At 65.2% G+C, this 53,409-nt stretch carries 61 protein-coding genes and 2 riboswitches (2 of these 63 running past the window's edge); of the genes, 27 read left to right on the top strand and 34 right to left on the bottom strand.

Features of this window, described 5'->3' with window-relative positions; genetic code table 11:
• The 7 genes in view from cobJ to IQ24_RS10245 are tightly spaced (at most 56 nt apart) and all read right to left on the bottom strand, a layout consistent with a single transcriptional unit that may run on beyond the window.
• Window positions 1-425: the 5' portion of a precorrin-3B C(17)-methyltransferase gene (gene cobJ / locus IQ24_RS10275; RefSeq protein ID WP_145397860.1), read on the bottom strand. It extends 310 nt beyond the left edge of the window; only the first 425 of its 735 coding nucleotides appear in the window; it begins with the start codon at window positions 423-425; its stop codon lies off the left edge, out of view.
• Window positions 422-1,165 (bottom strand): precorrin-2 C(20)-methyltransferase, encoded by a 744-nt coding sequence (locus IQ24_RS10270; RefSeq protein WP_145397859.1) that lies wholly within the window; start codon window positions 1,163-1,165, stop codon window positions 422-424. Before IQ24_RS10270 ends, cobJ begins: the two co-directional genes overlap by 4 nt.
• A 2-nt stretch (window positions 1,166-1,167) precedes the next feature.
• Window positions 1,168-1,797 carry a precorrin-8X methylmutase gene (locus IQ24_RS10265; protein ID WP_145397858.1) on the bottom strand — a complete coding sequence of 210 codons (630 nt, stop codon included), beginning with the start codon at window positions 1,795-1,797 and terminating at the stop codon, window positions 1,168-1,170.
• Window positions 1,798-1,853: 56 nt separating this feature from the next.
• Window positions 1,854-2,966 carry a precorrin-3B synthase gene (locus tag IQ24_RS10260; RefSeq protein ID WP_242008065.1) on the bottom strand — a complete coding sequence of 371 codons (1,113 nt, stop codon included), beginning with the start codon at window positions 2,964-2,966 and terminating at the stop codon, window positions 1,854-1,856.
• Window positions 2,963-6,166, bottom strand: a complete 3,204-nt coding sequence (cobN, locus tag IQ24_RS10255; protein ID WP_145397857.1) for a cobaltochelatase subunit CobN — start codon at window positions 6,164-6,166, stop codon at window positions 2,963-2,965. Before cobN ends, IQ24_RS10260 begins: the two co-directional genes overlap by 4 nt.
• 12 nt (window positions 6,167-6,178) lie before the next feature.
• Complete coding sequence (gene cobW / locus IQ24_RS10250) at window positions 6,179-7,213, bottom strand: cobalamin biosynthesis protein CobW (protein ID WP_145397856.1); 1,035 nt, start codon at window positions 7,211-7,213, stop codon at window positions 6,179-6,181.
• Window positions 7,214-7,216: 3 nt separating this feature from the next.
• Window positions 7,217-7,570 carry a DUF1636 family protein gene (locus IQ24_RS10245; protein ID WP_145397855.1) on the bottom strand — a complete coding sequence of 118 codons (354 nt, stop codon included), beginning with the start codon at window positions 7,568-7,570 and terminating at the stop codon, window positions 7,217-7,219.
• Window positions 7,571-7,658: 88 nt separating this feature from the next.
• A riboswitch (cobalamin riboswitch) is annotated at window positions 7,659-7,859 on the bottom strand.
• 39 nt (window positions 7,860-7,898) lie between these two features.
• Here IQ24_RS10245 and cobO point away from each other — a divergent pair.
• On the top strand, window positions 7,899-8,510 hold the full coding sequence (gene cobO / locus IQ24_RS10240; protein ID WP_145397854.1) for a cob(I)yrinic acid a,c-diamide adenosyltransferase: 612 nt from the start codon (window positions 7,899-7,901) through the stop codon (window positions 8,508-8,510).
• A gap of 3 nt (window positions 8,511-8,513) precedes the next feature.
• Here cobO and bluB read toward each other — a convergent pair whose 3' ends face one another.
• From bluB to leuD, 6 genes are all read right to left on the bottom strand, one after another.
• Entirely contained in the window at window positions 8,514-9,140 is a 627-nt protein-coding gene (gene bluB, locus IQ24_RS10235) for a 5,6-dimethylbenzimidazole synthase (RefSeq protein WP_145397853.1), read from the bottom strand.
• Complete coding sequence (locus tag IQ24_RS10230; RefSeq protein WP_145397852.1) at window positions 9,137-9,682, bottom strand: hypothetical protein; 546 nt, start codon at window positions 9,680-9,682, stop codon at window positions 9,137-9,139. The genes bluB and IQ24_RS10230 overlap by 4 nt, the downstream gene beginning before the upstream one ends.
• Before the next feature lie 87 nt (window positions 9,683-9,769).
• A complete protein-coding gene (locus IQ24_RS10225) occupies window positions 9,770-10,468 on the bottom strand; it encodes a CbtA family protein (RefSeq protein ID WP_145397851.1) in 699 nt (232 codons plus the stop codon).
• Window positions 10,468-10,641, bottom strand: coding sequence for a CbtB domain-containing protein (locus tag IQ24_RS10220; RefSeq protein ID WP_145397850.1), 174 nt, complete (start codon window positions 10,639-10,641; stop codon window positions 10,468-10,470). The genes IQ24_RS10225 and IQ24_RS10220 overlap by 1 nt, the downstream gene beginning before the upstream one ends.
• A gap of 38 nt (window positions 10,642-10,679) precedes the next feature.
• Window positions 10,680-10,870: riboswitch (cobalamin riboswitch) on the bottom strand.
• A 50-nt stretch (window positions 10,871-10,920) separates the two neighbouring features.
• Window positions 10,921-11,973, bottom strand: a complete 1,053-nt coding sequence (locus IQ24_RS10215; protein WP_145397849.1) for an endonuclease/exonuclease/phosphatase family protein — start codon at window positions 11,971-11,973, stop codon at window positions 10,921-10,923.
• Entirely contained in the window at window positions 11,964-12,569 is a 606-nt protein-coding gene (gene leuD / locus IQ24_RS10210) for a 3-isopropylmalate dehydratase small subunit (protein ID WP_145397848.1), read from the bottom strand. Before leuD ends, IQ24_RS10215 begins: the two co-directional genes overlap by 10 nt.
• A gap of 92 nt (window positions 12,570-12,661) precedes the next feature.
• Between leuD and IQ24_RS10205 the strand changes: the two genes are divergently transcribed.
• Complete coding sequence (locus IQ24_RS10205; RefSeq protein ID WP_145397847.1) at window positions 12,662-13,240, top strand: hypothetical protein; 579 nt, start codon at window positions 12,662-12,664, stop codon at window positions 13,238-13,240.
• Window positions 13,241-13,259: 19 nt separating this feature from the next.
• On the opposite strand, the gene leuC is transcribed toward IQ24_RS10205, so the two are convergent.
• Entirely contained in the window at window positions 13,260-14,696 is a 1,437-nt protein-coding gene (leuC, locus tag IQ24_RS10200) for a 3-isopropylmalate dehydratase large subunit (RefSeq protein ID WP_145397846.1), read from the bottom strand.
• A gap of 296 nt (window positions 14,697-14,992) precedes the next feature.
• On the opposite strand from leuC, the gene IQ24_RS10195 reads away from it, so the two are divergent.
• The 4 genes from IQ24_RS10195 to IQ24_RS10180 all read left to right on the top strand — a co-directional run bounded on the left by IQ24_RS10195 (window position 14,993) and on the right by IQ24_RS10180 (window position 17,054).
• Entirely contained in the window at window positions 14,993-15,364 is a 372-nt protein-coding gene (locus IQ24_RS10195; protein ID WP_145397845.1) for a hypothetical protein, read from the top strand.
• 154 nt (window positions 15,365-15,518) lie between these two features.
• On the top strand, window positions 15,519-15,956 hold the full coding sequence (gene rsfS, locus IQ24_RS10190; protein ID WP_145397844.1) for a ribosome silencing factor: 438 nt from the start codon (window positions 15,519-15,521) through the stop codon (window positions 15,954-15,956).
• 3 nt (window positions 15,957-15,959) lie between these two features.
• Window positions 15,960-16,427 carry a 23S rRNA (pseudouridine(1915)-N(3))-methyltransferase RlmH gene (rlmH, locus tag IQ24_RS10185; RefSeq protein ID WP_145397843.1) on the top strand — a complete coding sequence of 156 codons (468 nt, stop codon included), beginning with the start codon at window positions 15,960-15,962 and terminating at the stop codon, window positions 16,425-16,427.
• A gap of 108 nt (window positions 16,428-16,535) precedes the next feature.
• The gene (locus IQ24_RS10180; protein ID WP_145397842.1) at window positions 16,536-17,054 is read left to right on the top strand and encodes a hypothetical protein; all 519 of its coding nucleotides are present in this window, start codon (window positions 16,536-16,538) and stop codon (window positions 17,052-17,054) included.
• Here IQ24_RS10180 and IQ24_RS10175 read toward each other — a convergent pair.
• Window positions 17,051-17,878 (bottom strand): LOG family protein, encoded by an 828-nt coding sequence (locus tag IQ24_RS10175; protein ID WP_145397841.1) that lies wholly within the window; start codon window positions 17,876-17,878, stop codon window positions 17,051-17,053. The two genes, IQ24_RS10180 and IQ24_RS10175, sit on opposite strands and share 4 nt — an antisense overlap.
• 95 nt (window positions 17,879-17,973) lie before the next feature.
• Here IQ24_RS10175 and dapD point away from each other — a divergent pair, with 95 nt between their 5' ends.
• A complete protein-coding gene (gene dapD, locus IQ24_RS10170; protein WP_145397840.1) occupies window positions 17,974-18,798 on the top strand; it encodes a 2,3,4,5-tetrahydropyridine-2,6-dicarboxylate N-succinyltransferase in 825 nt (274 codons plus the stop codon).
• Window positions 18,799-18,924: 126 nt separating this feature from the next.
• Window positions 18,925-19,176, top strand: coding sequence for a GlsB/YeaQ/YmgE family stress response membrane protein (locus tag IQ24_RS10165; protein WP_145397839.1), 252 nt, complete (start codon window positions 18,925-18,927; stop codon window positions 19,174-19,176).
• Between the two features lie 52 nt (window positions 19,177-19,228).
• Here the strand turns inward: IQ24_RS10165 and IQ24_RS10160 are convergent, their stop codons facing one another.
• Window positions 19,229-19,699: a YbaK/EbsC family protein gene (locus tag IQ24_RS10160; protein WP_145397838.1), complete on the bottom strand. Its 471-nt coding sequence runs from the start codon at window positions 19,697-19,699 to the stop codon at window positions 19,229-19,231.
• Window positions 19,700-19,754: 55 nt separating this feature from the next.
• Between IQ24_RS10160 and IQ24_RS10155 the strand changes: the two genes are divergently transcribed.
• Window positions 19,755-20,087 carry a hypothetical protein gene (locus IQ24_RS10155; protein ID WP_145397837.1) on the top strand — a complete coding sequence of 111 codons (333 nt, stop codon included), beginning with the start codon at window positions 19,755-19,757 and terminating at the stop codon, window positions 20,085-20,087.
• 133 nt (window positions 20,088-20,220) lie between these two features.
• Entirely contained in the window at window positions 20,221-21,483 is a 1,263-nt protein-coding gene (locus tag IQ24_RS10150) for a lytic murein transglycosylase (RefSeq protein WP_145397836.1), read from the top strand.
• A gap of 69 nt (window positions 21,484-21,552) precedes the next feature.
• Here the strand turns inward: IQ24_RS10150 and IQ24_RS10145 are convergent, their stop codons facing one another.
• From IQ24_RS10145 to gpmI, 4 genes are read right to left on the bottom strand one after another with little or no spacing between them, the layout of a single operon-like run.
• Window positions 21,553-22,050 carry an RNA pyrophosphohydrolase gene (locus IQ24_RS10145; protein ID WP_145397835.1) on the bottom strand — a complete coding sequence of 166 codons (498 nt, stop codon included), beginning with the start codon at window positions 22,048-22,050 and terminating at the stop codon, window positions 21,553-21,555.
• On the bottom strand, window positions 22,050-23,468 hold the full coding sequence (locus IQ24_RS10140) for a S41 family peptidase (protein ID WP_242008063.1): 1,419 nt from the start codon (window positions 23,466-23,468) through the stop codon (window positions 22,050-22,052). The genes IQ24_RS10145 and IQ24_RS10140 overlap by 1 nt, the downstream gene beginning before the upstream one ends.
• Complete coding sequence (locus IQ24_RS10135; RefSeq protein ID WP_145397834.1) at window positions 23,465-24,694, bottom strand: murein hydrolase activator EnvC family protein; 1,230 nt, start codon at window positions 24,692-24,694, stop codon at window positions 23,465-23,467. The genes IQ24_RS10140 and IQ24_RS10135 overlap by 4 nt, the downstream gene beginning before the upstream one ends.
• Window positions 24,691-26,214 (bottom strand): 2,3-bisphosphoglycerate-independent phosphoglycerate mutase, encoded by a 1,524-nt coding sequence (gene gpmI / locus IQ24_RS10130; RefSeq protein WP_145397833.1) that lies wholly within the window; start codon window positions 26,212-26,214, stop codon window positions 24,691-24,693. The genes IQ24_RS10135 and gpmI overlap by 4 nt, the downstream gene beginning before the upstream one ends.
• Before the next feature lie 441 nt (window positions 26,215-26,655).
• Between gpmI and IQ24_RS10125 the strand changes: the two genes are divergently transcribed.
• Window positions 26,656-28,590 (top strand): Hint domain-containing protein, encoded by a 1,935-nt coding sequence (locus IQ24_RS10125; RefSeq protein ID WP_145397832.1) that lies wholly within the window; start codon window positions 26,656-26,658, stop codon window positions 28,588-28,590.
• A 69-nt stretch (window positions 28,591-28,659) separates the two neighbouring features.
• On the opposite strand, the gene rlmN is transcribed toward IQ24_RS10125, so the two are convergent.
• Complete coding sequence (rlmN, locus tag IQ24_RS10120) at window positions 28,660-29,832, bottom strand: dual-specificity RNA methyltransferase RlmN (protein WP_145397831.1); 1,173 nt, start codon at window positions 29,830-29,832, stop codon at window positions 28,660-28,662.
• 112 nt (window positions 29,833-29,944) lie between these two features.
• Entirely contained in the window at window positions 29,945-30,469 is a 525-nt protein-coding gene (locus tag IQ24_RS10115; RefSeq protein WP_145397830.1) for an invasion associated locus B family protein, read from the bottom strand.
• Between the two features lie 149 nt (window positions 30,470-30,618).
• Here IQ24_RS10115 and IQ24_RS10110 point away from each other — a divergent pair, with 149 nt between their 5' ends.
• Entirely contained in the window at window positions 30,619-31,605 is a 987-nt protein-coding gene (locus IQ24_RS10110) for an asparaginase (protein WP_145397829.1), read from the top strand.
• A gap of 134 nt (window positions 31,606-31,739) precedes the next feature.
• The gene (locus IQ24_RS10105; RefSeq protein ID WP_145397828.1) at window positions 31,740-32,552 is read left to right on the top strand and encodes a calcium-binding protein; all 813 of its coding nucleotides are present in this window, start codon (window positions 31,740-31,742) and stop codon (window positions 32,550-32,552) included.
• A 56-nt stretch (window positions 32,553-32,608) separates the two neighbouring features.
• Here IQ24_RS10105 and IQ24_RS10100 read toward each other — a convergent pair whose 3' ends face one another.
• From IQ24_RS10100 to fsa, 4 genes are read right to left on the bottom strand one after another with little or no spacing between them, the layout of a single operon-like run.
• Entirely contained in the window at window positions 32,609-33,367 is a 759-nt protein-coding gene (locus tag IQ24_RS10100; protein ID WP_145397827.1) for a TSUP family transporter, read from the bottom strand.
• Between the two features lie 43 nt (window positions 33,368-33,410).
• The gene (locus IQ24_RS10095; protein WP_145397826.1) at window positions 33,411-34,349 is read right to left on the bottom strand and encodes a tyrosine recombinase XerC; all 939 of its coding nucleotides are present in this window, start codon (window positions 34,347-34,349) and stop codon (window positions 33,411-33,413) included.
• The gene (locus IQ24_RS10090; protein WP_145397825.1) at window positions 34,346-35,059 is read right to left on the bottom strand and encodes a DUF484 family protein; all 714 of its coding nucleotides are present in this window, start codon (window positions 35,057-35,059) and stop codon (window positions 34,346-34,348) included. The genes IQ24_RS10095 and IQ24_RS10090 overlap by 4 nt, the downstream gene beginning before the upstream one ends.
• Window positions 35,059-35,712: a fructose-6-phosphate aldolase gene (fsa, locus tag IQ24_RS10085; protein ID WP_145397824.1), complete on the bottom strand. Its 654-nt coding sequence runs from the start codon at window positions 35,710-35,712 to the stop codon at window positions 35,059-35,061. Before fsa ends, IQ24_RS10090 begins: the two co-directional genes overlap by 1 nt.
• A gap of 130 nt (window positions 35,713-35,842) precedes the next feature.
• On the opposite strand from fsa, the gene IQ24_RS20500 reads away from it, so the two are divergent.
• Complete coding sequence (locus IQ24_RS20500) at window positions 35,843-35,974, top strand: hypothetical protein (RefSeq protein ID WP_277872873.1); 132 nt, start codon at window positions 35,843-35,845, stop codon at window positions 35,972-35,974.
• A 31-nt stretch (window positions 35,975-36,005) separates the two neighbouring features.
• Entirely contained in the window at window positions 36,006-38,210 is a 2,205-nt protein-coding gene (locus IQ24_RS10080) for a primosomal protein N' (RefSeq protein WP_145397823.1), read from the top strand.
• Window positions 38,211-38,213: 3 nt separating this feature from the next.
• On the opposite strand, the gene IQ24_RS10075 is transcribed toward IQ24_RS10080, so the two are convergent.
• Window positions 38,214-39,137, bottom strand: a complete 924-nt coding sequence (locus tag IQ24_RS10075) for a cation diffusion facilitator family transporter (RefSeq protein WP_145397822.1) — start codon at window positions 39,135-39,137, stop codon at window positions 38,214-38,216.
• A gap of 178 nt (window positions 39,138-39,315) precedes the next feature.
• Between IQ24_RS10075 and IQ24_RS10070 the strand changes: the two genes are divergently transcribed.
• The gene (locus IQ24_RS10070; protein ID WP_145397821.1) at window positions 39,316-39,840 is read left to right on the top strand and encodes a TIGR00645 family protein; all 525 of its coding nucleotides are present in this window, start codon (window positions 39,316-39,318) and stop codon (window positions 39,838-39,840) included.
• Between the two features lie 18 nt (window positions 39,841-39,858).
• On the opposite strand, the gene IQ24_RS10065 is transcribed toward IQ24_RS10070, so the two are convergent.
• Entirely contained in the window at window positions 39,859-40,599 is a 741-nt protein-coding gene (locus IQ24_RS10065; protein ID WP_145397820.1) for an N-formylglutamate amidohydrolase, read from the bottom strand.
• A 121-nt stretch (window positions 40,600-40,720) separates the two neighbouring features.
• On the opposite strand from IQ24_RS10065, the gene pyk reads away from it, so the two are divergent.
• The 6 genes from pyk (at window position 40,721) to pheS (ending at window position 44,999) form a co-directional block, all read left to right on the top strand.
• Complete coding sequence (pyk, locus tag IQ24_RS10060) at window positions 40,721-42,166, top strand: pyruvate kinase (RefSeq protein ID WP_145397819.1); 1,446 nt, start codon at window positions 40,721-40,723, stop codon at window positions 42,164-42,166.
• Window positions 42,167-42,203: 37 nt separating this feature from the next.
• The gene (locus tag IQ24_RS20235) at window positions 42,204-42,677 is read left to right on the top strand and encodes a hypothetical protein (protein ID WP_199756537.1); all 474 of its coding nucleotides are present in this window, start codon (window positions 42,204-42,206) and stop codon (window positions 42,675-42,677) included.
• A gap of 119 nt (window positions 42,678-42,796) precedes the next feature.
• On the top strand, window positions 42,797-42,997 hold the full coding sequence (rpmI, locus tag IQ24_RS10050) for a 50S ribosomal protein L35 (protein WP_145397818.1): 201 nt from the start codon (window positions 42,797-42,799) through the stop codon (window positions 42,995-42,997).
• 12 nt (window positions 42,998-43,009) lie between these two features.
• Window positions 43,010-43,369, top strand: a complete 360-nt coding sequence (gene rplT / locus IQ24_RS10045; RefSeq protein ID WP_145397817.1) for a 50S ribosomal protein L20 — start codon at window positions 43,010-43,012, stop codon at window positions 43,367-43,369.
• Window positions 43,370-43,520: 151 nt separating this feature from the next.
• On the top strand, window positions 43,521-43,859 hold the full coding sequence (locus IQ24_RS10040; protein WP_145397816.1) for an arsenate reductase family protein: 339 nt from the start codon (window positions 43,521-43,523) through the stop codon (window positions 43,857-43,859).
• Between the two features lie 57 nt (window positions 43,860-43,916).
• Complete coding sequence (gene pheS / locus IQ24_RS10035; protein ID WP_145397815.1) at window positions 43,917-44,999, top strand: phenylalanine--tRNA ligase subunit alpha; 1,083 nt, start codon at window positions 43,917-43,919, stop codon at window positions 44,997-44,999.
• Window positions 45,000-45,117: 118 nt separating this feature from the next.
• Here the strand turns inward: pheS and IQ24_RS10030 are convergent, their stop codons facing one another.
• The 3 genes from IQ24_RS10030 to IQ24_RS10020 form a co-directional block, all read right to left on the bottom strand.
• Window positions 45,118-45,588 carry a hypothetical protein gene (locus IQ24_RS10030; protein WP_242008061.1) on the bottom strand — a complete coding sequence of 157 codons (471 nt, stop codon included), beginning with the start codon at window positions 45,586-45,588 and terminating at the stop codon, window positions 45,118-45,120.
• Window positions 45,589-45,845: 257 nt separating this feature from the next.
• Window positions 45,846-46,181, bottom strand: a complete 336-nt coding sequence (locus IQ24_RS10025; RefSeq protein WP_145397813.1) for an NINE protein — start codon at window positions 46,179-46,181, stop codon at window positions 45,846-45,848.
• A 67-nt stretch (window positions 46,182-46,248) separates the two neighbouring features.
• Window positions 46,249-46,503 carry a hypothetical protein gene (locus tag IQ24_RS10020; protein ID WP_145397812.1) on the bottom strand — a complete coding sequence of 85 codons (255 nt, stop codon included), beginning with the start codon at window positions 46,501-46,503 and terminating at the stop codon, window positions 46,249-46,251.
• Between the two features lie 304 nt (window positions 46,504-46,807).
• Between IQ24_RS10020 and pheT the strand changes: the two genes are divergently transcribed.
• The gene (pheT, locus tag IQ24_RS10015; protein ID WP_145397811.1) at window positions 46,808-49,195 is read left to right on the top strand and encodes a phenylalanine--tRNA ligase subunit beta; all 2,388 of its coding nucleotides are present in this window, start codon (window positions 46,808-46,810) and stop codon (window positions 49,193-49,195) included.
• Between the two features lie 132 nt (window positions 49,196-49,327).
• Window positions 49,328-49,771, top strand: coding sequence for a hypothetical protein (locus tag IQ24_RS10010; protein WP_145397810.1), 444 nt, complete (start codon window positions 49,328-49,330; stop codon window positions 49,769-49,771).
• 41 nt (window positions 49,772-49,812) lie between these two features.
• On the opposite strand, the gene IQ24_RS10005 is transcribed toward IQ24_RS10010, so the two are convergent.
• A complete protein-coding gene (locus IQ24_RS10005) occupies window positions 49,813-50,511 on the bottom strand; it encodes a glutathione S-transferase C-terminal domain-containing protein (RefSeq protein ID WP_145397809.1) in 699 nt (232 codons plus the stop codon).
• A 94-nt stretch (window positions 50,512-50,605) separates the two neighbouring features.
• On the opposite strand from IQ24_RS10005, the gene mscL reads away from it, so the two are divergent.
• A complete protein-coding gene (gene mscL / locus IQ24_RS10000; protein ID WP_145397808.1) occupies window positions 50,606-51,046 on the top strand; it encodes a large conductance mechanosensitive channel protein MscL in 441 nt (146 codons plus the stop codon).
• A 56-nt stretch (window positions 51,047-51,102) separates the two neighbouring features.
• Here the strand turns inward: mscL and ald are convergent, their stop codons facing one another.
• The gene (gene ald / locus IQ24_RS09995) at window positions 51,103-52,227 is read right to left on the bottom strand and encodes an alanine dehydrogenase (RefSeq protein WP_145397807.1); all 1,125 of its coding nucleotides are present in this window, start codon (window positions 52,225-52,227) and stop codon (window positions 51,103-51,105) included.
• Window positions 52,228-52,367: 140 nt separating this feature from the next.
• Between ald and IQ24_RS09990 the strand changes: the two genes are divergently transcribed.
• On the top strand, window positions 52,368-52,826 hold the full coding sequence (locus tag IQ24_RS09990; RefSeq protein WP_199756540.1) for an Lrp/AsnC family transcriptional regulator: 459 nt from the start codon (window positions 52,368-52,370) through the stop codon (window positions 52,824-52,826).
• 4 nt (window positions 52,827-52,830) lie between these two features.
• Window positions 52,831-53,313 carry a DUF2380 domain-containing protein gene (locus IQ24_RS09985; RefSeq protein ID WP_145397805.1) on the top strand — a complete coding sequence of 161 codons (483 nt, stop codon included), beginning with the start codon at window positions 52,831-52,833 and terminating at the stop codon, window positions 53,311-53,313.
• A gap of 60 nt (window positions 53,314-53,373) precedes the next feature.
• On the opposite strand, the gene rpsU is transcribed toward IQ24_RS09985, so the two are convergent.
• On the bottom strand, window positions 53,374-53,409 hold the 3' end of the coding sequence (gene rpsU / locus IQ24_RS09980) for a 30S ribosomal protein S21 (RefSeq protein WP_011748553.1). The gene runs 171 nt beyond the window's last position; only the last 36 of its 207 coding nucleotides appear in the window; its start codon lies off the right edge, out of view — the gene reads right to left on this strand; the stop codon is at window positions 53,374-53,376.

Genomic DNA, 53,409 nt, shown 5'->3' with positions numbered 1-53,409 from the left:
CAGGGTTTCAGGTTGTCCGACAGGTTGATCGCGCAGAAATCATGGCCCAGCGGCGCGCCGATGCGGGCGGCGGCGGCCAGCATGGCGGTGATGCCGGGCAAGACGCGGATCTGGGGGGCAGGTGCTGTCGCGGCCTCCAGCGCTTCGAAAAGCGCCGAGGCCATGGCAAAGACCCCCGGATCGCCGGAGGAGACGATGACGACCCGGCGTCCTTCCGCGGCAAGGCGCAGGGCCTCGCTGGCGCGATCCAGCTCTTCACGGTTGTCCGAGGGCGAAAGGGTCAGCCCCGGACGCGGTGCGACCCGCGCGACATAGGGGAAATAGCCCAGAACATCGGTCGCCTCGGCCAGCGCGGCCTCGACCTCAGGGGTGACCAGCGCGGCGTCGCCCGGTCCCAGCCCCGCCACGACGACCCAGCCGGTCATTCGGCGGCCTCGGTTTCGGCCATCGGCCTGCGGCCACGGCCATGCACCAGAACGGTGGCGAAATAGGGGCTGGCGTCCAGATCGGCCTCGGCCAGACGCAGGATGCGCTGATCGGGCATGGTGCCGCGCTCGACCAGCCAGGCGTCGTCCAGGCGGCCTGCGGTGGCCAGCGCCCGGCGCACCTTCGGCAGGTTGCGCCCGGTCTTCATCACCACGATGGCGTCTGACTGGCGCATCAGGGCGGCCAGATCAGCCTCGGGCAGGGTGCCCATCAGCACGGTCAGCACGTCATCGCCCCAGGTCACCGGCAGGCCCGCCGCGTTCCAGCAGCCGGTCATGCCGGGGATGCCCGGGATGATCTGCACCTCGGCCCGGTCCTGCAGGCGGGTGTAAAGATGCATGAACGAGCCGTAGAACAGCGGATCACCCTCGCACAGCACCACCACTTCATGGTTTTCGGACAGCGCGGCCAGCCGGTCGGCCCAGTCGTCATAGAAGGCGGCAAGGATGGCGTTATATTCCGGGCTGTCGAAGGGCAGTTCGGTGGTGACCGGGTATTCCATCGCATATTCGGTCACGCCCTCGGCCAGCATGCCCTCGACGATGCGGCGGGCCTGACCGCTGCGGCCCTTCTTGCGGAAATAGGCGACATGGCGCGCCTGCCGGATGGTCCGGTCCGAGCGGACGGACAGAAGATCGGGGTCTCCGGGCCCAAGCCCCGCGCAGATGATGCGGCCCATGGTCATTCCTTCCGGCTGGCAAGCGCGTTCACGGCGGCGACCGTGATGGCCGAGCCTCCCAGCCGCCCGCGCACGATCAGCGAGGGGACTGGCGGCGCGGCCATCAGCGCATCCTTCGACTCCGCCGCGCCCACGAAGCCCACTGGGCAGCCGATGATCGCGGCCGGGCGCGGGCAGGCGGGGTCCTGCAGCATGTTCAGCAGATGAAACAGCGCGGTCGGGGCATTGCCGATGGCGACCACGGCGCCCTCCAGATCGTCGCGCCACAGCTCCAGCGCGGCGGCGCTGCGGGTGTTGCCCATCTGCGCGGCCAGTTCCGGCACGCGCGGGTCCTGCAGCGTGCAGATGACGCGGTTGCCTGCGGGCAGGCGGGGGCGGGTGATGCCCTCGCTGACCATGCGCGCATCGCAGAGGATCGGCGCGCCCGCCTCCAGCGCCGCGCGCGCGGCGATCACCATCCCGTCCGAGAATGCCACGTCGCGTTCCAGCCCGACCAGCCCTGCGGCATGGATCATGCGCACGACGACCGGCTCTTCCTCGGGGGTGAAGCGGGCAAGGTCGGCCTCGGCACGAATGGTCGCGAAGGACTGTTCATAGATCCGGGCGCCGTCGGTTTCATATTGGTGCAGCATGGCGGAGTTCCAGAGGGGTTTGCGCGGCTATCTCATGCACGCGGCGTGGGGGCAAGTCAGAGCGGCGGGATGTCCGCCGTCCGGAGGGGTGGGCCCAAGGCGGCATCGCGGATCGTGCCGTCGCGGATCATGTCGAATGTGTCGGGGCTGCGGGCAACCAGCGTCACATCGGCGCGGCCCCGGTGGGCGCAGCCTTTGGCGCAACCGCTGACATGCAGGCTTTGGCCGGGGCGAAGGCCGGGCGCGAGGCGGCGGGCCAGCGCGCGCACATCCGCCAGCCCCTGCGGGCAGGCCGGAGCGCCGGTGCAGGCATGGATCCGCAGCAGCGGATCATCCGGCACAAGGATCGCGCCGGGTACGCGCGGGGGCAGGGCCAGCCCCTCGATCAGCAGCGCGCGCCATGGGGTCAGGCGCAGGGGGCCGTGGGCAGCAGCTGCGCGCAACTGGTCGGGCGTGATCTGGCCGAAGGCAAAGCCCAGAAGCCAGCCCCCCGGCACCGGGCCAATCGCTGGCGGCTGGCCTGTCTCTGGTCGCGCGACGGCACCTTCGGGCATGGGCGGCAGGCGATCGCGCATCCGGCCGCGGCCTGCGGTGACGCCGCCCCGTGCGATGAAATCGCGTGCAAGATCCAGCGCCAGGGCGGCGGGATCGTCCGTCGGCAGGGCCCAGTCGGCACCGTCAGGGGCCACGACCCAGCCGGTCTCGGACGGGATCAACCGGATATCGGCAGGCACGCCGCCCAGCGACAGGGGTAGCGCATCGACGGCAAAGCCGAATTTCGTCGGCACCTCGGGCGCATCCGGCCCCGCAAGCCCGGCCGAGATTGCCTCGGCAATCTGCCATGCCGGGCTGCCCATGGGCGCGAGCGGCGAGAGGATCACATTGCGCCGCGCCTCGGTCCGGGCATCGGGGTCCAGCAGGCCCATCGCGTCCAGCCGCTCCAGCGCGGCGGCGTGGCCCGCCTCATCAAGGCCGCGCAGTTGCAGATTGGCGCGGCTTGTCAGGTCCATCAGCCCGTTGCCGGAGGTCTGGGACAGGTCGGCGATGCCCATGGCCTGCGCGGGCGTCAGCCGCCCGCAATGAGCGCGGATGCGCAGCACCAGCCCGTCGCCCGAGCGCATGGGCCTGAGCGCACCGGGGCACCAGCCCTTGACCTGAAACCCGCTCACTCCGCGCCCTCCAGCGAGGCGAGGACCGAGTTGCGGCGCGTGCTCCACAGCCCGGCCTCGAGCAGCCGGGCGAACATGGCGCGCATGGCGGCCAGCGCGGCGGGGTTTTCACGCGCCATGAACTCGACCAGATCGGCGCGTTCCAGCGTGGCCTGATGGTAAAGATCGAAAAGATGCCCGGGCACGACGCCCGCGAGATTGGCGAAGGCGGCCATATGGTCCAGCGTCGCCGCGATTTCGGCGGCGCCCCGGAAGCCGTGGCGCATCATCCCGTCCGCCCATGCGGGATCGGCGGCGCGGGCGCGGGTGACGCGGGCGATTTCCTCGGTCAGGCTGCGGGCGCGAGGCTGGTCGGGGCGGGTCGTGTCCAGATGGTAAAGCGCGGGCGCGGGCGCACCGATGCGGGCCATGGCGGCGGCGAAACCGGCCTCATGCGCGGCGTAATCCTGCGCCAGCAGCAGGTCCGATTCCGGCAGATCCTGCGCGTGGACGAAGCCATCCGCCCCGGCCAGCCGTTCGCGGATCGCCTGCGGCTGGTGGCTGATCGCACCGTCCGCGCCGATGGCGTGGCTTGAGGCTGCCAGCCACGCATCCCCGACGGCCTGACGGGCCTCGGGCGTGAAGGTCTCGGCCAGTGTGCCCATGCCCAGCCCGTAAAGGCCGGGGCGGGGGCCGAAAACGCGGGCGATGCGGGACAGATAGGGGTTGTCCTCGGGCGATTCCTCGCGTCCCGCCAGCATCTGCGCGCCTAGCTCGAAAAGCTGCGCGAGCCCCGGAAACACGTCGCGGAACAGGCCCGAGACCCGCAGCGTCACGTCGATGCGCGGGCGGCCAAGCTGGACCAGCGGGATCGCCTCGACCCCCGAGACCCGGCCCGAGCCCGCATCCCATTGCGGCACCAGCCCGGCCAGATGCAGCGCCATGGCGAATTCCTCGCCCGCCGTGCGCATGGTGGCGCTGCCCCAGAGGTCGATCACCAGCCCTTTCGGCCAGTCTCCGTGGTCCTGCAGGTGGCGGCGCAGCAATTCCTCGGCCAGCTTGACGCCCTGCGCATGGGCGTTGCGCGAGGGCACGGCGCGCGGATCGACGGCGAAAAGGTTGCGCCCGGTCGGCAGCACATCCTGCCGCCCCCGCGCGGGCGAGCCCGAGGGGCCGGGCGCGACCCGCAGGCCGGAAAGCGCGGCGGAAAGCCCCGCCCGTTCCTCGGCCCCGCATTGACCCTGACCGAAGACATGCAGACCGTCGCCAAAGCGGCTTTCCTTCAGATCGCAGACGAAACGGTCGATCAGCGGGATCGCCTCGGCCGGTGCGGCCTCGGGGGGGATGCCCAGATCGGTCTCGACCCCTGCGGCGCGGGCCTCATCCCGGATCGCGCCGATCAGGCGGTCGCGGCGGCGCGGGTCAAGCCCGTCGGCGGTCGAATATTCGTCCAGCAGGCGTTCCAGATGCAGCAGGTTCTGCGGCGTCGCCGCTTCCGCCAGCGGCGGCGGCAGATGGCCCAGCGTCACCGCGCCGATGCGGCGCTTGGCCTGCGCGGCCTCTCCGGGGTCGTTGACGATGAAAGGGTAGATGACGGGAAGCGGGCCCAGCAGCGCCTCGGGCCAGCATTCCGCCGAAAGCGCGACCGATTTCCCCGGCAGCCATTCCAGCGTCCCATGCGCGCCCATGTGGATCAGCACATCGGCGCGCGTCCGCAGCCACAGATAGAAGGCCACATAGCTGTGGCGCGGCGTGCGCGACAGGTCGTGATAGTCATCGGCGCGAGTCGTGACCTCGCCCCGTTCGGGCTGAAGCGCGATCAGATCCGCGCCATGGGGCAGGGCGGCAAAGTGGAATTGCCCCTGATCGACCAGCGGGTCGTCACCCGCCGCGCCCCATGCCGCCTGCAGATCGTCGCGCAGGGCTTGCGGCAGCGCCTGCAGCGCCGTCAGGTAGTCCGAGACCGGCCAGACCAGCCGCTGGGTCATCAGCGCCTGCCCCAGCCCCTCGACCGGCAGGCCGGTGACCTCGGCAGCCGAGGCCAGCGCGTCAAGGCCGACCGCATGGGCCAGCTGATGCGCCTTGCCGGGATAGGTCGAAAGCACCACGGCCCGCCGCGCACTGCCCTGCCGCAGCCCGTGCCATGCCTTCACGCGGGCCACGGTGGCGGAGATAAGTTCGGGCCGGGCGCGGTGGATGTGGCGCGAGAATTGCAGATCGGGGTCGCGCGCCTCGGGCGATTTGAATGAGACGACGCCCGCGAAGATGCGCCCGTCGACCTCGGGCAGGACGACATGCATGGCCAGATCGGCGGCCGAGAGGCCACGGTCTCCGCCCTCCCAATCCGCGTGCTGCGCGGTCGAAAGGGCGACCTGAAAGACCGGGCAATCCGCCGCGTCGAACGGTGTCGCGCCGCTGTCGCCACGGGCCGAAAAGGCGGTCATATTGACCACGGCGGCGGGGGGCCGCGCGGTCAGATGCGGGGCCAGCCAGGCGGCAAAGCCCTCGGCCTTCAGCGAGGGCGCAAAGACCCCGGTGGCGGTGAACCCGGCATCCCGAAGCGCACGGATCATGGCATCGACGGGGTCCAGATCGGCGGCGGTCAGATAGCTGCGATAGAAGCTGACCAGCACCGGGGCATCACCCGGCAAGGGCGCATCCAGAATGCCGTGATCGGGGTGATAAAAACCCCAGTCCGGAACGGTGGCGCGGCCCTGCACGGTAGAGGCGGGCAGATTGGCCGCCTGCGCCAGCCGCGCCAGCGCCATCTGCGCGGCCACCGCGCCGCCTTCATCGCAAAGCTGCGCGAGTTCCCGCAACTCCTGCGGCGGCAGGGTCGAAAGCCGCTCCAGTGTGGGGTCGGGGCGGCCATCGGCGGGCAGGAAGGCCAGCGCGATGCCGCGACGCCGCGCCAGATCCTGCAGGCTGGCCACGCCGTAATGCCAATAGGCCTCGCCGCCGATCAGCCGCACGAGGATGGCTTTCGCGCCCGCCAGCACCGTGTCGATGTAATTGTCGACCGAGACCGGATGGCGCAGCATCGACAGATTGCAAAGCCTCAGCGACGGCAGGCCGCCTGCCGCGCGATGCCATCCCGCCGCGAAAGCGCCAAGGTCGCTGTCCGAGAAGGACAGCACGACCAGATCGGCGGAGGTCTGACCGGGGTCCATCGGGACCTCGGTATCCTCAAGTCCTCGGCTTTCGCGGAAGATGACGTGCAATCAGGCCCCCTTTCAGGCGGTCAGCACCTGACGGATCGCGGCCTCGTCAATATCGTCATGCTCGGCGATCACGACAAGGCGCGACAGGCGGGGCTGGTCGCCCCAGGGGCGGTCGAACTGCTGGCGCACACGCTCGCCCACGGCCTGAACCAGAAGACGCATCGGCTTGCCCGAGACGGCGACGTGACCCTTGACGCGCAGGATTTTCTGTTCACGCGCCAGACGCTCGATCCGGGCGGTCAGATCGGCGGGGTCGGTGATTTCCGAGATCTCGACGACGACGGAATCGAAATCGTCGTGTTCGTGATCGTCGGCGCCGTCGTGATGGCTGGGGCGGGCGTCCAGATCATCCTCGGCGGCGGCACCAAGGCCCAGGATCACGCGCGGGTCGATGACGCCATCGGTCAGGGGCAGGATCGGCAGCTTGCGGGGCGTTTCCGCCTCGATCACCTCGCGCGCGGCGGCAAGACCGGCCTCACCGGCCAGATCGGCCTTGGACAGCAGCACGATATCGGCGCAGGCGATCTGATCCTCGAAGACTTCGGACAGGGGCGTTTCATGGTCAAGGCTGTCGTCCGCCTCGCGTTGGGCCTGCACGGCAGCCTCATCGGGGGCGAAGCGCCCGGCGGCCACGGCCTCGGCATCGGCCAGCGCGATCACGCCGTCGACGGTGATGCGCGAGCGGATCGCGGGCCAGTCGAAGGCCTTCAGCAGCGGCTTCGGCAGCGCCAGACCCGAGGTCTCGATCAGGATGTGGTCGGGTTTCTGCGGCATCGCCATCAGCTTTTCCAGCGTCGGGATGAAGTCATCGGCGACGGTGCAGCAGATGCAGCCGTTCGACAGCTCAAGGATGTTCTCCTCGGGGCAGTTTTCATCGGCGCAGGATTTCAGGATGTCGCCATCGACGCCCACGGTGCCGAATTCATTGACCAGAACGGCCAGGCGTTTGCCCTGCGGGTTCTGCATCAGATGGCGGATCAGCGTGGTTTTCCCGGCGCCCAGAAAGCCGGTGATGACGGTCACGGGGGTCTTGGTCAGGTCGGTCATATCTTACCCAATCGGAGGAATACGCGCGAGGCTGCGCTTGCGGAAAATCTGGACACGCTCGCGCCAGGGGACGATGCCGTCCGTGGTCGCGGCATAGGCGGCGGCGCCTGCAAGGATCTCGGGGGCGTCGGCGTCGGACATCTGGCCATAGACATAGGTCCAGCACCCCGGCGCGCTGAGCGCCACCGCCGCCCCGTTCGAACAGGCCGAGAGGCATTCGACCGGCACGATCCGCACGCCCTCGGGCGCGGGTTCAGCGGTCAGGGCGGCATGCAGGCGCGCGCCGGGCACGGCTTCGCCCTCAAGCACGGGCTGGCCCGCGCGACAGGTGATGCAGACGTGAAGCGTGACGGTCATGCGCCCTTTTCCATCCTGGGGCAGAGGGGGGGCAAGGAAGGCAGGGGCAAGTGCCCCGCAATCCCCGTTTCGGAACACCCCGTCCGCCGGTCAAATCCTTGCGCAGGCAGGTCTCCCGGCTTGCGGATTCGGGGGCTCGCCCCACGGTCGCACCGCCTTCCCGGCATGGGCCAGTGGCGTGGTGCGACCTTTCCGGTCACGGTCGCGGGGGCGGCTGCTTTCAGGGGATTCCCTGTCGCATTCCCTTTTCACCTGCCTTACGACAGGAACCTGCGCAGCCTTGTCTGTGCGCGTCCGCCCCCGTCTTGTCAAGCAGGAGGAACCGCTGATGGAAGCCGATGAGAACACCCGCCACGCCCAGAAAATGGCCAAGATCAAGGCCGCCCGCGACAAGATGATGGCGGGCAAGCAGGGCGAGAAAGGCCTGGTCATCGTCCATACGGGCAAGGGGAAGGGCAAGTCATCCTCGGGCTTCGGGATGATTCTGCGCGCCATCGCCCATGACATGCCCTGCGCCGTCGTGCAGTTCATCAAGGGCGGCTGGGACACCGGAGAGCGCCGCCTGCTGACCGAAAACTTCGCCGATCTGTGCCAGTTCCACGCGATGGGCGAGGGCTTCACCTGGGAAACCCAGGACCGCGAGCGGGACATCGCCGCCGCCCGCGCCGGTTGGGAAAAGGCCAAGGAGCTGATCCGCGACCCGCAGATTCGTATGGTCCTGCTGGACGAAATCAACATTGCGCTGCGCTATGACTATCTGGACGTGGCCGAGGTCGTGGCCTTCCTGCGGGACGAAAAGCCCCCCATGACGCATGTCGTGCTGACCGGGCGCAACGCCAAGGATGAGCTGATCGAGCTGGCCGATCTGGTCACCGAGATGACGCTGATCAAGCACCCGTTCCGCGATGGCATCAAGGCGCAGGCGGGCGTCGAGTTCTGAGGCCTAGCGCCGTAGCCAGTCGCGATCGGTGTTCTGCTGCCAGCCGACGCGGTGCAGCAGCGGCGTGTCATCGGTGAACTCGGGCCAGCCGACGCACAGATAGGCGCTGAATTCCCAGCCCTTGGGGGCGGTCAGGATGCGGGCCACACGCTCGGGGCGCAGGATCGACAGCATCCCGACGCCCAGGTTCAGCGCGCGGGCCACCAGCCACAGCCCGTGGATGGCCATGGCGGTCGACTGGTGCAGCGTCTCGGGGATGGTCTGGCGGCCAAGCCCGTGCCCCTCGGGCGGGTTCGTGTCGGTGAAGATCGCCAGTTGCACCGGCGCGTGGTCCAGCCCGGCCAGCTTCAGCCGCAGGTATTCGGCGCGCTGTGCGTCCTCGTAGCGCTCGGAGGCGCTGGCGTTGCAGTCCTGAAACTCATCGCGGATGCGGGCGCGCAGCTCGGGGCTTTCGACGCTCATCACCCGCCAGGGGCGCGAGTTCCCGACCGAGGGCGCGGTCTCCATCGCCGCGTGAAGCTGGTCCAGCAGGTCTGGCGGCACGGGATCGGTGCGGAAATGCCGCACGTCCCTCCGCCAGTGCAGGATGCGGTTCAGGGTGTCGCAATCGGTCTGGGTGAATTCGGTCATGGGCAGAGGGTGGCGCGGGGAAGGGCCTCCTGTCCAGCGCGGACCGAGGCAGGCCCCGCGTCCGCAGGCACGGTGACCGAGGCCGCCAGCGGCTGACCGTCGATGGAAAGCGGGCTGTGGTCATTGCCGTTCAGCTCGACCCGCAGCGTGCCGCCTGCGGGCAGGCTGTCCAGATGCTGCGCCGGCCCGTAAAGCCGCGCGATCTTGGTGCCGTCGAGGTAAAGATGCGCATGCCCCTGACCCGAGGCATTGGGCTTGCCTGCCTGATCCGGCGCAAAGCAGAAGCCCTGCGCCGCGACGAACAGGTTCCAGCCCGCGACGCTGTCTTTCTCAAGCGTCAGGCCGACGGCAGCGCTGCCTGCAGGCAGCTCGATCGCGGGGCCATGGGCATGCGTGTCGCCTGCGGAATGGGCAGCGCCATGGTCCATGCCCGCGCCGTGGTCATGCCCGTCCAGCGTGATGCCGTTTGCGGCAGCCACGACAAAGCCGATGCCGCCGCCGAACACCAGACCGATCAGCAACATGGGAATCGAGCGATCCATGGGAATATCCTAGCGAATTCTGGAATGGAAAAGGGCCGGGCTGCACTGAGCCGCCCGGCCCGATCAGGTGGTCCCAAGCCTTGCGGCTCAGGCGTGGGCAGGTGCTGCCTGCGTCTGCCCGGCGCGCTGCCAAAGCCAGGCGCTGAAAAGGCCCAGCAGGGTCCATGCCATCAGCCCGGTGCCCAAGGCGCGTCCGGCGAATTCGGCCGAAAGCTCGGGCGGGACGGTGCCTTCGAAGGCGTCGGGCTGCGGCGCGCCGATCAGATGCGGCGCCAGGATCAGGATGATCGCGGCACCCCAGGCGGCCCAGTTGCGGCCAAAGGCGATCAGCCACAGGGCCACGCCCGTCGCCAGTGCAGTGCCCAGCCACCAGAAGGCGCGCAGCTGCACATCGGCGGCGGCAACGCCCGGCACCTCGGGCGCAAGGCCGAAGGCTGGTGCCAGCTGCATAGTGACATAGCCCGCCAGACCCCAGATCAGGCCCTGGCGCGCGGTGACCTCATGCCCGTTCCCTTCGGCCAGCGACATCAGCGCCACCAGCATCAGGCCGTAACCGGCATAGACCAGCATGGTGAACAGCACCGACAGCAGGTCGCGGGTCCAGTCGATGGCGCCGGTCTCGGGGTGGGCGCTGACCGCCTCGGCCCCGAAATGGATCAGTTGGCCGGATTCATACAGCTCGGCATGCAGAAGCACCGGCTGAACGAAGTACAGCTGCAGAAGGGCGGCAATCAGCCCCGCTGCAGCACCAGCGATCAAGCCGCTGGTCAAAATGCGCGAAAACATCAGTGGCAGGGAAAGCCGGTCGCGTGGCGCGTGTCATGTGCCGCGTCATGCAGCGTTTCGGCCTGCACCAGACCTGCGACGAAGACCATGCCGAAGCCTATGGCCAAAGCCAGAACGGCGGGAAGCAGCGCCGACTGGCGGCCTGCAGAGATCTGAGCGGTTCTTGCGGACATATCCTGTCCCTTTCCTATCCGTCGTCCAACCCGACGACATTGCGGTTGCCATACCGGCAGGTCTCCTGGCTTGCGGATCTACGCGGGGCTCCCGCCTTCCCGGCTTTTGGCCAGTGGCATCTGGGGCCCGCTTTCCGCTGACAGTCGCGGGGGCGGCTTCGGACTTGGCGATGGCCTCACCGAATTCCCTTTTGGTTCCGTTCGAAACACCGGTATGCGCTTATGCTATCCCAAATCGCGACGTCGCGGCAAGCAGGATCAAGGTCGCATCCGCAGCCGTTAGGGCCAGTCCAGATCGACCCAGACCAGCCGGTGGCGCGAGGCCGTCAGCACCGTCTGCAACAGCGACCCGTCCTGAGGCCAGAGGACGCCCGCGCCGGTCACCGTAAGCCCCTTTTGCGGCAGCACATAGTCGGCCCGCAGATTGCCGGGCCCGGTCTGGTCGTCCCAATCGCCGGTATCCAGGGCCGGGTCGCCCTTCTGGCCCGCATTGACGCCCGATGCGCCCGCCGCCGTCCCGCCCGCGCTGCGGGGCTGGGGGTCTGTCACCTGCTGCATGATCTGCGTCAGTGCGGCGCGGTCGCCATCGCCGTCCTGCGGATCGACGTTCAGATTGCCCAGCAGGATGAAGGGGCCTTCGGGCAGATGTTGGCTCCAGAACGCCAGCTCATCATGGTTGCGGGCGCGGTTGAGCCCCTCACGCCGGCCAAAGACCGGGGGCGAGGCCGACATGGCCAGCAGATGCAGCGGCTGGCCGCCCACCTGCACCACCGCATCCCAATGCGAGGTCGAGGACAGCCTGCGGACCTGCGCCACCTCCTCGGGCAGCGGGGGCATGCGATTGCCGGGCAGGTCGCGCCAAAGGAAACCTGAATGATCGATCACTGGGCCAATGGGATGGCGCGAGAGCAGGAGGAGCCCGCCCTGACCCGAGAATTCGCCATATCCCTGCGCGTCGTCGGGCGTGCCGAGCCGCCCGTCGCCATCCAGATCAAGCCCGGTCGCCATGCCCGCATTCGGGCGGGCGGTGAAGTGATGCGGAAATTCCGACCCCTCGGCGCGCAGAACCGTCAGGAATGCGGCCAGCGCCTTGCCGTCATGGTCCCAGTCGACATCGGTCAGCAGCAGGATATCGGGCCGCGCCTCGGCGATGACCTTGGCCACCGCCTGCACCTGCGCGTCCCCCTTCTCGATGTCGCGGAGCAGAAGCCCCGGCCCGTCGCGTGACAGGTCGGGGGCAAAGGTCGCGATCCGAAGGGGGGCGGCAGTGGCGGCGCCGGAAAGGAAAAGGGCGGCGAAAATCGCCGCCCCAGCCAGAGTTTTCAGACCCACGGACGGCTCTGCGCCATCTGCGATTCGTAGCTGTCGATCTTGGTGGCCTTCTCCATCGTCAGGCCGATGTCGTCGAGGCCGTTCAGCAGGCAATGCTTGCGGAAGGGGTCCATCTCGAAGCTGAAGGACTGCCCGTCCGAGCTGGTGACGGTCTGGGCCTCAAGATCGACGGTGATGCGGGCGTTGGCTCCCTTGCGGGCATCGTCCATCAGCACGTCGACGGCCTCTTGCGGCAGCACGATCGGCAGGATGCCGTTCTTGAAGCAGTTGTTGTAGAAGATGTCGGCGAAGCTGGTCGAGATGACACAGCGGATGCCGAAATCCAGCAGGGCCCAGGGCGCGTGCTCGCGCGACGAGCCGCAGCCGAAGTTGTCACCCGCGACGATGATCTGGCTTTCGCGATAGGCGGGCTGGTTCAGCACGAAATCGGCGATCTCGGACCCGTCCGAGTTGAAGCGCATCTCATCGAACAGGTTCTTGCCCAGACCCGAGCGATGGATCGTCTTCAGGAACTGCTTGGGGATGATCATGTCCGTGTCGATATTGACCAGCGGCATGGGGGCGGCGATGCCGGTCAGGGTGGTGAATTTGTCCATAGGCTTCCTCGCAGATTGACTTGCCGTATCGGTCGTCGTTATCCGGACCGTGCCATCAGGCATCGATCAAGACCGTACGGATGATGAGTTGAATGTTGAGTGTTTCTGATCTGGCTGGCCTTCGCGCCTGCATTGCCCGCGACTGGACGCCTCAGATTGGCGACCCCGAGATCACCGGCTGGCTGACGGTGGTCAGCTATCTGATCTGTTTCGTGCTGGCCTGCCTTGTCGTGGCGCGTCGCCCGGCCAAGGCCGCATATGGGCTGTGGGTGGTGCTGGCCGTCCTGATGCTGGCGCTTGCGGCGAACAAGCAACTGGACCTGCAGACCGCCCTGACCGCGACCGGACGCTGCCTTGCGCATGCGCAGGGCTGGTATGACAACCGGCAGACGGTCCAGGTGGTGTTCATCCTGGGTCTGCTGCTGGCCGTCAGTGTTGCGCTGGTCACGACGCTGATCGCCCTGCGCCGCAAGCTGCGCTGGAACGGCCTGGCCCTTGTGGGCCTGGGCGTTCTCAGCGCGTTCGTCATGGTGCGTGCGGTCGGGTTTCATCACGTCGATATGCTCATCAACCGGGATTTCGCGAACATCAAGTTCAACTTCCTGTTCGAGAATGCCGGGCTGCTGCTGATTGCGGTCAATGCCCTGATGCTGCTGCGCCGGACCCGTTAAGGGCCCGGCTGCCAGTTCATCAGACGGTTTCGGCCAGAAGCTCGCGCACGTCGGTCAGGTGACCGGCGATACCCGCCGCTGCCGCCATGACCGGCGACATCAGGTGGGTACGCCCGCCACGGCCCATGCGGCCCTCGAAGTTGCGGTTCGAGGTCGCGGCGCAACGCTCGCCCGGTGCCAGCTGGTCGGGGTTCATCCCCAGACACATCGAGCAACCGGCCAGACGCCATTCGAAACCGGCATCGGTGAAGATCTTGTCCAGACCCTCTTCCTCGGCCTGCATCCTGACCAGACCCGAGCCGGGCACGATCATGCCCCGCACGCCTTGGGCCAGATGCTTGCCTTTCAGGATGCCCGCAGCGGCGCGCAGATCCTCGATCCGGCCGTTGGTGCAGGAGCCGATGAAGACCGCGTCGATCTTGATCTCATTCAGCGGGGTTCCGGGGGTCAGGCCCATGTAGTCAAGGCTGCGGCGCGCGGCCTCGACCTTGCCGCCTTCGAAATCCTCGGGCGCGGGAACCTTGTCGGTGATCGCCAGAACGTCCTCGGGGCTGGTGCCCCAGGTCACGACCGGGGCGATATCCTCGCCGCGGATGGTGATGACCTTGTCCCAATGCGCGCCCTCATCGGTGAAGAGGGTCTTCCACCAGCTGACGGCGGCCTCCCATGCCGCGCCCTTCGGCGCGTGCGGGCGGCCCTGACAATAGGCGAAGGTCTTGTCGTCAGGCGCGATCAGACCGGCGCGCGCGCCACCTTCGATCGCCATGTTGCAGACGGTCATGCGGCCTTCCATCGACAGATCGCGGATCGCTTCGCCGCAATATTCGATGACATAGCCCGTGCCGCCCGCCGTGCCGGTCTTGCCGATGACGGCCAGCGTGATGTCCTTGGCGGTAACGCCCGGACGCAGCTTGCCGGTGATCTCGACCTTCATGTTCTTCGATTTCTTCTGGATCAGCGTTTGCGTCGCCAGAACATGCTCGACCTCGGACGTGCCTATGCCATGGGCCAGCGCGCCAAAGGCGCCATGCGTCGCGGTGTGGCTGTCGCCGCAAACGACGGTCATGCCGGGCAGGGTCCAGCCCTGCTCGGGTCCGACGATGTGGACAATACCCTGCCGGATGTCGTTCATCGGGTAATAGTTCAGCCCGAATTCGCGCGCGTTCTTGTCGAGTTCCGCAACCTGAATGCGGCCTTCCGGGTTTTCGATCCCGTTCACGCGGTCGGCGGTCGTCGGCACGTTATGGTCCGGCACGGCAATCGTGCGTTCCGGCGCGTGGACCTTGCGGCCCGCCATGCGCAGCCCTTCAAAGGCCTGAGGCGAGGTCACTTCATGGACCAGATGGCGGTCGATATAGAGGATGCAGGTGCCGTCGTCCGAACGGTCGACCACATGCGCATCGAAGATCTTGTCATAGAGGGTGCGGGGTGCGCCCGCGTTGCTGTTGCCGCTCATGGCTGTCTCTCTCTGAAAGAGTAGCTGGAAAGTCACTGGAAGGCTGCATCGTCGCAGCAGGGCGCATGCGCGCCCGACCCGTCAAAGTCGCGCGTAGACTGACAGGCTTTCGCCAAAGAACCGACCCGGAAGGCGGGCGCGGTCATGTATGTCGAAATAAATGAATCCTCGCATGAATCGCTTGATACGCCTGTTTTTGGCGTCAGGCAACATCCTCGGGCGTGCATTGCGTTTACGGCTTCTTAAGCTTCTCGCGCTAGCCAGAGGCAGGACGAAACGGGATGGGGCCTGAAACATTGCGATACGATTTTCTTGCTGTGGCCGGATTGATGGTGCTGGCGCTGGCGGGCTGCTTTCCGGCTGATCTGGCGGGCACGAAGCCCGATGGCGGCCGCGTCAGCCTGATGTTTTATCCGGGCGGCAGCGCGCTCGATGATCTGGTCATCGTCGAGGGGCGGAATTTCTTCGGCAAGGGGCAGTACCAGATGGACGATCCGCTGGCCGATGTGGGCTTCCGGATGAACGACGGGCCGCGCATTCAGGCGGAATGCTCGCTGAAGGGCAAGGACATCATGGATCAGCCCGAATGCAAGCAATACACAGTCTATCGCTCTGATTTCGAACCGATCCCGGTGGGCACCATCTTCCCAAGGCCCGAGATGTTCTGACGCGATGTTTTGACGCGGGGCTGTGCTTTTGCCGCACATTGGCGGCATTTGACGGGCTGGGGCATTGAGCAGAGGCGAAACCATGCTAAATTGGTAACTACCTCTGCGCCGGAGGCGATCGGCGCGAAGACTGGAGGATTAACCCCTGTCCAATATCGTCTCGCCGACGGAACAGTCGGCAGCGACCGTCGCGGCCACCAAGCTGAGCAGTGATCAGTTGCTGGACCGCATTCTGGCATCCCTTGAAGATGACAAGGCCGAAGATGTCGTGTCTATCGACCTTCGCGGCCGTTCGGCCATGGCCGATCACATGGTCGTGGCCTCGGGTCGTTCGTCGCGGCAGGTGGCCTCGATTGCTGAAAAGCTGGTCGAGCGGCTGAAGGAACAAACCGGCCGGACCGCCCGTGTCGAAGGCAAGGCGACCGGCGACTGGGTGCTGATCGACACGGATGACGTCATCGTCCATGTCTTCCGCCCCGAGGTCCGCGAGTTCTATCAGCTGGAAAAGATGTGGATGCCCGCAGATGCGCTGCGTTCACCCACGCTGGACCGGCTGCGCGCCGATCACTCGGCCGAGCAGGCCGGGAACTAAGACATGCGCATGGTCGTTGCCGCCGTCGGGCGGCTGCGGCAGGGCCCCGAGGCGCAACTGATTGCAGATTACCTTGACCGGTTCGCCAAGACCGGCCGGCCCTTGGGTCTGCCGGCGATCACCCTGACCGAGGTCGAGGACAAGCGCGGTGGCGGCATGGCCGCCGAAGCGCCGTTGCTGGCGCGCGCCATCCCGGACGGCGCGGCGGTGGTCGTGCTGGATGAGCGGGGGCAGATGCTGACCTCGCCCGAGCTGGCCAGCCGCATCGCCTCATGGCGGGATCAGGCCCGCGACATCGCCTTTGTCATCGGCGGCGCGGACGGCATCGCGCCCGAGCTGCGCGACCGCGCCGATCTGGCGATCAGCTTTGGCCGCATGGTCTGGCCACATATGTTGGCTCGGGTGATGCTGAGCGAACAGCTTTACCGCGCCGCGACCATCCTGTCAGGCAGCCCCTATCACCGCGAATAAGCCGGTGTTTCATCAAATTCTAAGAACTTTCTCGCCCCGCCACCGATAGAATGCGGCGAGTTTCGGCTATCATGGGATTCGAGGTTTCAGGAATCCGAAGGGCGCGCCATGTTTGCAACCACCGCCGCCGCCGTTCCTCGTCCGGGGGGCTTGGGCATCACCACCACTGCGACTGTCGCGCGCAGTCACGAGATTTTGGCGCAGGCCAAACCGTCTGACCTGCGGCCCGTCGAACAATCATCAGATCCGCAAGGCGCAGGACTGGGACGTGAGCACGCACAGCTTCCGCAAAAGCGGCCCATGGCGCGCGGGCAGGGCGTGGGGCAGGCTGAGGTCCCGCAGGACCGCGCGATCTTTCGGGCGCAGGTCATCAAGGTGCTGATGGCGCTACATCAGGACGACCAATCCTTCCAGAATGCCCTGAAGCGCGGCACCATCATCATCCGCGCCACCTCTGACCCTTCGCCGCAGCATCTGCGGCTGGAGCACTCGTATGAGGTTTACCGAAAGGCCGCGCGCGAAGCCGTCCGTCAGGCCGAGGCGCAGAACGCGCGCCCCGACCGCAGCCTGCCCCGCCGCATCGGGCCGCAGGATTTCATCGCCTGGTGGCCGGGCCAGCGGCTTTAGTCACAGGGATCGGACCAACCGTCGATGATCGCGACGGCCTCGTCGGCGGTGTCGACAAAGCTGAACAGCTCCAGATCCTCGTCGCTGATCGTGCCCGCCTCGGCCAGCGCCTTCCAGTTGATGACGGTTTCCCAGAACTTCCGACCGAACAGCAGGAAGGGCACGCGCTTCATGCGCCCGGTCTGGATCAGGGTCAGGGCCTCGAACATCTCGTCGAGCGTGCCGAAACCGCCGGGGAAAATGGTGATCGCCTTGGCGCGCATCAGGAAATGCATCTTGCGAATGGCGAAATAGTGGAAGTTGAAGCACAGATCCGGCGTCACATATTCGTTCGGCGCCTGCTCATGCGGCAGCACGATCGACAGGCCGATCGAGATACCGCCCGCCTCGGCCGCGCCCTTGTTCCCGGCCTCCATCACGCCCGGCCCGCCGCCGGTGCAGATGACATTCTCGCGGCCATAGCTTTGCTGGCTGCGCTGGGTCATCAGATAGGCGAAACGCTCGGCCTCATCGTAATAATGCGAAAGCTCGGCCAGTGCGGGTGTACGCGCCGATCCGGCATTGGCGGGCGAGGGGATCCGGGCGCCGCCGAACATCACGATGGTGCTTTTGATGCCGCGGGCATCCATCACCATTTCGGGCTTCAGCAGTTCAAGCTGCAGCCGGACCGGGCGCAGCTCCTCACGCAGCAGGAAATCTGTGTCGGTGAAGGCCAGACGATAGGCCGGAGCCCGCGTTTGCGGCGGGTCGGGCGTCTTGCGGGCGGCGGCGGCATCCTGGTGGCTGTCGCGGAAAGGGTGGCTGCGTTCGTCTTCGTCCATCATCGAAACCTCTGACACGGGCTGTGCGCGGATTGCACGGTACATCCCTCCGGCTTATAGCCCTTGGTGACCTGTTTCCACCCGAGAGAGAGATACCCATGTCGAATGACGCCCTTGAAGCCGCCATCGAAGCCGCCTGGGAAAACCGTGACCAGATCACTTCGGCCACCACTGGCGAGGCCCGCGACGCCATCGAAGCCACGCTGGAGGCCCTCGACAACGGCACGCTGCGCGTCGCCGAGAAACGCGGAAACGACTGGCACGTCAATCAATGGGCGAAGAAGGCCGTCATGCTGGGTTTCCGCATCAAGGATATGGAGATCCACGAGGGCGGCCCGCAGGGCGGCGGCTGGTGGGACAAGGTTGACAGCAAGTTCAAGGGCTGGGGCGAGAACCGCTGGAAGGACGCGGGTTTCCGCGCTGTCCCCAGCTGTGTCGTGCGCAAATCGGCCTTCATCGCCAAGGGCGCGGTCCTGATGCCGTCCTTCGTCAACGTCGGCGCCTATGTCGACGAGGGCACGATGGTTGACACCTGGGCCTCGGTCGGCTCCTGCGCGCAGATCGGCAAGAACGTGCACCTCTCGGGCGGCGTCGGCATCGGCGGCGTCTTGGAGCCGATGCAGGCGGGCCCCACCATCATCGAGGACAACTGCTTCATCGGCGCGCGCTCGGAAGTCGTTGAGGGCGTGATCGTCCGCGAGGGCTCGGTGCTGGGCATGGGCGTTTACATCGGCCAGTCGACCAAGATCGTCGACCGTGAGACCGGTGAGGTCATGTATGGCGAAGTGCCCGCCGGTTCGGTGGTCGTCTCGGGCTCGCTGCCGTCGAAGAACGGCGTGAACCTCTACTGCGCGGTGATCGTGAAGCGCGTGGACGCCAAGACCCGCTCGAAGACCTCGATCAACGAACTTCTGCGCGACTGATTTCAGCGGGCAGGCGGGGCATCCGCCTGTCCGATCCGTCCTCCCGATGGAATTTCACTAAGTCCGCTGAACCGAATCAGCATTTTCGCGTTGATGAAACAGGGTTTTCAAAACGGGAGTTTGCAGATGCAGGGCTTGGGTTGGTTGGCCGCGATCATCGTCGGTGGCTTTGCGGGCTGGATCGCCAGCGCCATCATGAAGGCTGACACCGGGATGTTGCTCAACATCATCCTTGGGATCGTCGGGGCGATTGTCGGCAATGCGCTTCTGGGTATTCTGGGCCTGAATGCGCAGGCCGGAAGCTGGTTGGCGCAAGGGGTCGCCGGGCTGATCGGCGCGGTGGTCCTGATATGGGCCTATCGAGCGGTCGCGGGATAGAGCGAAAAAAGGGGCGGTTCACGCCCCTTTTTCATGACCGGATGTGGGCGGCCTAGCCGGTGAAGGCCGCTACCTGCGCACCGGTGATCCGCAGCAGATCGTCAGGCGAGATCGCGAAGACATGGCGCGGCGTGCCCGCAGCGGCCCAGACGGTGTCGAATTCCTGCAGCCTTGGGTCCATCCACGCCTCGATCTGCGTTAGATGGCCCACGGGCGCGACGCCGCCGATGGCAAAGCCGGTCTCGGTGCGGATCAGGTTGGCATCGGCCTTGCCAAGGGGCTGGCCCGCCACCTCGGTCGCCTTGGCCGCGTCGACCTTGTTGCCGCCCGCCGTCAGGAACAACACGACATGGCCGGAGTTCTCGCCGCGAAAGATGATCGATTTCGCGATCTGGTCCACCTCGCAGCCGACGGCATTCGCGGCCTCAATGGCGGTCCGCGTGCTTTCGCCCATTTCCCGGACATCGACCGTGATTCCGGCCGCTTCCAGTGCGGATTGCACGCGTTTCAGGCTCTTGCTCATTGTTTCCTCCGACATTCCGGGTGATATGATCGCATCTGACTGCAAAGGAAAAGCCATGGCGGAACAGAACGTCTATACGCTGCTGGTCGAGGTGGCACGCAAGGATGACGACGGCCTGCCCGAGGATGCCACGGGCGCGGCGCTGGTCTGCTATGCCTCGGGCGTCTCGGAGGATGAGGCGGTGCGCGAAACCGTCGCCATCCTGAAGCAGGCGGGGCTGAACCCGATCGAGGTAATCGGCCACGGCACCATCGAGGAGCGGCTGGCCGAGGGGCATGAGATCCCCGAGGAGGAGCGCGCCCTGATGCAGCGCGCGCAGGACGAGAACGCGGTGATCGTCGCGCAGATGGAAGCCTTCTACGGCGACGAGGAAGCGGACGAGGCCTGACCGGCGCAGCGAAAACACGCCTGTCAGCTTGATTTGCAAGGAAACTTCGCCCGCGCCGCACCCTATCCAACCCGCCGTGCTTGCGCTAGAATCCTGTAAAACCGCAATAAGCACCATCGGGACAGGCAGTGACATGACGATTTCTATACCTCGCGCGGCGATCTCATTCATGATGATCGCGGCTGTTTCGGGCTGCGGCGTGGCGATGAACCGCGCCCCCGGCATGGCCAACACCGGCCCGGTCGTTGCCGCCCCCATTCCCGCCGCCTCGGCGGGCGATGAGGCCGGGCTGCAGCGCTTCGTCCAGACCTTCCGTCCGCGCGCGCTGTCGGCGGGGATCTCGCCCCAGACCTATGACCGCGCCATGCGCATCGCGCGCTACAATCCCGATGTGATCCGCCTTGACCGCAAACAGGCCGAGTTCTCGCGCCCGGTCTGGCTGTATCTGGACAGCGCCGTCTCGGATGCGCGCATCAACACCGGGCGTCAGATGCTGGCGCAGCACGGGCGCACGCTGGCCGCCATCGAGCAGCGCTACGGCGTCCCGCGCGAGATCGTGCTGGCCGTCTGGGGCATGGAATCGAACTTCGGCGCGAACCGCGGCAAGATGCAGATCATCCCCTCGCTGACCACGCTGGCCTATGACGGCCGCCGGGGCGAGATGTTCCAGAACCAGCTGATCGCCGCGCTGAAGATCCTGCAGGCGGGCGACACCGACCCCGAGCATATGCTGGGCAGCTGGGCCGGTGCGATGGGCCACACCCAGTTCATGCCGACCTCTTTCCTGGAATATGCGGTCGATTTCAACGGCGATGGCCGCCGCGACATCTGGTCGGACGATCCGACCGATGCACTGGCCTCGACGGCGGCCTATCTGGCCCGCACCGGCTGGCAGCGTGGCCAGACCTGGGGCGCGGAGGTGCAGCTTCCGGCCAATTTCAACATGGGGCAGATCGGCAAGGGCAACCGCAAATCGGCGGCCGACTGGTCGGCACAGGGCGTGCGGCGTCTGGGCGGCGGCGCGCTGCCGGGCGGCGGCTCGATCATCATGCCGGCGGGCGCGCGTGGCCCGGCCTTCCTGATCACCGACAACTTCCGCTCGATCCTGCGCTACAACAACTCGGACAATTACGCGCTTGGTGTCTCTTATCTGGGAGAGCGGATCGCGGGCCGTTCGGGCATCCAGGGCTCGTGGCCGCGCAACGACCGCCCGCTCTCGACCTCCGAGCGCGAGGAAATCCAGCGCCGTCTGGCCCAGAAAGGCTTCTATCAGGGCGAGATCGACGGTCTGTTCGGCTCGGCCACGATGGAGTCGGTTTCGGCCTATCAGCGTTCGATCGGGGTGACGCCGGACGGCTATCCGACCTCGATCCTGCTGGATCAGCTGCGCCGCTGATCGCGCGGCCGCAAAGACAGAAAAGGCGGCCTCGGGGCCGCCTTTTTCATTGCCGCAGATCCGGTGCGATCAGGCCAGATGGTCGCGAAACTCGGCCACGATCTGTTCATAGACGGCGCGCTTGAAGGGGACGATCTTCTCGACCAGCTCCTCTTTCGTGGTCCATTGCCAGCGCTTGAATTCGGGGTGTTCGGTCTGGATGTCGATATCGGCATCGGTGCCGTTGAAGCGCAGCAGGAACCACTTCTGCTTCTGGCCGCCGTATTTGCCCTTCCAGACCTTGCCCAGCAACTCCTCGGGCAGATCGTAGTAGATCCAGTCGGCGCTTTCGGCGAGCACCTCGACCATGGCGGGGGCGACGCCGATTTCCTCGCCCAGCTCGCGCAGGGCGGCTTCGCGCGCAGTCTCGCCCTTGTCGATCCCGCCCTGCGGCATCTGCCAGGCCTCGGCGGCGCTGTCGATGCGCAGCCCGGCAAAGACCAGCCCGTCGGCATTGACCAGCACGATGCCCGCGCAGGGGCGATAGGGCAGCCCGGCGGGACCGAGCTGCTTGTCGTCAGAGGTCATCAGTTCTGCGCCCCGCCATCGGCAGCGCCGGAACCCTCACCCTCGGTCGCGGCCTGCGCAGGCTCCTTGGCCTCGGCCGAGCGGTATTCGACCGCCGCAAGGCCCTTGAGGATATCGACGGCATAGGCCAGCTGATAATCCTCTTCGCGCAGCTTGGCGGTGGCTTCGACCTGCTTGGCCTCTTCCTCGATCTGGCGCTTTTCTTCGTCCGAGATGGCGTCGTTGTTCAGCGCGCCACGCAGATCGGCTTCCGAGCTGAGGAAACGCGAATCGCTGCGTGGCTTGTTTTCCTCTTCATCCGTCGGCCGCGCGGCGGGCTGTTCGACGATGATGTCGGGGTTGATGCCCATGGCCTGGATCGAGCGGCCCGACGGCGTGTAATAGCGCGCGGTGGTCAGGCGGATGGCGCTGTCGGCGGTCACCGGCATGACCGTCTGGACCGAGCCCTTGCCGAAGCTTTTCGTGCCCACGACGATGGCGCGGCGATGATCCTGCAGCGCACCCGTGACGATTTCCGACGCCGAGGCCGAGCCGCCGTTGATCAGCACGACCATCGGACGTCCCTGCGCCAGATCGCCAGCGGCGGCATTCCAGCGCTCGCTTTCCTCGGGCTTGCGGCCACGGGTCGAGACGATCTCGCCCCGGTCGAGGAAGGCGTCCGACACTTCGATGGCCTGATTCAGCAGGCCGCCGGGGTTGTTGCGCAGGTCAAGGACAAAGCCCGTGACCTTGTCGATGCCGCCCGCGTCCTTGATGGCTTTCTCCATCTCGGATTTCAGGGTCGAATAGGTCTCGTCGTTGAAGGTCGAGACGCGCAGGACGACCGCATGACCCTCGACCCGGGTCTTGACCACGGTCAGCTTGATCGTGTCGCGCACGATGGTCAGGTCGAACGGTTCCTTTTCGCCTTCGCGCAGAATGGTGATCTTGATCTCCGAGCCGACCGGCCCGCGCATCTTTTCGACGGCCTCGTCCAGCGACAGGCCCATCAGCGATTCCCCGTTCACATGGGTGATGAAATCGCCGGGCTTCACGCCCGCTTCGGCGGCAGGCGTGTCGTCGATGGGCGAGATGACCTTCACCAGCCCGTCTTCCTGACCGACCTCGATCCCCAGGCCGCCGAAGCTGCCACGGGTCTGGGTCTGCATGTCTTCGTAATCCTTGGCCGACAGGAACGAGCTGTGCGGGTCCAGCGAGGTCAGCATGCCGTTGATCGCCGCCTCGATCAGCTTCTTGTCGTCCACCTGCTCGACATAGTCGGCGCGGACGCGTTCGAAGACATTGCCGAACAGGTCAAGCTGTTCATAGATCGAGCTGTTCTTGCCGGATTCCTGCGCGACCAGAGGGCCGGCGAATTGGGTGGCAACGACGACGCCGGAAAGCGCTCCGATTGCTCCTGCCAGTAGATACTGTTTCATTCCGTCGTTCCGTCCTGCCCATTTGCGTTACGGTTAGCTTCGCCAACAATAGGATTCATCACGAACCAGTCGGTCGGGTCCAGTGTTTCCTTGCCCTTGCGAAGTTCAACATACAGTGTCTCGGTCTGGCCAGCCCCCCCGCCTGCGGCGGCGTTGGCCACGAATTCCGCACCGAATTCCTGCGCCGAGGGGACATTGCCCCCCATCATTCCCACGGGCTCGCCTGCTTGCAGCACGTCGCCCGGCTCGCCAAAGACCTGCGCGAGACCGGCAAATATCATCAAATATCCCCGCGCGGGTTCAACGATCATCACATTGCCGTAATCCAAGAGCGGCCCGCGATAGCGGATCGTGGCGGGCCAGGGCGCGGTCACCAGCGCCGAGGGCGGCGTGCCGATGACGATGCCGGGGCGGCGGGTGCCCGAGGCGTCGGGCTGGTCATAGCCATGCACCAGCTTGCCGATCGCAGGCAGCGGCAGGCTGCCCTGCGCGCCTTCGAAATCGGCCATGGGCGCGCCCACGTCCTGCTCCATCCCGGCAATGCCGCTGGCGAAAGCGTCCAGCGTATCGGCCGATTGCAGCAGCCGGGTGATTTCCTGCGGGTCCTCGCCAAAGCGGATCGGCATGCTCGAGCGGTCGGTGACGGCGCTGGCCAGCAGCCGCCGCGCCTCCTGCACCTGTTGCAGCCCCTGCGCCAGCGTGTTCGCGGCGCTGAGTTGCAGGGCACGGACCTCGCGGATTTCCTGCAGCTTCGACTGGATTTCCTCGGCCTCGGCACGCAGGGACGGGGCGACGGAGGCCAGGATCATGCCCGAGCGCGCGGTCGCCTCGGGGCCTGCGGGGTGCAAAAGCAGCATCGTCTCGGGCGAGCGTTCCATCGAGGTCATCACCCCCAGAACGCGGCTGAGCTTTTCGCGGCGGCCTTCGAAATCGCGGCGGATCTCTTGCTCGCGCACGCCTGCCCGGCGCAGCCCGTCGCGCAGGCTGGCGAGCCCCAGCTCATAGGCGCGGATCATCTCGGTCAGGGCGACGACCTGATCGTCCTGCGTCAGCGCCTGATCGAGCTGCCCCACGGCGTCGCGCAGCATCTGAGCCGCAGCCGAGGCTTCCTGCGAGGCCTGGGTGATCTGCTCATTGCCCGACGAGGCGGGTGTGGCGGTCTGCGCGGGCGCGCCGCTGGCGATGGAAAAAGCGGCAAGCGCCGGGAACAGAAGGGTCAGTCTCATGCCGGTACGATCAGTGAGGTCCCGGTCATCTCGGGCGGAAGCGGAAGCCCCATCAGGTCCAGTACCGTGGGCGCGACATCGGCCAGACGGCCGCTGCGCAGGGTCGCGCCTGCCGGGGCGCCATGGACGATGACGGGGACGGGGTTGACGGTATGGGCGGTGTGCGGGCCGCCGGTGACCGGGTCGATGGTGGTTTCGCAATTGCCGTGGTCGGCGATGACCACCGCCGCGCCACCGACCTTGTCGAGCGCATCCAGCATCAGGCCCAGCCCCTGATCCACGACCTCGCAGGCGCGGATCGCGGCGGGCAGGCTGCCGGTATGGCCGACCATATCGGGGTTCGCGTAGTTCACCACGATCAGATCGTAGCCATCCTCGATCGCCTCGACCAGTTTGGCGCTGACCTCGGGCGCGGCCATTTCCGGCGCTAGGTCATAGGTCGCGACCTTGGGGCTTGAGGGCATGAAGCGCGCCTCTCCGGCCTCGATCTCCTCATTCCCGCCGTTCAGGAAGAAGGTGACATGCGGGTATTTCTCGGTCTCGGCCAGCCGGAACTGGCGCAGGCCGCGCTGCGCCACCCATGAGCCCAGCGTGTTCACCAGCCGCATCTTCGGATAGGCCGAGGACATATAGGTGTCGTGTAGCGCCGAATAATCGACCATGCCCAAAACCGCCGCCCAGTTCGGACGGGTCGAGATGTCGAACTTGTCGAAATCGGGCTGGGCGATGGCGGCCAGAATCTCGCGCGCGCGGTCGGCGCGGAAGTTCAGACAGAAGAAGCCGTCGCCGTCCTTCGCGCCCTCATAGCCGTCGAGCACCGTCGGCATGACGAATTCGTCGGATTCGTCGCGCTGATAGGAATGGGTGACGGCTTCGGCCGCGCTGCGGGCGTGCAGGCCCACGGCAGGCACCATCGCCGCATAGGCCTTCATCACGCGTTCCCAGCGATTGTCGCGGTCCATGGCGTAATAGCGCCCGATGACCGAGCCGATGCGCACGCCTTCGGGCAGGTTCCCCTTCAGCTCGGTCAGGAAGCCAAGCGCGGAACGCGGCGGCACGTCGCGGCCATCGGTGACCGCGTGGATCACCACCGGAATGCCTGCCTCGGCAATCGCGCGGGCCGAGGCGATCAGATGCTGGATATGCCCGTGCACGCCGCCATCCGAGACGACGCCCATCAGATGCGCGGTCCCGCCGCTGGCCTGCAGCCGCGCGATGAAATCGCCGATCTGCGGGTTCTGGTAGAAAGAGCCGTTTTCGATGGCCAGATCGATCTGCCCCAGATCCATGGCGACGATGCGCCCGGCGCCGATATTCGTGTGCCCCACCTCGGAATTGCCCATCTGTCCCATCGGCAATCCGACATCCGGGCCGAAGGTGATCAGCGTGGCATGCGGATCGCGCGCCATCAGCCGGTCGAAATTCGGGGTCCGTGCCTGGTCCGGCGCGCTTTGCTCGGGGCGGTCGGAAATGCCCCAGCCATCAAGAATGCACAGAACAACGGGTTTGGGATTGGTCATCTGGCCCTCGGCAGAGTGTCGCGTTGGCTTCTACGCTGAAAGCCGCCGGATGAGCAAGGTTGGCGCGGGGAAGTTCAATCAGCTGTGACGCTGCTGCCCGCAGGAAAAGCCATTGTGGGTGTGTCGGAACCTGTCCCGATATACAGTTTATTCACCATTGAAGGAATTGGATTACCGAGTATTGTGAACTTGGAACCGCGATTGATTAACATCGTCTGTATGGTGACTAGTATGGCGCACAAGTTTTCCCTGACATCCGCAATCGGCTTGCCCGTGGGTATTCCCACAGGTCGAACATTCATGCGCATGCTTTGCAGTCGGCTTTCCGCCTAAGCTGAGAAGCCCACCCTCTTACCTGTCAAATCATGTCGTCCTTTGGACGGAGTGTGCGCCTGCGTGGCGTCCTGTCTGTCCCCTTAATGAGTATGGAGATTTCCTAACATGGCAACGATTACTGGCGGCGCAGGAAACGACACTTTCCGGGGAAGTTCGGCCAACGATGAATTCCACGGTGGTGCGGGCAATGACCTCATCGAGGGCAATGGCGGCAATGACACCATCTGGGGCGATGACGGCGACGACGTGCTGAGCGGTGGTGACGGCGACGACCGCATCAGCGGCGGCAATGGCAATGACACCATTCATGGCGGCGCGGGCAATGACTCGATCTGGGGCGATGCGGGCGACGATCTGATTTATGGCGACGACGGCGATGATGAGATCGACGGTGGCAGCGGCAACAACCAGATCTATGGCGGGGCTGGCAACGACACTCTGCGCGGCGGTGGCGGCAGCGGCAACAACACCATCGATGGCGGCAGCGGCAACGACGTCATCTATAGCGAGCATGGTGACGATGTCCTGATCGGTGGCACCGGCAACGACACGATTCACGCCAACAACGGCAATGACAGCGTGGACGCGGGCACCGGCAATGACTCGGTCGAGGCGGGTGAGGGCAATGATACCGTCATCGGCGGCGCCGGAGCGGACACGATCAATGGCGGGATCGGCGATGACCTGATCTGGGGCGATGACACGGCGGGCCCGGGTGCGGGCGATGGCGCGGACATCATCAACGCGGGCGACGGCAACGACACGGTCCATGGCGGCGGCGGCAATGACACCATCGATGGCGGCACCGGCGCGGACGTCCTGAACGGCGACGGTGGCGATGACAGCATCCGTGGCGGCGATGGAAATGACACCATCGACGGTGGTGACGGCAATGACACGCTTTACGGCGATGGTGGCAATGACAGCATTCTGGGCGGCGCGGGGGATGACAGCATCCGTGGCGGTGCCGGGAATGACACGATCGACGGTGGCGCCGGAAATGACATTCTGTTCGGCGATGACGGTACGGATGTTATATCCGGCGGCGATGGCAACGACCTGCTGGACGGCGGTGCGGGCGACGACACGCTGACCGGCGGTCAGGGCTGGGATACCTTCATCGCGGGGATTGGCGACACGATCACCGATTTCAACACTGGCGGCGAAGGCAATATCCGCGACGGTGATCTGAACAACAACGATCTGGTCGATCTCAGCGGCTATTACAACGTTGCGAATATGGAGATCTTCAACCGCGAGACGGGCTCTCACTACAAGACGCCGCTGGAATGGCTGCGTGACGACCAGTCTGATGGTCGGCTGGATTCGTTCAACCCGGTCAACGGCTTGCCGGATTTCATGTTCACGATCCTGAACAACGGGGTTCCCGTTCGTCCGGAAGATCTGACCTATGAGAATACCCGCGTCGTCTGTTTCGCCGCGGACGCTCTGATCCAGTCCGAGACCGGGTTCATCGCAGCCGGAGCACTGAAGGCGGGCGACATGGTCCAGACCCGCGACCACGGCTTGCAGCCCATCCGCTGGGTCGGCCAGCGCAAGCTGAGCGCCGGTGAACTGGCTGCGGCGCCGAAGATCCACCCCATCCGGATCCGCAAGGGAGCCTTGGGTGCGGGACTGCCTGCCGAGGATCTGGTCGTCTCGCCCCAGCATCGGATGCTGGTCCGCTCGAAGATCGCGCAGCGCATGTTCGGCGCGCCCGAGGTTCTGGTCGCCGCAAAGCAACTTCTGCAGATCGAGGGTGTCGACATTGCCACGGACCTGACCGAGGTGACCTATGTGCACTTCATGTTCGATGCGCATGAGATCGTCTTCGCCAATGGCGCGGAATCCGAGTCGCTGTTCGCCGGGGATGAAGCGCTGAAATCGGTCGGGCCGCAGCTGCTTGAGGAAATCTATCAGATCTTCCCCGAGCTGCGCGACGGCACGGAAGCCGCGCCTGCCCGGCCGCTGGCCTCGGGCCGCATGACCCGCAAGCTGGTTGTGCGCCACATTCAGAACGAACGCCCGCTGGTCAGCTGACCGGCGCGGCCCCGAAACGAAAAGCGCCCGGATTACTCCGGGCGTTTTTTCATGCCGGGCTGTAAGGGATCACGCCCCGGTTTCAGCCGCGATCTCGGCCTTGGACTTGCGGCCACGCTCGGTCGCGGATTTCAGCTGGCCGCAGGCCGCCATGATATCCTCGCCCCGGGGGGTGCGGATGGGCGAGGCATAGCCTGCCTTGTGGACGATATCGGCGAAGGACTCGATCCGCTCCCAGCTGGAGCGTTTGTAGGGCGCGCCGGGCCATTCGTTGAAGGGGATCAAATTGATCTTCGCCGGAATGCCCTGGATCAGCTTGACCAGACGGCGGGCGTCGGCATCGCTGTCGTTCACCCCGTCCAGCATCACATATTCAAAGGTGATGCGTTCCGAGTTCGACAGGCGCGGGTATTCGCGCAGCGCCCCCAGCAGGGTCTCGATGTTCCACTTCTTGTTCACCGGAACCAGCTTGTCGCGGGTCTCATCGGTGGTGGCGTGGAAGCTGACGGCCAGCAGGCAGCCGATTTCCTCGGCGGTCTTGGCAATCTCGGGGACGATGCCGCTGGTCGACAGGGTGATGCGGCGGCGCGACAGGCTGATGCCCTCGCCATCCATCACGACCTTCATCGCGTTGCGGACATTGTCGAAATTGTAAAGCGGCTCGCCCATGCCCATCAGCACGACATTCGAGACCAGCCGCGTCTCATCTTTCGGCGCGCCGGGCTGGGGCCATTCGCCCAGATCGTCGCGGGCGACCATGACCTGACCGACGATCTCGCCTGCCGTCAGGTTGCGCACCAGCTTCTGCGTGCCAGTGTGGCAGAACGAGCAGGTCAGCGTGCAGCCCACTTGGCTGGAGATGCAAAGTGTGCCGCGCGTCTCCTCGGGGATATAGACGGTCTCGACCTCATGTCCGCCGGCGATCTTCAGCAGGTACTTGCGCGTGCCATCCGCCGAGACCTGCCGCGTGACGATCTCGGGCAGGGCAATCTCGAAATGCTGGGCCAACTGCGCGCGGTAGTCCTTGGCGAGGTTGGTCATCAGGGCAAAGTCGCGCACGCCCCAGTGATAGACCCATTGCCAGATCTGGCCCACGCGCATCTTGGCCTGCTTTTCGGGCGTGCCTGCCTCGATCAGCGCGTCGCGAAGCTCATCGCGGGTCAGGCCGACGATGTTGCGCAGCCCGGTTTCGGGCAGTTTGCGCGGAATGGTCAGCAGGTCTTGCGTGATCGGGGCTGTCATGGCTTGGCGTCCGACGAGAACAGGGGAATGGGCCTATATAGGGCAGGAACGGCAAAAAGAAAACAGGGGCGCAAGCCCCTGTTGATCGTTTTGCCCGGTTGTCGCGGGGGAATTACTTACAGGCGGCCTGCGCCTGGTTGGTCATCGCGGTGATGCCCGACAGGCTGAAGGTGTCCTTGGTGATCGTGCCACGGGCCGAACGGCCGCTGACGATTGCCGAGGAACCGGCGCGCAGGGCGCTGACCAGCCGCGCATCATCTGCGGGCGATCCGGTCCAGGCGCTTTCGCCTTCGGTGAACAGTTTGAAGACATTGCCGCCGATGTTCACATCCACCGTCGAATCCGACGCGAACGGATAGCCGCCCGAGAACGACACCTCACCCTGCTGGCCGGGGCGATAGGCGACGTAAAGGCGGATGTCACCGCGGTTCACCTCGACGCGCTTGCCGTCCTTGGTGTTTTCGGTCGATTTGGGGGCGGAAACCGCCCAGCACTCTTTCGGACTGCTGGCGCTGAACGCGGTCCAGTCTCCCTCGGATCCGACAATATTGCTCGAGTCCTGCGCGATGACCGGGGAAGACACGGCAATCGCGATTGCGGTGGCTGCCACTGTCGCTCGCAGCGCGGGGATATACATGCTCTGGCCTCCTGCCATGCTCCGGTTTTCCCGGTTTGTTGCTGATGACGGTGGTTTTTTCAACCATCTGACTGCAGGATAATGCGAAATTGAACGCGGGAAAAACCCCGTTTCACGGAAAATCGCGCAAATGTCAGAGGAAAACCGTCATGGCAGCAGTCGAATTGGTCCAATTGTGGCGTGGCGGCCTGCTGGAAAGCAGCCATTTCGGGCATGCGGTCATCTGTGACGGGAATGGCATCGTCGAGGCATGGGGCGATCCCGAGGCGGTGATCTTCCCGCGCTCGTCCTGCAAGATGCTGCAGGCGCTGCCCCTGATGGAAAGCGGCGCGGCCGATGCCGTGGGCCTTGGGACCGAGCAACTGGCGCTGGCCTGCGCCAGCCACAACGGCGGGCGGATGCACACTGAACGCGTGGATGCCTGGCTGCAGGGCATCGGCTGTTCCGAGGCGGATCTGCGCTGCGGCTCGCATATGCCGCGCGACAAGGCCGAGAATGCGCGGCTGACCTGCAGCCATGAGGGGCCCTGCCAGCTGCACAACAACTGCTCGGGCAAGCATGCGGGCTTTGTGACGCTGAACCAGCGGCTGGGCGGGCATGACGAATACGGAGAGATCGACCATCCCGTCCAGCAGGCCATTCGCACCGCATTCGAGGAAGAAACCGGCGAAACCGCCGCAGGCTGGGGCATTGACGGCTGTTCGGCGCCGAATTTCGCCTGCTCGATCGGCGGTCTGGCCCGGGCGATGGCGCGTTTTGCGACCCGCGAATCAGGCACGCGCGGCGAGGCGCGCCAGCGTCTGGTCGAGGCGATGATGCTGCACCCCGAACTCGTCGCCGGAGAGGGACGGGCCTGCACCGAGCTGATGCGGGCGATGCGCGGCCGCGTCGCCGTCAAGACCGGGGCCGAGGCGGTCTTCATCGCCATCATCCCCGAGCGGGGGCTTGGGATTGCGCTGAAGATTCTGGATGGTGGCACGCGCGGCTCCGAGGCGGCGATTGCCGCGATGATGCTGCGGCTGGGCCTGTTGCAGTCGGGCGATCCGGCGGCGCAGAAATTCCTGACCGGGCCGATCCTGAACTGGCGCGGCAAGGACACTGGCTATCTGCGCGCACCCACGATTGCCGCGTGGTAGGGAACTCAACCTCGGGTAAAATCACTTTTGCGTGATTTGGCGACATGCTGCCAAACTGTCCAATTCGATAAGTGGCATTCTGCCGATGCCGTGGGTATGACGGCATTCGGTTCTCTGCTTAACGAGGTGTTTCTATGACTTTCACGTCATACGGCTTCTTCTGGTCATTCGGCAATTATCTGCTGCCTGACTTCCTGGGCATCCTGTCCGGTTCTACCTTCAGCTTCACCCATCCCAACATCCAGTACGGCACGTCGGGCCAGGATTTCATCAACGGCACGATCAAGAACGATTACATCATCGGCCGTGCCGGTGACGACGGGATTTGGGGATTCGAAGGCAACGACTACATTGACGCCGGTCGCGGCAATGACGGCGTCTGGGGCGGTGCTGGCCATGACACGATCTATGGCGGCTACGGCAATGACGAGCTGTTCGGCGAAGACGGCAATGACCGCATCTATGGCGAAGACGGCGACGACGTGCTGCAGGGCAACAACGGCGACGACTATCTGAGCGGTGGCGCGGGCAACGACCTGATGTCCGGCGGCGAGGGTCGCGACAGCATGTATGGCGGCACCGGCAACGACTACATGATGGGCGAAGCGGGCAATGACCTACTGGATGGCGGCAGCGGCCGTGACTATCTGGCGGGCGGTGACGGCAACGACACCCTGACCGGCGGTCTGGATCAGGACAGCTTCTACTTCACCAAAGGCCATGACGTCATCACCGACTTCGACACCGGCGGCTGGTTCAGCAAGGCCGAGCAGATCGGCATCGACGTCGAAGGCATCGACAGCTACGCCCAGCTGATGGCGACGGCGCGCCAGTCGGGCTTCCTGCTGTTCGTGAACACCACGTTCGACTTCGGTAATGGCGACAGCCTGACGCTGAACGGCGTGCGCATGTCGGAGCTGAACGAGTCTATGTTCACCTTCGTCTGATCCGGCTGGATTGCGATGGAGTTCGGGGCGGTGCCGCAAGGCGCCGCCCTTTCTCGTCAGATGAGCTGCCAGATCAGCCGCAGCGCCAGTGCGGTCGAGGTGACGACCAGCAGGGGCTTGATGACCCGCGCGCCACTGCGCATCGCCACGCGCGATCCGACCATGGCCCCGCCGACCTGCGCCGCTGCCATCACCAGCCCCAGCAGCCACAGGGGCTGGCCCACCATGGCAAAGGCCACCAGCCCCCCAAGGTTCGAGGCGAGGTTCAGAAACTTCGTATGCGCCGTCGCCTTCAGGATGCCATAGCCCGCCAGCAGCACGAAGCCGAGCATATAGAAGGCTCCGGCCCCTGGCCCTAGCAGCCCGTCGTAAAAGCCGATCACCGGCACGATCAGCGCGGTGAAGAAGAGCGGAGAGACCCGGCGCACGCGGTCAAAGTCATTCAGCCCCGGCTTCAGCGCAAAAAACACCGCAATCCCGATCAGCAGCACCGGCAGGATATAGCGCAGCGCCTGCGTCGGGATGAAGGTGACCAGCAGCGCGCCCGCCAGCCCCGCCGCGAAGGCAAGGGCCGCTGCGCCGATCTGTTGGCGCGGATCGACAAGCCCGCGCCTCGCATAGCTGATTGCCGCCGTTGCGGCCCCGAATGCGCCCTGAACCTTGTTCGTCGCCAGCGCCTGCGCCGGAGGAATGCCCGCCAGCATCAGCGCGGGCACGGTGATCAGCCCGCCACCCCCGGCAATCGAATCGATGAAGCCCGCCGCGAAGGCGGCCGCGATCAGCGTCAGCACAAGTTCAAGGGAAAGGTCCAGCATCCGGCCCCCATGCGCCCGGCGCGGGGCATTGTAAAGGGGGGCCTCAGGCGCGCGGATGGGCGGCGCGATAGACCGCCAGCAGATGCGCGTCATCAACCCCGGTATAGACCTGCGTCGTCGACAGGCTCGCGTGCCCCAGCAATTCCTGAATGGTGCGCAGATCGCCCCCCGCCGCCAGCAGATGCGTCGCGAAAGAGTGGCGCAGCGCATGGGGCGTCGCGGTGGGTGGCAGGCCCAGCGACTGGCGCGCGATGCGCATGGCGCTGCTGATCACCTGTTGCGAGACCCGCTTGCCGCGCGCGCCGCGAAAGAGCGGCTCGGTGGCAGCCAGCGGATAGGGGCACAGGCGCAGATACTCGGCCACCGCGTCATGGGCGACGGGCAGCACGGGCACCTGCCGCTCACGCCCGCCCTTGCCGCGAATCAGCAGCGCCTCGCGGAAGGGCCAATCCGCGCCGTTCAGGCCAAGCGCCTCGGAAATCCGCAACCCGCAGCCGTAAAGCAGCGTCAGGATGGCGGCATCGCGGGCGGCGATCCAAGGGGTCGTGTGTCCCTCGGCCGCCATCTCCAGCAGGTCCTGCGTCTGTTCGGGTGCCAGCGGTCGCGGCAGCGAGCGGGTGTATTTCGGCCCGCGTGAGGCCAGCGCCTTCGACGGGTCAAACCCCTCGCGGTCGGCCATCCAGCGGATGAAGCTGCGCACCGCCGACAGTCGCCGCGCCAAGGACCGTGCACCAAGGCCGCGGCCCCGTTCGGCGGCGGCGAAGGCGCGCATATCGGCCTGCTCCAGCTGGCCCAGATTGCCGGGCAGGGCAGGGGTGCCGTGATAGCCGCCGATGAAGGCCAGAAACCCCAGCACGTCATTCTGATAGGCCCGGATCGTGTGATCCGAGCGGTCGCGCGTCGCGCGTTCGCTGTCCAGCCAGCGCCGCAGCGCATCGGACATCGCCGGGGCCAGCGCCAGAGGCTCGGCCCCGCCGGTCATTCGCGCAGCCAGCCCAGCAGCACCAGCCGGAACACCTGCCGGAAAAAGCGCAAGAGGTCCGAGCCCTGCGCGGGCGTGAAGCGCGCCGGATCGGTCGAGCCCATCAGCAGCATCGCGGGCCAGCGGCCAGCGCCCAGATCGATGGGCAGCAGCGCCTCGGACTTGATGATGCCACGGGTGATGCCATGAACCGATTTCGTCTCGGGGACGGCGGCGCGCAGCACCACGTCATCGGCGCGTGGCGCACGGCGTCCGCCCGCGACCATCTCGGCCACCGAACCCGCAGGCAGCAGGTGCAGCGGGCCGGGCATGCTGGTGCCCGGATGCTCGGCGCTGCTTTCCATGACCAGACGCAGCGTCTCGACCCGCAGAATCGGAGCCACGTTGACCTCGAGATTGTCGAGGAAGGTCGGGAAATCGTCCGGCTCCAGCAGCGACAGCACGGCGCGGTGGATGGTGTTCATCCCCGACTGGTTGTCATAGGCCGCCGAGATCACCGATTCATGCTGCGCCTCAAGCCGGTCCAGACGCTGTTCCAGCGCGGCCATCGCGCGACCGCGAATGTCGATGACATTGTCACCGATCTCGGCCTCGCGCGCGCCGATCAGCGCGCGCATCAGGTCGCGGTCGGACAGGATCAACTCGGGTTGCGCCAGAAGGCGAGCCCGGGTTTCCTCTGCAAGCGGCTGAAGTTCCTCACCCGCCGCCATCAGCCGATCTTCTGGCCCGTCTTGGCCCAGTCCGCGTCGAACTGCTGCAGACCCTTGTCGGTCAGCACGTGCTGCGCCATCGCCTTGATGACGGCAGGCGGGGCGGTGATGACGTCGGCGCCGATGCGGGCGGCGTCGGTGATGTGGTTCACCGAGCGAATCGAGGCCGCCAGGATCTCGGTCGACCAGTCGTAATTGTCATAGATCTCGCGGATCTGTGCGATCAGCTCTATCCCGTCCAGGTTGATGTCGTCCAGACGGCCGATGAAGGGGCTGATGAAGGTCGCGCCCGCTTTCGCCGCCAGAATCGCCTGCGCGGCCGAGAAGCACAGCGTCACGTTGACCATATGCCCTTCCGAGGACAGCGCCTTGCAGGCCTTCAGCCCGTCCCAGGTCAGCGGCACTTTCACCGCGATATTGGGCGCGATCGCGGCCAGCAACTTGCCTTCGCGGATCATGTCGGCGGCGTCCTTGGCGACGACCTCGGCGCTGACCGGACCCTCGACCAGATCGCAGATCTCTTTCGTGACCTCGATGATGTCGCGGCCCGACTTCAGAATCAGCGAGGGGTTGGTGGTGACGCCATCAACCATGCCCAGATCGTTCAGCTCGCGGATGGCGGCGACATCGGCGGTATCGACAAAGAATTTCATGCGCAGGGTCCTTTTGCGATTTGGCCCGGGGTTTAGCGCAAAAACGGGCGCGGGTGAAGGGTATCGGACCGGTTGCCCATCGCGCAACATGCTGTCAGTATCAGGCCGCTGAACGCGGCGAGGGGTAAACATGGAAGCGGTCGACACCACGGTGCAGGTTTCGGACATGGCTGCCCTGCTGATCGGCGTGCCCGTCGTGGCCTTTCATTTGCCCGTGTTCGTCGTCTTCGGACTGTTCGGCCTCAGCTTTTTCGGCCTGTGACCGCAGCCCTTTCCTGACCTGATCCCAGCTGATGAACGACCGGCAGATCTTCTTTCCCCATGGCGCGCGCATTGCCGTGCTGACGCAAGAGCCGGTGGGCACGCTGGATTATCTGGCCCCCGAAGGCGGGGTGCGGCTGGGTCAGCTTGTGGTGGTGCCGCTGGGGCCGCGCCGGGTGATGGGCATGGTCTGGGGCGAGGGCTTGGGCGGGTTTGACACCGCCAAGCTGCGCCCCGTCGCGCGGCTGATCGATGCGCCGCCCCTGCAGCCCGAGATGCTGGAATTCATGGCCCGGATGGCCGATTACACGCTGACGCCGCTGCCCGCGATGCTGCGCATGGCGACGCGTGCGCCCGACATCGACCAGCCCCCCGGCCAGCGCAAGATCATCCATCGCGCCGGTCCCCCGCCCGAGCGTATGACCGACCCCCGCGCCGCCGTGCTGCAGGTGCTGGAGGATCATGGCGGTGCAGGCTTCGCGCCTTCGGAACTGGCGCAGTTGGCGGGCGTCAGCAGCGGTGTCGTGCAGGGGCTGGTGAAATCGGGCACGCTGGCCGAGACGCTGGCGCCGCGCGATCTGCCCTATCCGCGCCTTGACCCCTCCCTGCCCGGCAAGCCGCTGGCCCCCGATCAGGCCGAGGCGGCCGAGGCCCTGCGCGCCCGCCTGCGGCAGCGCGCCTATGGCACGACGCTGCTGCGCGGCGTCACCGGCTCGGGCAAGACCGAGGTCTATCTGGAGGCCGTGGCCGAATGTCTGCGGCAAGGACGTCAGGCGCTGGTGCTGCTGCCCGAGATTGCGCTGTCGTCCGAATTCCTGTCGCGGGTCGAGGCCCGCTTTGGCGAGCGCCCCGGCGAATGGCATTCCGGCATCACCCGGATGGAGCGTCGCCGGTTGTGGCAGATGGCGGCGACCGGGAATGTCGGCATGGTGGTCGGCGCGCGCTCGGCGCTGTTTTTGCCCTTCAGCGATCTGGGCCTGATCGTCGTCGATGAGGAGCATGACGGGTCCTACAAGCAAGAGGACGGGGTGTTCTACAGCGCCCGCGACATGGCGGTGCTGCGCGCCTCGATTGCGCAGGCGCAGGTGGTGCTGGCCTCGGCCACGCCCTCGGTTGAAAGCTGGGTGAATGCGGCGGCGGGCAAGTACGGCCGTATCGACCTGCGCGCCCGCTATGGCAGCGCCGAACTGCCCGACATGGCGGCGATCGACCTGCGGCGCGAGGACATGCCCTCGGGCCGCTGGATCTCGCCCCGTCTGGCGCGCGAGGTTCAGGCCCGGCTGGAGAAGGGCGAGCAATCGCTGCTGTTCCTGAACCGGCGCGGCTATGCGCCGATCACCACCTGCCGCGCCTGTGGCCAGCAGGTCGGCTGCGACCAATGCGACGCCCGCATGGTCGAGCATCGCTTCCAGAACCGTCTTGTCTGCCACCAATGCGGCGAGACGAAGCCGATCCCGCAGACTTGCCCCGCCTGCGGCGTCGAAGGCCGCATGGCCGCCGTCGGTCCGGGGGTCGAGCGTCTGGCCGAAGAGGTCGCCGAGCGCTTCCCGAATGCGCGCGCGAGCGTGCTGTCCTCGGACCTTTTCAACTCGGCCCGCGCGCTGAAAGAGGCGATTGCAGAGATTTCTGCCGGGGATACCGACATCATCATCGGCACGCAGCTGGTCGCCAAGGGCCACAATTTCCCGCGCCTGACACTGGTCGGCGTGATCGACGCCGATCTGGGGTTGCAGGGGGCTGACCTGCGCGCGGCCGAGCGCAGCTTCCAGCTGATGCGGCAGGTCGCGGGCCGGGCCGGGCGCGAGGGGGGCGATGCCAAGGGCGTGGCGCTTTTGCAGACGCACCAGCCCGACCATCCGGTCATCCGCGCGATCCTGTCGGGTGAGGATGAGACCTTCTGGGACGCCGAGGCCGCCCAGCGTCAGGCCGCCGAGATGCCGCCCTTCGGCAGGCTGGCGGGCATCATCCTGTCGCATCCCGATTTTCCGATCGTCGACAATTACGCGCATGAGCTGGCCAGGCGTACGCAACCGCTGCAGGCCATCGGGGCCGAGCTGTTCGGCCCCGCGCCTGCGCCCATCGCCCGCGTTCGGGGCCGTCACCGCGTTCGCATGCTGATCCGCGCGCCGCGTCAGGCCCCCTTGCAGGCGGCGATCTCGGACTGGCTGCGGGTCGCGCCGAAAGCGCCGTCGAACCTGCGCCTGTCGGTCGATATCGATCCGCAGAGTTTCTTCTGATCCCTACTCGGCCCATTCCACATCGGTGGTGAAGGCGATGGTCAGCCAGCGGTCGGGGCTCGCATCCCCGATCATCTCGCCGATCTGGTCGCGCAGGCGGTCCCAATGCTCCAGCGGGCGGGGGGCCTCGCCCTGCGGGACGATGAAGTAAAGCTCGATCTGGCGACCGCGACCAACGCGGGCCACATAGGCGCGATAGCCGCGAAAACCGTGCAGCGCGACGACCCGGGCCGCGACCTCATCGACATGTGCCTTCAACTCGGCGGGGGTGACCAGCAGGACATCGGCCAGCGCCTGCCGGATCGTCGGCACGGGGATCGGCAGCACGAACAGGCAGACGACCGCCAGCACCGCCGGATCGACATAGGGGGCCATCCATTGCAGAGAGGTCCCCTGAATTGCCCAGCCAAAGATGAACGCGATCAGCAGCGCCCCGGTCATTCCCGCCGAGATCAGCCAGGCCTTGGCGTCCATCTCGATGAAGTTCGAGTTGATGCGGCGATTCGCCCGACGGTCAAAGGCGGCCATTGCCAGCGCGGTCACCATGCTGACGGCGGCAAAGATGATAGCCTTGTCGAAGTTCAGCTCGCGCCCGCCGGTCATCAGGCTGTTGACCGCGCCCAGAAACGCGTAAAGCGCCGTGCCCATCAGGATGAAGCCGCTGAGCGCCAGCACGATGGGCTCAAGATGCCAGAACCCCATGGTGAAATGCCGCACCAGCCGTTCCTGTGTCCGCTCACCCAGGGATGAGGTGATCAGCTTCGACACCAGCAGCGCCACAACCGTCATGATCGCGTCGGTCAGCGAATAGACCCCGTCGAACATGATCGAGAACGAGCCGATCCAAAGCCCGATCCCGATGCCAAGCGCGGCAATCAGAAAAGTGGCGATGATCGAAATGCGCAGGACGCTTTGTTCGGTCTGCATGGATAACCTCTGGGCTGGGCGCAGGCCCCCGGGGCCGCGCATTTGCCGCGGCTTATGCCCGTAAAGTGCTGAAAAGGCCACGTCCTGCGGGTTACGACAAGTGTCGCGCCCGATGCGAGCGGCACTTGTCCCGCCAACGGCTGCGTATATATCGCGCCTGACCCCAATAGGAGAGCCCATGGAACGTCTGATCGAACGCAGCCTTTTCGCAAGTCGCTGGATGATGGCGCCGATGTATGTCGGCCTGGCCGGAGCGCTGGTCATCCTTCTTTGGGTGTTTCTCAACGAATTGCTGCGCTTCGGCCTGAGCATGCCGACGATGACCGTGGATGATGCCGTTCTGGGGCTGCTGGCGCTGATCGACCTCAGCCTTGCGGCGAACCTGCTGCTGATCGTGATCTTTTCGGGCTATGAGAATTTCGTCAGCCGCATGGACCTGACCGAGCACAAGGACCGCCCCGAATGGCAGGGCGAGGTCGATTTTTCAGGGCTGAAGCTGAAGCTGGTGGCCTCGATTGTCGCGATCTCGGGGATTCATTTGCTGAAGGTCTTCATGGATGTCGGCAAATACCCGGCCGAGAAGATCCGCTGGATGGTCATCATCCATCTGGTCTTCGTGATCTCGGGCGTGCTGCTGGCGCTGATGGACTGGATCTCGAACCACGGGAAGTCGATGAAGAAGGGCAAATACGCCCGCGACTGATGCGCAGGCGTTGGGGCGTCAAAGCCCCTGCGCCTCCAAGAGCCCCTCCAGCACCGAGGCGATGCGTTCCGCCCACAGATCCTGCCCGGCTTCATCGCGGATGAGGTCGTTCCGGACCTCGATCAGCACGTTCGGGCGGCCATGGGCCAGCGCGTGCTTGTCGATCGAATCGCCCTCCAGATGGCCCGAGTAGGGCTCATTGTCGCCGGTGATCCAGCCCTGATCGCGGCAGACCTGCACCAGCGGCGGGCCCAGCCGCTCATCCCGGTGGGAATAAAGAATGCCCACCAGCCAAGGCCGTGGCGGGCGGCCGCGCAGTTGCGGGGTGAAGCTGTGAACCGCGCAGATCGCCCGGTCGGGGCGTGCGGCGGCAAGCTCGGCATAGGCCCGATGATAGGGGCGATAAAGCCGCTCCAGCCGCTCTTCCCGGCCAGCCGCGTCCAGCGCCTTGTTCGCGGGAATGACCGTGCCGTCGTAAATGCGCATCAGCAGCGTCGGGTCATCCTCGCCCCGGTTCGGGTCGATCACGAGGCGCGAGAAATTCGACAGGATCGCCGGGGCGTCCATGCGCTCGGCGAGTTTCCGCGTCAGCGCCGCCGCACCCACGTCATAGGCGATATGGCGGGCCATATCGGCGGGCGCGATGCCCAGATCGCCGCCCCCGATCCAGTCGGGAACGTGATTGGTGGCGTGGTCGCAGGTGATCAGCCAGCGCGAGGGGCGACCCCCTCCGATCGTATCATAAGGCTCTTGCGTCATTTCATTGTCGCTGTTTCTGCTGCAGGTTACGCAATCGAAGCGGCAAGCGCCAGTTGCTGCCGGAACCGCAATGCGCCATAGAGATGGCGACGGTAGCGCAAACATGGATGGAGAATACGGGATGAGACGGCATCGCAGAGTCAAGATCGTGGCAACGCTTGGACCGTCCTCCAGTGACTACAAGATGATCCGCGCACTGTTCGAGGCAGGCGCGGACGTGTTCCGCCTGAACATGAGCCATGGCTCGCATGCCGAACATCGCGCGCGTCACGATATCATCCGCAAGATCGAGACCGAGACCGGCCGCCCGATTGCCATTCTGGCCGATCTTCAGGGCCCGAAGCTGCGCGTCGGCACGTTCGAGAACGGGCCGCATGACCTGCGCGAAGGCCAGACCTTCCGCTTTGACCTTGACCCGGCTCCGGGCGACGCGACCCGCGTGCAGCTGCCCCACCCCGAGATTTTTGCCGCCCTTGAACCGGGGGCCGAACTGCTGGTCAATGACGGCAAGATCCGTCTGGCGGTTGACAGCTGCGGCCCCGATTTCGCCATCTGCCGGGTGACCGCCGGGGGCGCGATTTCGAACCGCAAGGGCGTGAACGTGCCCGACGTGGTGCTGCCGCTGGCCGCGCTTTCCGACAAGGACCGCGAGGATCTGGAGTTTGCCTGCGAATTGGGCGTCGACTGGCTGGCGCTTTCGTTCGTGCAGCGCCCCGAGGATGTGACCGAAGCGCGCGAACTGGCGCGTGGCCGGGCGGCCGTTCTGTCGAAGATCGAAAAGCCCGCCGCTGTGCGTAGCTTCGCCGAAATCCTGAAGGTCTCGGACGGGATCATGGTGGCGCGTGGCGATCTGGGCGTCGAGCTGCCCGTGCATTCGGTGCCGCCGATCCAGAAGCGGCTGGTCCGCGCCTGCCGCGCCGCCGCCAAGCCTGTGATCGTCGCCACGCAGATGCTGGAATCGATGATCGAAAGCCCGATGCCGACCCGTGCCGAGGTCTCGGACGTGGCGACCGCCATCTATGAGGGCGCTGATGCCGTCATGCTGTCGGCTGAAAGCGCCGCGGGCCAGTATCCGATCGAGGCCGTCTCGACCATGGACAACGTCGCCCGCTCGGTCGAGTCGGACCCGACCTATCGCGAAGTGATCGAGGCCGCCCGCGTCGCCAAACGCCAGACCGTCGCCGATGGCATCGTCGCCGCCGCGCGCGAGATTTCCGAAACGACCGATATCGCCGCGATCTGCGCCTTCACCCAGTCGGGCACCACCGGCAGCCTGGCCGCGCGCGAACGCCCGCGCGTGCCGATCATCGCGCTGTCCTCGGAGACGCGGACGCTGCGCAGGCTCTGCCTGACCTGGGGCACGCATTGCGTCCTCACGCCCGAGCTGGTGCGCTTCAAGCAGGCCGTGGTCAACGCCGCCAAGGCCGCGCGCGACTTTGGCTTCGCCGATGAGACGAACCAGATCGTCGTGATGGCCGGTCTGCCCTTCAACGTGCCCGGCACAACCAACATCCTTCGTATTGCTCCTTGCGACGAGCGCTTGATTTATCGCACAGATCCTGAATAAGGGCCGCGAAGAACAAGCCTACCCACAAGGGGACATTATGACTGATATTCTTATCATCGCCGGTACGGTGCTGTGTGCGCTGTCCGTGTTGCTTGCCATTATTGCCGTGGCTCAGACGCGCGCACCGCGCGGTGCTGCTCTGGCGCTGGTGCTGGGCATCGCCGCCCTGTTCGGTGGCGCCTATACCTCTGACGCGCCTTTCAACGTCGACAGCGTCACCGGTGCATGGAAGCGCCTGACTGCCGGTCAGGTCTCGCTGAGCACCGATCCGGTCACCGCACCCGAGCCGGCTGCGGACGCACCTGCGGCTGATGTTCCGGCTGCTGACGCCCCGGCTACGCCTTCGGCTGACGCTCCTGCCGCAGAAGCCCCGGCAGCCGAGGCCCCCGCAGCAGAAGCCCCTGCGGCTGACGCTCCGGCGACCGAAGCACCTGCTGCTGAAGCGCCCGCAGCAGAGGCTCCGGCAACGGACGCCCCTGCCTCGACCGAAGCGCCTGCCACCAGCAACTGATCTGGTCGAAATCGCTTGCCAATTCCGGCGTGCCCGCCTATAGGGCACGCTTCCACCCGCGCGTCCGGCCAATTGGCATTGCCGAGTCGTGCGTTCACTCTGACCGCAAGGAGAGTAAAATGCCGAAGATGAAGACCAAAGCGGCCGCCAAAAAGCGGTTCTCTTTCACGGCCTCGGGCAAAGTCAAAGCTGGCCCGGCTGGCAAGCGCCACGGCATGATCAAGCGCTCGACGAAATTCATCCGCGACGTCACCGGGACCATGGTCCTGTGCGATGCGGACGCGAAAATCGTCAAGAAATACATGCCTTACAACCGCTAAGGAGAACCAGACATGGCACGAGTCAAATCGGGTAAAGTCACCCACGCCCGCCACAAGAAGGTTCTTGACGCGGCAAAAGGCTATTACGGCAACCGTTCGCGCAACTTCCGCACCGCGACCCAGGCCGTCGACAAGGCGAACCAATACGCGACCCGCGACCGCAAGAACCGCAAGCGCAACTTCCGCGCGCTGTGGATCCAGCGGATCAACGCGGCTGTCCGCGCGATCGACGCCGAGTTCACCTATTCGCGCTTCATCGCGGCTCTGGCGAAAGCCGGGATCGAGGTGGACCGCAAGGTTCTGGCCGATCTGGCCGTTCATGAGCCCGACGCCTTCGCGGCGATCGTCGCTCAGGCCAAAGCTGCCGCCTGATTTCCGGCAGATCTGACCATTCGGAAACCCGCGTTTCGGCGCGGGTTTTTTCATGCCCAACGGCCATCGGCGCCGCTGTCGGTTCATTTCCGCCCGCACCCTTGCTATCACCATGCCGCGCGACCGTTTCATTCGCGCGGCAGGAGGCCCCATGTTCGTCATTTATCACAACCCGAAATGCTCGACCTCGCGCAAGGTGTTGGACCAGATCCGCGAGGCCGGTCACGCCCCGGTCGTCATCGACTATCTGAAGGACGGCTGGACGCGCGGCCAGTTGCTGGGTCTGTTCGCGGCGGCCGATGTGACGCCGACGCAGGCGATGCGCGTCAAGAACACCCCAGCCGAGGAGCTGGGCCTGATCGGCGCCGATGACGACACGATCATCCGGGCAATGACCGAGCATCCGATCCTGGTAGAACGTCCCATCGTCGCCGCGCCCAAGGGCGTGCGCCTCTGCCGCCCTGTCGAGCGGCTGCAGGAACTGCTCTAAGGCTTTTCCCCGAGGGTTCTGCGTGCTAATCGGCACGGGCAATTCAGGAAAGCCGCCATGTCCGACATCGAAGCCCTCCGTTCCGCCTATTTGACCCGCATTGCGGATGCCGCCGACGCCCCCGCGCTGGAGGAGGTCCGCCTTGCCGCCCTTGGCAAGAAGGGCGAGATCAGCGGCAAGATGAAGGAACTGGGCAAGATGAGCCCGGAAGAGCGGCAGACCACCGGCGCTGCCCTGAACCGTGTCCGCGACGAAATCGACGCGGCCCTCCGCGCGCGGCGCGAGGGGCTGGAGAATGCGGCGCTTGACGCCCGCCTTGCCGCCGAATGGCTGGACGTGACGCTGCCGGGTCGCCCGCGCCGTCAGGGCTCGATTCATCCGGTGTCGCAGGTCATGGAAGAGGTCACCGAGATCTTCGCCGATATGGGATTCGCCGTCGCTGAAGGCCCGCAGGTCGAGTCTGACTGGTTCAACTTCGATGCCCTGAACATCCCGCCCGAGCACCCCGCCCGGCAGGAGCACGACACTTTCTTCATGGCTCGCGCTGAAGGCGACGACCGCCCGCCGCATGTGCTGCGCACCCATACCTCGCCGGTGCAGGTCCGGGCGATGCTGGATCAGGGCGCACCCGTCCGCGTGATCGCGCCGGGCCGCGTCTATCGCATGGACATGGACCAGACCCATACTCCGATGTTCCATCAGGTCGAGGGTATGGCGATCGGCAAAGACATCTCGATGGCGAACCTGAAATGGACGCTGGAGGAATTCTGCCGCGCCTTTTTCGAGGTCGACAACGTCGAACTCCGCTTCCGCGCCTCGCATTTCCCCTTCACCGAGCCCTCGGCCGAGGTGGATATCCGCTGCTCATGGGAAGGCGGCAAGCTGACCATCGGTGAGGGCGAAAGCTGGCTGGAGATCCTTGGTTCCGGCATGATGCATCCGAAGGTCCTGCGCGCGGGCGGGATCGACCCCGACCAATGGCAGGGCTTCGCCTTCGGCATGGGCATCGACCGGATTGCCATGCTGAAATACGGCATCCCCGACCTGCGCGCCTTCTTTGAAAGCGACCTGCGCTGGCTGCGCCATTATGGGTTTGCTGCGGGCGATGTGCCCAGCGTCAGCGGTGGGCTGTCGCGGTAAGAGACTCGCTAAATGCCTGTCGGCATCCAGAACAACAACGGAAAACAGTGCGGCATAGAATGGTCGCGCGTTGCGTCATGACAGAAATCTTCGCCGCACTGTTTAACCTGCAATCGTCTTAGAATGTTTCCATAGTTAATTCTGCATCGCACGTTTCGCGGTCAGCGGTACCGACCCAAACGTCGTAAACGCCCTCTGATGGACGGGTTAGCGATATCTTTGGATCCAAGTTGCCATTATCATCATCATCATAGTACCAGTTTTCTCCTCCGGTATTGATCACCAGGATAGCATCGCAATCACTCTCTACACGAAACTCAAGGCTGTAGCCCTTGAGAGAGTGCACGCCTATAGTAAAGTCAGGGCGTTCTGTGACATACCCCTCGCCTCGGTCGGATTTGAAAGGTATTGAGCAGTAACTCAAGGGAAGCTTGCCGCCACCTGCCGTCACCGCAAATGTTTTGGGCTCGTAGAGTTCACGGCCAGAAAACGTGCCCTCGGCCCCCGACATGCTGTAGTTTGGGCAATCAGAAGCGAATACTTCTGAGCCGGCTAAGAGGGAGATAAAAGCAATCGCAATAGTACGCATAATTACACCCCTTACTAAAAATAGAGAATAAATGGAATAATAACATCGAAAGTTTTTGGGGATGTGATTCGACTGAAAGAATGTTCCTGTCGAATTGGGCAGATTCGGATTGGAAAATTTGTCTCGTGGTGAACTTCGCGATCAGGATTGAAAGGTAGAGATCCTATCTGATGCATTCAGGCAGCCGCGTAAAAATGCAAAATGAACAGCTGTGCGCAAACGCGCCTGTCAGTGCAAGCCGACAGAGTCTCAGAAGATCAATGAATGAACACGCTGATACGGGGGGCGGGGCGAGGCACCTTCGTTGCCCCCTGCATCCCTGCGCGCCGCACCAGCCCCGGCAGCAGAAACAGGTCCAGCACCAGCCATAGCCCCAGCACCATCAACGGGATCAGTCCGATCAGAAAAGGCGCCGTCAGCAGGCCGCCGACCAGCAGCGCCAGCATGCTCAGGCCGGACGCGCGATGGCCAAGGTGGAACCTGTGACAGCCGAAGGCTCCGGCCAGAAGCAGCAGGGCATAGGCCAGCGGCAGCGAGGGGCCGGGAACCGGGGGCCTATCCAGACGGGAAACCAGCATGCCAACCTCGGCCAAGGGGAATCATCCCTTGAATGTGCGGCAGGCTTGTCCGGATGGCAGGCGAATTGCCTGCGCAATTTGATTAAAATTGCTTCTTGTTCAACGCGCTGCGGTCGGATCGGCCCAGCCGCGACAGCAGCGGGTTCAGGATCGACAGCAGCAGCAGCACGACCACCAGGAAGGTCGCGAACAGCATCGTCGCCGCGAAATAGCTGCCCAGAATGAAGCTGAGCATCGTCATCCCGATCCAGACCACGCACATCTTCAGAGCGACGCTTTTCGATTGCGACGAGGCGCGCCAGATCAGGGCGGCCAGAACCGCCAAGGTGATGGACACTATCCAACCGTAATCAATGAATAGATCTGACTGTTGCATGGGGCCATTATGCCCGATTTTTCCTGACATTGGGCAGGTTTTTGGGCCACCTGTCCGATGTGGCATGAGGCTGCCGAAACGCGTGCGCGCCGCGTCGGAATTTCGCGCATGGCGGAAGCTTGCCGGGGGCAGGCTGCCCGGCAGGGGGCGCCTCAACGGGCAGGTCAGGGAAAACCTGCAACTCGGCATGTGCAAACTCCCGGTCGCGCCTACCAATCCGCCGCGCCATGCGCTAGGACAGCGCGGATATTCACGGAGCCGCGTCATGAAATTCACCCTCTCCTGGCTCAAAGAGCATCTCGATACCACTGCCACCCTCGATGAGATCACCGAGGCGCTGACCGACCTTGGCCTTGAGGTCGAGGAGGTCACGGATAGCGCGGCGAAGCTGAAAACCTTCACCCTCGCGAAGGTCATCGACGCGCAGCAGCACCCGGACGCCGACCGTCTGCGGGTTTGCCGCGTGATGACGGATGAGGGCGAGAAGCAGATCGTCTGCGGCGCGCCGAATGCTCGCGCCGGGATCACCGTCGTTCTGGCGAAGCCCGGCGATTATGTGCCCGGCATCGACACGACGCTTGGCGTCGGAAAGATCCGGGGGATCGAAAGCCACGGCATGATGGCCTCCGAGCGTGAGCTGGAGCTGTCGGACGAACATAACGGCATCATCGAACTCCCCTCGGGCGAGGTTGGCGACAAGTTCGTTGACTGGCTGGCCGCGAACCGCCCCGAGGCGGTTGATCCGGTCGTGGAAATCAAGATCACCCCGAACCGTCCCGACGCGCTTGGCATTCACGGCATCGCCCGCGATCTGGCGGCGCGTGGGCTTGGCACGCTGAAGCCGGTGAAAGAGGTGACGGTTCCGGGCAAGTTCTCCTCGCCCATCGGGATCGTCATTGCCGAGGACGCGGCCAAAGGCGCGCCCTATTTCAGCGGTCGTCTGATCCGTGGCGTGAAGAACGGGCCGTCGCCGGAATGGCTGCAGAAGCGGCTGAAGGCGATTGGGCTGCGTCCGATCTCGACGCTGGTTGATATCACCAACTTCTTCACCTTCGACCTGAACCGCCCGCTGCACGTTTTCGACGCGGATAAGGTCGCGGGTAACCTGACCGTGCGCATGGCCAAAGCGGGGGAGGAAATCCTCGCGCTCGACGGCAAGACCTATCAACTGCCGGAAACGGCGATGGTGATTGCCGATGACAATGGCCCGGAAAGCATTGCGGGCATCATGGGTGGTGAACTTTCGGGCTGCACCGAGGAGACGGTCAACGTCTTCCTTGAAAGTGCCTATTGGGATCCGATCACGATTGCCGCCGCTGGCCGCAAGATGAAGGTGTCGTCGGATGCGCGCTACCGCTTTGAACGCGGCGCGGACCCGGAATTCACCCTGCCGGGGCTGGAGCTTGCGACTGAGATGATCCTTGACCTCTGCGGTGGTGAGCCGTCCGAGGTCGTGACTGCCGGTGCCGTCCCTGACACCGCGCGTGCCTATCGTCTGGACACCGCCCGCACGGCGAGCCTTGTGGGGATGGAGATCGACGCCCAAACGCAGCGCGCCACGCTGGAGGCGCTCGGCTTCCGCATGGATGGCGACATGGCGCAGGTGCCGTCGTGGCGGCCTGATGTGCAGGGTGAGGCGGATCTGGTCGAAGAAATCGCCCGCATCGCAAGCCTGACGAAACTGCAGGGCCAGCCTTTGCCGCGTCCGCAAGCGGGTGTGCCGAAGCCGGTGCTGACCACGCAGCAGGTGCGCGAGAAAGCCGCGCGCCGCATGGCCGCGAGCCTTGGTTATAATGAGGCCGTGACCTACAGCTTCATCGACCAGAAAGCCGCCGAGGCTTTTGGCGGTGGCACCGATGCGACGCGGGTGGAAAACCCGATCTCGTCCGAAATGACCCATCTGCGCCCCGATCTGCTGCCGGGTCTGCTGGCCGCTGCGGCGCGCAATCAGGCGCGCGGCTTTGCCGATCTCGCGCTCTTCGAATGTGGCGTCGTCTTCTCGGGCGGTGAGCCGGGCGATCAGGCGGTGCAGATCACCGGCCTGCTGGTCGGCGCGACCTCGCCCCGCGATCCCTTCGGTTCGCGGCGTGCGGTCGATGTCTATGACGCGAAAGCCGATGCTGAGGCCGTGCTGGCGTCGGTTGGCGCGCCGCAGAAGGTGCAGGTCAACCGCAAGCTGGACGCTTGGTGGCATCCCGGTCGTTCGGGCGTGATGGCGCTTGGGCCGAACAAGCTCGCGACCTTCGGCGAGGTGCATCCGCGCATCCTGAAGCAGTTCGGCATCAAGGGCGCGGCGGTCGCGTTCACCGTGAACCTGCAGAACGTGCCCTTGCCCAAGGTCAAGACGCCGACGCGGGCGGCGCTGGATATCTCGGACCTGCAGGCGGTCGAGCGTGACTTCGCCTTCGTCGTTGACGAAAAGGTCGAGGCGCTGACGCTGGTCAATGCCGCAGCCGGGGCCGACAAGGCGCTGATCGAGCGTGTGACGGTCTTTGACCAGTTCACCGGCATGGAAGGCGGCAAGAAGTCCATCGCGATCACCGCGCGGCTTCAGCCGAAAGACAAGACCCTGACGGATGCGGAAATCGAGGCGGTCGCCGCCAAGATCGTTGAAAAGGTGACGAAAGCCACCGGCGGCACGCTGCGCAGCTAAACGCTCTGGCCTCAGGGCTCCGATACCTTGATGCCCCGCAAGCGATTGCGGGGCGTTTTTATGGCGAAGCGGAATGGACTGGTGGGGTGGAGGCATTCCATACTGTCAAGCGGTTGATATCTTGGAGTGAAAATGGGCAGTGACAAACTGTTCGGTTTCTGGATCGACATCCGGGACGAAGACAAGGCGCGCTATGCTGTCCGCATGGCGGGGCTGCCTCTTTTGGTTCTGGGCGCAAATGCGGCGGTGCTGGGACTGGATCTGGCGGTGAAGGCGCCGGAAATGCCAATGGCGGTCCCGGTCTTTGCAGTCATCGCGGTCGTGCTGGTGTTCGTCGCCTTTCGGATGCGCGCCGGACGAGCGGCTTGGGTCCCGCTGGCCTTGCTGGCTATCCTGAGCTTTCTTGCCGTCGAACTGTTCAGCAGCCTTCACCTGCTGCGCATGCTCGAACCGTCGCAGAGCTTCGATATGATCCTGCTGGCGAAATGGGTGGTTCCGCTCTTTTGTCTGGCCCTCGCATTCAGCGGGTTTCGCGGCTGGCTGTGGCTGAGGCGGAATGGCCTGCCGCAAGGCTGATAGGGGAAGGGGCCCGCGTCACCGGACCCCTCGCCAGGGCGTTACGCGCCGACCAGAATCCCGCGCTGGACGGCGGGGCGGGCCAGGAAGCGCTCCAGATAGGCCTGCACATTCGGCAGCGCGTCCATGCCGGTTTCCCTCTCGGCCTCATAGTTCACGCGGATCGTGCGCAGCCACGGGCCGACAGCCATATCGGCAATCGAGTAATCGCCGGTGATCCAGTCGCGGCCCTCAAGCTGCTTTTCCAGCACGCGCATCAGGCGATTGGCCTCATTGAAATAGCGGGTGCGGGGACGGGGATCCTCGATCTCCTTGCCCTTGTAGCGGTGGAAGAAGCCGACCTGACCGAACATCGGCCCGACGCCGCCCATCTGCCACATGAGCCACTGGATCGTGTGATAGCGCGCCGCGCCCGAGGCCGGCAGGAACTTGCCGGTCTTGTCGCCCAGATAGATCAGCATCGCGCCGGTTTCCCACAGCCCCATCGGCTGCCCGTCCGGCCCGTTCGGGTCGATCATCGCCGGGATCTTGTTGTTGGGGTTCAGTGACAGATATTCGGGCGTGAACTGGTCTTCGGGGTCGCCGATGCTGATGCGATGGGCCTCATATTCAAGGCCGCATTCCTCCAGCATGATCGAGGTCTTGATGCCGTTCGGGGTGTTCAGCGTGTAAAGCTGGATCACCTCGGGGCGGGTGGCGGGCCAGCGCCGAGTGATCGGAAAATCTGCAAGTGACGTCATGTCTGGATTCCCATTGGATATTTGCGGAATTGGGGAACTGTGCTAACCGAAGCGGAGTCTAATATCCGCGCGAAACAGGACAAGAGGTAGGCAAATGATTAAAGAGTTCAAGGAATTCATCGCCCGGGGCAACGTCATCGACCTTGCCGTGGGTATCATCATCGGTGCAGCATTCACCGCGATCGTCAGCTCGCTGGTGTCCGACATCATCAACCCGATCATCGGTCTGATCACCGGCGGTACGGACTTCAGCAGCCACTACTTCGTGCTGAAGGGCGAAGTGCCCCCGAACGCCAGCCTCGAAGTCGCACGTCAGTCCGGCGCGTCGATCTTTGCCTGGGGGTCGTTCATCTCGGCCATCATCAACTTCCTGATCATCGCCTGGGTGGTCTTCATGCTGGTGAAGGGCGTGAACAAGATCCAGACCGCGACTGCTCGCAAGAAGGTCGAGGAAGAAGCAGCGGCTCCGGCTGGCCCGAGCCAGGAAGAGCTGCTGATGCAGATCCGCGACGAGCTGCGCGCCAACCGCGCCTGATCGCTTCAGCATCGCAGAAAGAAGGCGCGACCCCCGGGGGCCGCGCCTTTTGCGTTTCAGCGCAGCCCTGCCAGCAGCGCGTCCGGCGTGACCGAGGCCAGCCCCAGAGCCTCGCCCACCGGGGGCGAGGTCAGCGTGCCGCCATGCGTCGCAAGCCCGGCCCGCAGGTTCGGATCGTCGGTGACCGCCTGCCGCCAGCCCTTGTCGGCCAGCGCCAGCACGAAGGGCAGGGTGGCATTGCCCAAAGCGCGGGTCGAGGTGCGCGCCACCGCGCCCGGCATGTTGCCGACGCAGTAATGCAGGATGCCGTCGACCTCATAGATCGGGTCGTGGTGGGTGGTCGGGCGCGAGGTCTCGAAACAGCCACCCTGGTCGATGGCGACGTCGACAAGCGCCGAGCCGGGCTTCATCGTCGAAAGCTGGGCACGGCTGACCAGCTTGGGTGCCGCCGCGCCGGGGACCAGCACAGCGCCAATGACCAGATCGGCCTGCGTCAGCCGCTGCGCCAGCGCGGCCTTGGTCGCGAACTGGGTGGTCAGGCGGCCCATGAACAGGTCATCCAGATAGGAAAGCCGGGTCAGCGAGCGGTCCAGCACCGTGACCGTGGCTCCCATGCCCACCGCGACCCGCGCGGCGGCCGCGCCGACGACGCCACCGCCGATGATCAGCACCTCGCCCGGGCTGACGCCCGGGACGCCGCCCAGCAGCACGCCCGCGCCGCCATTGGCCTTCTGCAGCGTCCACGAGCCGACCTGCGGGGCCAGGCGCCCCGCAACCTCGGACATCGGCGCCAGCAGAGGCAGCGCGCCCCGGCTGTCGGTCACCGTCTCATAGGCGATCGAGGTGGTTCCGGCCTTCAGCAGGCCCTGCGTCAGCTCGGGCGCGGGGGCCAGATGCAGATAGGCGAACAGGATCTGGTCCTGACGCAGCAGCGCCAGCTCATCCGGCTGCGGCTCTTTGACCTTCACGATCAGCTCGGCCTCGCCATAGACCGCAGCGGCGTCGGGCAGGATCTGCGCCCCGGCGGCAACATAGTCGGCATCCGGAAAGCCGGAGCCGTCGCCCGCCCCGGTCTGGATCACCACCTGATGACCGTGCAGCACCAGCTCCAGCACGGCATCGGGGGTCAGCCCGACGCGAAATTCCTGCGGTTTGATTTCCTTGGGGCAACCGACTTTCATCATATTCTCCTGCAAAATTTGGGCACAAGATGATCGCAGAGTTCGGGAATGGAAAGATCTTGCTTAACAACCTCACATCAAGGCATTAGATCGGGAGGAATTTTCAAGAACTGCAAAATTGACGCAAGGATCTGCAGATGATCGAACTTGATGCAATAGATCGCCGCATTCTGGCCGTACTTCAGAAGGATGGACGGATCACCAATGCCGATCTGGCGCAGAAAGTCAGCCTGTCGGCCAGCGCCTGCCACCGCCGCGTTCAGCGGCTGGAAGAAACCGGAATGATTCGCGGCTATGTCGCCCTGCTGGACGCCCGCAAGATCGAGAGGCCGACCACCGTCTTTGTCGAGATCACGCTTTCGGGGCAGGCGGACGAACTGCTTGAGGCGTTCGAGCGCGCGGTCCGCACCATTCCGGACGTGCTGGAATGCCACCTGATGGCGGGCTCGGCCGACTATCTGCTGAAGGTGGTGGCGCAGGACACGGATGATTTTGCCCGCATCCACCGCCAGCGACTGGCCAAGCTGCCGGGGGTGGCGCAGATGCATTCGTCCTTCTCGCTGAGGACTGTCGCCTTCACCACAGCGCTGCCGGTGTGATGCCATGCTCCGGTTGATGGTGCTTCTGCTGGCCCTGACCCTTCCCCTCGCTGCAGGGGCGCAGACGCATCGCGTCGCGGTCATGCCGATCAAGTTTCTGGACACCTCGCATGAGCCCGAGGATCAGCGCGCGCAACATGAAGCGCGGCTTTCGCTGATGCACTCGGTTCTGAAGGACGAGGTGGCGGTGGGCGAGGTGGTCGAGATCCAGCCGCAAGAGGTCAGCGCCGCCTGCCCGGATGAGACGCCCGAATGCCTGCTGAAGCTGGCCGCAGCGCAGGGAAGCGATCACGCCATCTTTGTCTCGGTGCTGAAGACCAGCACGCTGATCATGCAGATCTATGTGCAGGTGATGGATGTGCGCGAATCCCGGCTGGTCCTGCGGCGTGACCTGAGCTTTCGCGGCGACAATGACGAATCCTGGCGCCGGGCCGCGCGCTTTCTGGCGGATGTCCTGACGACCTCGCTGGCGCCCCAGCCGGAATAAAAAAACCCCCGGCACTGCCGGAGGCTTTGTCCAAAGGCTGCCATCCGGCATCCGGACGACTTAAAGCGCGCCTTCGCGTTGCGCTTTTTTGCGCGC

Source organism: Paracoccus sulfuroxidans (assembly GCF_007830335.1).
Classification (GTDB): Bacteria; Pseudomonadota; Alphaproteobacteria; order Rhodobacterales; family Rhodobacteraceae; genus Paracoccus; species Paracoccus sulfuroxidans.
This window is presented reverse-complemented; position numbering and strand designations above follow the sequence as displayed.

Bases quoted from the DNA above. Each gene is read 5' to 3' on its own strand.
- IQ24_RS10270 (WP_145397859.1), bottom strand. From the start codon at position 1,165: ATGGGCCGCATCATCTGCGCGGGGCTTGGGCCCGGAGACCCCGATCTT.
- IQ24_RS10265 (WP_145397858.1), bottom strand. From the start codon at position 1,797: ATGCTGCACCAATATGAAACCGACGGCGCCCGGATCTATGAACAGTCC.
- cobW (WP_145397856.1), bottom strand. From the start codon at position 7,213: ATGACCGACCTGACCAAGACCCCCGTGACCGTCATCACCGGCTTTCTG.
- IQ24_RS10245 (WP_145397855.1), bottom strand. From the start codon at position 7,570: ATGACCGTCACGCTTCACGTCTGCATCACCTGTCGCGCGGGCCAGCCC.
- cobO (WP_145397854.1), top strand. From the start codon at position 7,899: ATGGAAGCCGATGAGAACACCCGCCACGCCCAGAAAATGGCCAAGATC.
- bluB (WP_145397853.1), bottom strand. From the start codon at position 9,140: ATGACCGAATTCACCCAGACCGATTGCGACACCCTGAACCGCATCCTG.
- IQ24_RS10230 (WP_145397852.1), bottom strand. From the start codon at position 9,682: ATGGATCGCTCGATTCCCATGTTGCTGATCGGTCTGGTGTTCGGCGGC.
- IQ24_RS10225 (WP_145397851.1), bottom strand. From the start codon at position 10,468: ATGTTTTCGCGCATTTTGACCAGCGGCTTGATCGCTGGTGCTGCAGCG.
- IQ24_RS10220 (WP_145397850.1), bottom strand. From the start codon at position 10,641: ATGTCCGCAAGAACCGCTCAGATCTCTGCAGGCCGCCAGTCGGCGCTG.
- leuD (WP_145397848.1), bottom strand. From the start codon at position 12,569: ATGGACAAATTCACCACCCTGACCGGCATCGCCGCCCCCATGCCGCTG.
- IQ24_RS10205 (WP_145397847.1), top strand. From the start codon at position 12,662: ATGTTGAGTGTTTCTGATCTGGCTGGCCTTCGCGCCTGCATTGCCCGC.
- leuC (WP_145397846.1), bottom strand. From the start codon at position 14,696: ATGAGCGGCAACAGCAACGCGGGCGCACCCCGCACCCTCTATGACAAG.
- rlmH (WP_145397843.1), top strand. From the start codon at position 15,960: ATGCGCATGGTCGTTGCCGCCGTCGGGCGGCTGCGGCAGGGCCCCGAG.
- IQ24_RS10180 (WP_145397842.1), top strand. From the start codon at position 16,536: ATGTTTGCAACCACCGCCGCCGCCGTTCCTCGTCCGGGGGGCTTGGGC.
- IQ24_RS10175 (WP_145397841.1), bottom strand. From the start codon at position 17,878: ATGATGGACGAAGACGAACGCAGCCACCCTTTCCGCGACAGCCACCAG.
- dapD (WP_145397840.1), top strand. From the start codon at position 17,974: ATGTCGAATGACGCCCTTGAAGCCGCCATCGAAGCCGCCTGGGAAAAC.
- IQ24_RS10165 (WP_145397839.1), top strand. From the start codon at position 18,925: ATGCAGGGCTTGGGTTGGTTGGCCGCGATCATCGTCGGTGGCTTTGCG.
- IQ24_RS10160 (WP_145397838.1), bottom strand. From the start codon at position 19,699: ATGAGCAAGAGCCTGAAACGCGTGCAATCCGCACTGGAAGCGGCCGGA.
- IQ24_RS10155 (WP_145397837.1), top strand. From the start codon at position 19,755: ATGGCGGAACAGAACGTCTATACGCTGCTGGTCGAGGTGGCACGCAAG.
- IQ24_RS10150 (WP_145397836.1), top strand. From the start codon at position 20,221: ATGACGATTTCTATACCTCGCGCGGCGATCTCATTCATGATGATCGCG.
- IQ24_RS10145 (WP_145397835.1), bottom strand. From the start codon at position 22,050: ATGACCTCTGACGACAAGCAGCTCGGTCCCGCCGGGCTGCCCTATCGC.
- IQ24_RS10140 (WP_242008063.1), bottom strand. From the start codon at position 23,468: ATGAAACAGTATCTACTGGCAGGAGCAATCGGAGCGCTTTCCGGCGTC.
- IQ24_RS10135 (WP_145397834.1), bottom strand. From the start codon at position 24,694: ATGAGACTGACCCTTCTGTTCCCGGCGCTTGCCGCTTTTTCCATCGCC.
- gpmI (WP_145397833.1), bottom strand. From the start codon at position 26,214: ATGACCAATCCCAAACCCGTTGTTCTGTGCATTCTTGATGGCTGGGGC.
- IQ24_RS10125 (WP_145397832.1), top strand. From the start codon at position 26,656: ATGGCAACGATTACTGGCGGCGCAGGAAACGACACTTTCCGGGGAAGT.
- rlmN (WP_145397831.1), bottom strand. From the start codon at position 29,832: ATGACAGCCCCGATCACGCAAGACCTGCTGACCATTCCGCGCAAACTG.
- IQ24_RS10115 (WP_145397830.1), bottom strand. From the start codon at position 30,469: ATGTATATCCCCGCGCTGCGAGCGACAGTGGCAGCCACCGCAATCGCG.
- IQ24_RS10110 (WP_145397829.1), top strand. From the start codon at position 30,619: ATGGCAGCAGTCGAATTGGTCCAATTGTGGCGTGGCGGCCTGCTGGAA.
- IQ24_RS10105 (WP_145397828.1), top strand. From the start codon at position 31,740: ATGACTTTCACGTCATACGGCTTCTTCTGGTCATTCGGCAATTATCTG.
- IQ24_RS10100 (WP_145397827.1), bottom strand. From the start codon at position 33,367: ATGCTGGACCTTTCCCTTGAACTTGTGCTGACGCTGATCGCGGCCGCC.
- IQ24_RS10095 (WP_145397826.1), bottom strand. From the start codon at position 34,349: ATGACCGGCGGGGCCGAGCCTCTGGCGCTGGCCCCGGCGATGTCCGAT.
- IQ24_RS10090 (WP_145397825.1), bottom strand. From the start codon at position 35,059: ATGGCGGCGGGTGAGGAACTTCAGCCGCTTGCAGAGGAAACCCGGGCT.
- fsa (WP_145397824.1), bottom strand. From the start codon at position 35,712: ATGAAATTCTTTGTCGATACCGCCGATGTCGCCGCCATCCGCGAGCTG.
- IQ24_RS20500 (WP_277872873.1), top strand. From the start codon at position 35,843: ATGGAAGCGGTCGACACCACGGTGCAGGTTTCGGACATGGCTGCCCTG.
- IQ24_RS10080 (WP_145397823.1), top strand. From the start codon at position 36,006: ATGAACGACCGGCAGATCTTCTTTCCCCATGGCGCGCGCATTGCCGTG.
- IQ24_RS10075 (WP_145397822.1), bottom strand. From the start codon at position 39,137: ATGCAGACCGAACAAAGCGTCCTGCGCATTTCGATCATCGCCACTTTT.
- IQ24_RS10070 (WP_145397821.1), top strand. From the start codon at position 39,316: ATGGAACGTCTGATCGAACGCAGCCTTTTCGCAAGTCGCTGGATGATG.
- IQ24_RS10065 (WP_145397820.1), bottom strand. From the start codon at position 40,599: ATGACGCAAGAGCCTTATGATACGATCGGAGGGGGTCGCCCCTCGCGC.
- pyk (WP_145397819.1), top strand. From the start codon at position 40,721: ATGAGACGGCATCGCAGAGTCAAGATCGTGGCAACGCTTGGACCGTCC.
- IQ24_RS20235 (WP_199756537.1), top strand. From the start codon at position 42,204: ATGACTGATATTCTTATCATCGCCGGTACGGTGCTGTGTGCGCTGTCC.
- rpmI (WP_145397818.1), top strand. From the start codon at position 42,797: ATGCCGAAGATGAAGACCAAAGCGGCCGCCAAAAAGCGGTTCTCTTTC.
- rplT (WP_145397817.1), top strand. From the start codon at position 43,010: ATGGCACGAGTCAAATCGGGTAAAGTCACCCACGCCCGCCACAAGAAG.
- IQ24_RS10040 (WP_145397816.1), top strand. From the start codon at position 43,521: ATGTTCGTCATTTATCACAACCCGAAATGCTCGACCTCGCGCAAGGTG.
- pheS (WP_145397815.1), top strand. From the start codon at position 43,917: ATGTCCGACATCGAAGCCCTCCGTTCCGCCTATTTGACCCGCATTGCG.
- IQ24_RS10030 (WP_242008061.1), bottom strand. From the start codon at position 45,588: ATGCGTACTATTGCGATTGCTTTTATCTCCCTCTTAGCCGGCTCAGAA.
- pheT (WP_145397811.1), top strand. From the start codon at position 46,808: ATGAAATTCACCCTCTCCTGGCTCAAAGAGCATCTCGATACCACTGCC.
- IQ24_RS10010 (WP_145397810.1), top strand. From the start codon at position 49,328: ATGGGCAGTGACAAACTGTTCGGTTTCTGGATCGACATCCGGGACGAA.
- IQ24_RS10005 (WP_145397809.1), bottom strand. From the start codon at position 50,511: ATGACGTCACTTGCAGATTTTCCGATCACTCGGCGCTGGCCCGCCACC.
- mscL (WP_145397808.1), top strand. From the start codon at position 50,606: ATGATTAAAGAGTTCAAGGAATTCATCGCCCGGGGCAACGTCATCGAC.
- ald (WP_145397807.1), bottom strand. From the start codon at position 52,227: ATGAAAGTCGGTTGCCCCAAGGAAATCAAACCGCAGGAATTTCGCGTC.
- IQ24_RS09985 (WP_145397805.1), top strand. From the start codon at position 52,831: ATGCTCCGGTTGATGGTGCTTCTGCTGGCCCTGACCCTTCCCCTCGCT.